We start from the raw sequence: 48,801 nt of genomic DNA, 5'->3' as shown, positions 1-48,801 counted from the left end.
TGCTGCACGTCATAGCCCTTGCCGCCATCCATCAGGTCCGAGCCGTCGCCGTTGTTCCACACCAGCAGGTCGTCGCCGCGCCCGCCGAACATCGCGTCGTTGCCCTTGTTGCCGACAACGACGTCATCGCCGATGCCGCCAGAGAGGTAATCCTCGCCATCTCCGCCTTCGACCGTGTCATCGCCGAAACCGCCAAAGACGGTGTCGTCCCCAAGATCGCCCGCGATCTTGTCGTCGCCGAACAGGCCAAAGACCAGGTCGTCTCCGTCCTTTGCGTTCACGTGATCGTCGCCGAACGAGCCAATAATAAGGTCGTTCTTGTCTGTGCCGTGAATGTTGCCGTTACCGAAAATGAGATTGAAAAAGTTAAAGCTAGGCACTGGTTTCTCCATCCATAAAGTGCTTCAAACAAGTATCCCCACCGACGTCGTGCGGTCTGACAGCAGCCTTCAAAGGCAAGGATCAGAGCGCATCTCGCCGCCGAGATATCCGTTGGTCGGTCCGCACCTCGGGGTGGTTCAAAAAAAATTTGCGGTTTTGGAAATCAGTCGTTTGACCAATCAAAAGGCCGCGGCGTGGCGCACCCAATGGGGCCGTCGCGTCGCTCGCGAAACCCTCGGCTTACTGAGCCGATCTGCGCCGCGTCTCATGTGTTTCGTCGCGTGCATCGCGCATCAGGGTAGCGTGTGGTCTTGCCAGCGCGCACGTGCGTGACGAAAGTGGAGGGCGATGTTGAAACGCCGACAGATACTTCTTGGCGCTGCTGCGCTCTGCGGGACGGCATGTGCAGCGCGGGCCACCGGCCTTGGAGCAGTGGCGTCCAAGCGGGCGCCTCCCATTCAGATCAGCAGCACCTTCAGTGCCAAACTGCTGGGCTCCGCATATGCACAGCACCGTGCAACTTTGGCAAAGAACGTCACAACCCTCGTTTCGGAAAACGGCTTCAAATTCTCTCACCTCTATCCGGATGCAAGCGATGTCTTCGATGTCGAGGGCCGGTTGCGAGACCCGGAGTGGACCGAAGTCGACAGCGCCATAGCATTTGCCAACCGGCGGCCTGACAGACCTCTGTCACAGCACGTGCATGCGTTTTACTGGAGCGATCATCCCTGGCCGGCGGAACTGTCCTCAAGCAGCGCACATATCCGCCGGTTGGCGGCCAGCTACGCAACAAGAATGGAAGGAGCCACATCCTGCGACGTGCTGAACGAGATTTTTCTGAAGACAGATGCGCCACATCAGCCGTGGTCGGCAGCTGCACAGGGGAACACCAACTTCTTCCAGTCAGCCGTTCTTGAACCACTGCTCCGGCCAGAGATCCCCAAGGATCGCACGGGGTCTCGGCTTGGCTTTCTGCGCCAGGTCGTGCGGATCTTCCGAGAAGAGCTAAATCGCCGCGGGTTGGGCCACATCGAACTGCTTTTGAACGAAGACCAGCTTTCGTGGGTCGGCCCGAAAGCACAAGCCAAACGGGATGCGGTTCGCGGTTTTCTGAAACACTTGATTGATCATGATACCGCGCTGGATGGTCTGGGCATCCAAGGGCATCTGGTGGCGAAGGACCCGCCAGACATTCACAGCACGATGGAGCTGATTGAGTGGCTCAACGGCAAGACCATGACGGTTCATCTGTCGGAACTGGATGTGACCAAGAAGACCAACCCGGAATTCTCCGACGACGCACATGCGGCGATGGTCGGCGACTTTGTACATGCCGTGTTGCAACAGCCCAACCTGCGGCGTCTGGGCTTCTGGGGCCTGTTCGATGCAGAGCATTTTTCCCGGAAGAAGAAAAAAATCGGCGAACGCTACGTCGAGCATGCATTGTATGATCCGCAGTCATCACCCACGCTCTTCGATGATGACGGTCACCCAAAACCCGTTTTCAACCGGATCCTGAAAGAATTGCGCGCGGTTGCCGAGCCATAGATTCGCTCAATATTCCCTTGGAATGGCGAACCCAGAGGCAGCCTTGCTACCGTCACGCCCTTTGGTGACACGTCTGCTTTGCAAACACGATGACATTTCTACTTGGTTGCACCAGCGCTTTGCCAACAAGGTCACTCCGCTGGAAAGACCCAGACACAAAATCAAGCCGAGTGAGATGAGGAGGCCCGCAGCTCGTACCAAGGCACCGCCCGACCGCGGCGGTGTCCGTTCAGGATGGGCGCTCTGCCGGCGGTCGATATCCTTCAGCCTGATATGGCGTTGGCCCCGCGCGGGCATCTCGGCTGACTGGACAAAACTGTCAATCAGAGCGGGCGCGCCGGGCCTGGCAAAGTAGGTTTCGGTCAGCTGATAGGTCACGATGCTAATAGCCAACTGGTTCGCTCGAACCGGTGGCGCTTCGCCCCGGGGGTGTATCCTCGTCGCTGAGACGACATAGACATCGCCGTTCGTTCTCTTCGAGAATTTCTGAGTCTCGGTTTCACCCGCCTCGATCGGGCGCAGTCTTGCGTGGATGGCCTGTGCCATCTCCAACGGGGTGAGCGGGTCGGTCAATGGCTCCATTCCAACTTCGTTAACCTGCGCAGTCCAGATGAGGCTGGGCCAGTCGGTTGGCTAGAAAATCTCGAACACATGAAGTTGAACGCTGCTTGCAACCACGCCGGTGTTCTCGGGAAACCACTCGACAGCGCGGGCCAGGTTCGCGTCCAGTGCCGCCGTCTATCAGGCTCAGTCGTAGTTCAACGCTTCGATATTGCTGGTCAAAGCGTCAAATCCACCCTGAACCATCAGAACCCGGTCGTTCGAGGCGCGCTCGCTGTTCTTGTGCTGGGTCCAGACGGTGACGGCCAGCCCCATGACGACCGCCATTGCCATCGCCCTCGACATCATGAAGATGATCTTTCTGACCAGCATGGCTCGCCCCTCATCGCCGCACGCGGTTTTGGCTGCGGACGGTTTACCAATCCTTGACTTGGCCGCGCAGTGAGCTTCGATTTTGATGAGCGTGCGACCGATCTTTCGGCGCTCAGAGAGCGGCCAATATGAAGGGCTGGCAGGCGCCGATACGTTTGCGAGGACCGCCAAGCGAAGGTTGAAGCGAAGGCTCGTGCTGCCGTGGCGCGGTCTTCACCTCGTCGCGGAGGCTGCCTGTGCTCTGCGACGTCCTTATCCTGCATCGTCACAGGCGGGTATCAGAGACACCATATGCACGAGCGTGCGGTACCTCTCGTCAACAGCGGTGCACTGGGCTTCGGCATTTGCACCCGCGGGGCAGCGCAGAGCGGGTCTGAAGAGAGCCACGTCAGGCACTCCCAGATGCTGTGGCTGCATGACAACGAAACCGCCCGAGCGCGGGTTGTGCGTCAGATGCAATGGCCCGCCATCGGGCCAGGGGCGCAACCGAAAGACACCCTCGCTGCCTTCAGTCTCAAGATGCCACTCCGCCCCGTGTCTCGCCAACAGGAAGGCCTCGGCGGCGCACGTCCCATCGGGCTGAGGTCCGTGGAAGTCGAGATAAATCCTTCCCTGCATCGCCGCACTGCGGACCAGATCAGCGACAGGGTCGGCGGCTGCCGCTGTGGCAGTGACGACAAGGAACAATAGAGCCCGCATGGCTGGGGTGATCCCGATCAATGTACCCACGACGATATTGGCCTGCGACAAGACTGGCGAGGGGCTATTGCGGTATCGGCGGAGCAGCGCCATCGAGGCAGGCGGGATGAGGCAGGCCCAAGGCGGCAATTCGAGTCGAAGCTGAAGAACAACCGCCTCCGATGGAAAACGACCCGCCGCCACAACAGCTCCAGATCGCGCAGTCTTCGCCCAGAATCGAAGACGGCGGCGATCCATACCGTGCTATCGTTTGGCAAAAATGGCTTGGCTAAGGGGTGTCAGCCCACCGCGGGCAAAACGCTCCTACGTTGCGGCGAATGCGGTGACCTTGTCGGGTGACCGCACATATCGCTGACCAGCTCTTAAAGCAACGAACCCGATTGAAGACCTCTTCGTCGATGCAGGCTTCATTGGCTACATCAGTGCTTTCTGTGGACAAGCATTGGCACCAACGCGTTGGAGAAAGAAAGCGCAAGAAGCGGTGGTATTGGTCTGGCCGAATTGAGCTACAAAGCCACTGGATAACAATTGGGACGAAAGCGATGGCGGAGGAGGTGGGATTCGAACCCACGGTACGCTTTCACGCACGCCGGTTTTCAAGACCGGTGCATTCGACCACTCTGCCACTCCTCCGGTTGATCCGTCCTAGTGCTCTGCAACCGATTCTGAAACCTCAAAAAATTGCCCAATTCGCTGGGGAATGTCGCCGATTTTACTCCCGACACCTTCCCAGAGAGGTTCCTCCGAGCTACACTCTCGCCCAGAACCCCGTGTCAAGGGGCAACCGAGCGGGCCGGGGCTCCGGGCAACAGGCAAGGACGCGCAACATGAGCGGCGATATCAAAACCCATTTCAGATCAGGAGTACCACTTGCGCTTGGTCTCGCGGCAGCGGGCCTGCTTGCGGCCTGCGACGAGGCGGGCAATTTCAATTTGCGCGATGCCTTCACACCGAAGGCCGAAGAGGCAGGCGAAGAGACCGAGACCGCCACAGCGACCGGCGAGGTCATCGAGCGTGACGTGGAGGCGCCTGAGGTTTTCTCGTCGAACGAAGCGGGGCTCTGGGACGGGCGTCCGTCACTCGGCGGAGTCTGGGTTGCGCATCCGGATGTGACCGACCCCGAGCGCGTGCTCATCCGCAATCAGAGCAATGGCCAATTCGTGGTCGGCGCCCTTTTCCGGCGCGAGCGGGACATTCCCGGACCGCGCCTGCAAATGTCCTCCGATGCCGCCGAGGCCCTGGGTGTGCTGGCCGGCGCTCCGACGGAGCTCGAAGTCGTCGCCCTGCGTAAGGAGACCGTCGAAGTTGACCCCCCAGCAGCCGCTGAGGACGCCACAGAGGCGCCGGCGGAGATCACCGAGACCGCTCTCGATCCGATTGCCGCGGCCGGTGCTGCGATCGAAGCAGCCGAACCCACCGCCGCCGAAAGCACCGCAGCCAGCACAAGCGCAGAGGCCGTCATCGAACCGGCCGCCCTGCCGCAGTCGACCCTGCCACAGACGGTGGCGGCCACATCATCGCTCCAGAAGCCGTTCATCCAGATCGGCATCTTCAGCGCCGAGGCCAATGCAGACCGCGCAGCCAAGCAGATGCGCAGCGCCGGGCTGATCCCCACCGTCAAGGCGCAGGAGCTCGGCGACAAACCGTTCTGGCGCGTTGTCGTGGGCCCGGCCACCTCCGCCTCCGAGCAGCGTCGCTTGCTTGCCACCATCAAGGACGAAGGCTTCTCTGATGCCTACGCCGTGACCAACTGACCCCGAGAAAGGAGCGCGCGCCCGTGATCCGTCTTGCCACCGCCCTTCTGGCCCTGAGCCTCAGCACCACACCCGCCAGTGCCTTTGATACGCAGGCTCAATCGGCTTTCGTGATTGACCAGACCACCGGCACCGTCCTGCTGAACAAGAATGCGGACGAGCCGCTGCCACCGGCCTCCATGTCCAAGCTGATGACCCTCTACATGGCCTTCGAGGCGATCCGTCGCGGCAAGGCCGATGGCGGGCTCGATCTCAACGAGGAGTTGCTGGTCTCCGAACACGCGCAGTCCTTCGGCGGCTCCAGCATGTTCCTGCGCGCCGGCGAGCGCATTTCGGTCGAGGATCTCATTCGCGGCATCATCGTGCTCTCGGGCAATGATGCCTGCGTGGTGATTGCCGAAGCCCTCTCGCCCGACGGCACCGAATACGGATTTGCCCGGCTCATGACCCAGCGCGCACAGCAGCTTGGCATGACGAACTCCACCTTCGTGAATTCCAGCGGCTGGCCGCAGCCCGGGCACCTGATGTCGATGCGCGATCTGGCGCTGCTGTCGGACCGGCTGATTACAGACTTCCCAGAGTTCTACCCGCTCTTTGCCGAGACCGAGTTCGAATTCGACAACCGCGTGCCAAGCAACAGAAACAACCGCAACCCGGTGCTGACCATGGGCATTGGGGCTGACGGTCTGAAGACCGGCCACACGGAGGAAGCGGGCTACGGGCTGACGGGCTCGGCCAAGCAGGGCGACCGCCGGGTGATCTGGGTGATCACCGGGCTCGACACCGTGCAGCAGCGCGCGCAGGAAAGCCAGGCCATCGTGAACTGGGCGTTTCGTCAATTCGCCATGCGCCCCCTGGCCAGTGAAGGCGAGCAATTCGCCCAGGCCAGCGTGTGGATGGGCAGCGAGCCCACGGTTGGCCTGGTTGCAGCCGAGGATCTCAGCGTGCTGATGCCTGCGCTCGCGCCCAGCGAGATTGAGGCTGAAGTGATCTATACCGGACCGCTCAGCGCACCGATCGCGAAGGGCGATCAACTGGCCGAGCTGGTCTTTACCCTCGAAGGTCTGCCCGAGACGCGTCTGCCGCTGGTGGCAGATCGGGACATCGCCCCGGGCGGTTTCGTCAGCCGGGTGAGCACCGCGGCCCTGGTGCTCTTCAAGACGCTCATTCAGGGACCCGAGGAGGAAGCGTGAGCGCAAGCCTGCCTGCCACGGCAAGGTTCATCACCTTCGAAGGCATTGACGGCTCGGGAAAATCGACCCAGATCAAACGCTTGGCGGAGCATCTGGCTGGCCGGGGATACGACGTCGTGGTGACGCGCGAACCCGGCGGCTCGCCCGGGGCAGAGGAAATCCGTGCGCTGGTGCTGCAGGGCGATCCCGACCGCTGGTCCGCCGAGACGGAGATCCTGCTCTTTACCGCTGCACGACGCGATCATCTGGAGCGGACAATCCTGCCCGCCCTCGCAGCGGGGAAAATCGTGCTCTGTGACCGCTTCGCCGACAGCACGCGGATGTACCAGGGCCTCTCCCGTGGTAACCTGCGCGCCCTCGTGGATCAACTGCACGACCTGATGATCGGGCACGAGCCCGACCTGACCGTTCTCATCGACATGGACCCCGCCCTGGGCCTCACCCGTGCACTCTCCCGCCGCACGGCGGACGAACGGTTCGAGGCCTTCGGGGAAGACCTGCAGACGGCGATGCGGCAGGGCTTCCTCGACCTCGCGGAGGAATTCGCCGACCGCTTCCGCGTGATCGACGGCGGGCGTGATATGGATGCGGTCGCCGCGGACATCGCCACGCTCGTGGACGGGGCGCTGGCATGAGCGCCCCGGATCAGATCGAGGGTGCGCCTCATCCGCGCGACACGGGTGCGCTCTTCGGACAGGACGCAGCCCAGCACGCCTTTCTCGACGCCTATGCGACGGACCGGCTGCATCACGCCTGGCTGCTGACCGGCCCGCGCGGCGTCGGCAAGGCCACCCTCGCGTGGCGCATCGCGCGCTTTCTGCTAGCCACGCCACCACAGGACGACGATGGCCTTTTCGGTGCGCCGCCCCCACCCGACACGCTGGACATCGACCCCGAGCACCCCGTCGCCCGCCGTATCGCAGCCGGGGCCGAGCCGGGGCTCAAGGCGATCACCCGCACGCCCAACCCCACCACCGACCGCATGCGCGACCAGATCGTGGTCGATGACATCCGGTCGCTTGCGGGGTTCTTCCAGCTTTCGGCCACCGATGGCGGGCGGCGGATCGTGATCGTCGATGCCGCCGATGAGATGAACACCTCGGCCGCCAACGCGCTGCTGAAGATGCTGGAAGAGCCACCAGAGCGCGCCACGCTGCTGCTGATCAGCCACCATCCCTCTGCGCTGCTGCCGACCATCCGCTCGCGCTGCCGGACACTGCGTCTGGGGCCCCTCGCACCAGAGGATATAGCGCGCGCCTTCGCGCAGGCCGGTATCGACGTGGGCGCGGAGGCCGCAGCGCTGTCCGAGCTCTCCGGTGGGTCTGTCGGCGCGGCGCTGCGTCTGTCGCTGCTGGACGGTTTGAGAACCTATACCGATCTGGTTGCGCTCATCGGCACGCTGCCACGGCTCGACCGCACCGCAGCGGTGAAGCTCGCCGAGAGCGCGGCCGCACGTGGGGCCGAAGCCCGGCGCGATCTGCTTTTCGAGCTGATCGATCTCGCGCTGACCCGCCTCGCCCGGACCGGGGCGACCGGTCAGCCGCCGACGGAAGCAGCACCCCGAGAAGCCGAAACCTTCGCCCGCCTTGCGCCGAATGCCCAGGCAGCGCGCGCCTGGGCCGGCACCGCGCAGGAGACCGCGGCACGCATTCAGCACGGGCTCGCGGTGAACCTTGACCCTGCCGCGTTGGTCCTAGATACCCTGATCAAAATGAGCCAAACCGCCGACGCGTAATCCTGCCCCGGCGCGAACCGATCGGATCGGCATGACCGCGATACCTCAGATCACCGACAGCCACTGTCATCTCGACTTCCCCGATTTCGAGGGGCAGCTGGACGACATCGTCGCCCGCGCGGCCGAGGCCGGTGTCACCCGGATGGTCACTATCTGTACCCGGCCGGCCAATCTGTCCCAGGTCCAGGCCATTGCCGAGGCCCATGCGCCGGTTTTCTTTGCGGCCGGCACGCACCCGATGAGTGTCGCCAAGGAGCCAATGGTCACCGTGGAGGATCTGATCGCCGTCGCCCGGCATCCCAGGTGCGTGGGCATTGGCGAGACCGGGCTCGACTACCACTACACCTCCGAGAGCGCGGAGGCGCAGCAGGCCTCCCTGCGCATCCACATCGAAGCAGCACGTGCGACCGGACTGCCCCTGATCATCCACGCCCGCGATGCGGATGACGATATGGCCCGCATTCTGACCGAGGAACATAAGGCGAGCCCCTACGCGTGCGTGATGCACTGCTTCTCCTCTTCGGCAATGCTGGCAAAAACCGCGCTCGATCTCGGCTTTTACCTCTCAATGTCCGGCATCGCGGCGTTCCCGAAGTCACAAGAGCTGCGCGATATCTTCGCGGCCGCCCCCATCGACCGCATTCTTGTCGAGACCGATGCCCCCTATCTCGCACCGCCTCCGCATCGCGGCAAGCGCAACGAACCCGCTTATGTGGCCCACACAGCGCGGCGCGGCGCCGAAACCATGGGGCTCAGCTACAGCGCCTTTGCGGCGCATACGCAGGCCAATTTTGATCGTTTGTTCAGCAAGGCGGCACAATTCGAGGTGCCTGCCTGATGGCGACACTGCGGGTGACGATCCTGGGCTGCGGCTCCTCCGGTGGCGTGCCCCGCCTCGGCGGAAACTGGGGCGATTGCGATCCGGAGAACCCCAAGAACCACCGCCAACGCTGCTCGCTTCTGGTCGAACGGGAAAGTGCCGACGGCAGGACAACCGTCCTGATCGACACTTCACCCGATTTGCGCAATCAACTGCTCTCGGCTGGCGTGGGGCGGCTCGATGCGGTGATCTACACGCATTCCCACGCCGATCATGTCCACGGCATCGACGATCTGCGGATGATCGTCTTCAACATGCGCGCCCGCCTGCCAGTCTGGGCCGACGAGCCGACCCGCGCCGCCCTGATGGACCGCTTCAACTACGCGTTCGTGCAACCCGAAGGCTCCCCCTACCCGCCCATCCTCGACATGCACCTCATCGAAGGCGACGTGACCATCGACGGCGCGGGCGGGTCCATCACCTTCACGCCCTTCCGGGTGGCACATGGCGGCATGGACGCGCTCGGCTTTCGCATTGGCGATTTGGCTTACCTGCCCGATGTGGCCCAGATCCCCGATCCGGTCTGGCCCATTCTCGACGATCTCGACTGCTGGATCATCGACGCGCTCCGCCGCGCCCCGCATCCGACGCACAGCCACCTTGCACAAACACTCGACTGGATCGAACAGGTCCGGCCACGCCATGCCGTGCTCACCAACATGCATATCGACCTGGACTACGCCACCGTGATGGCCGAGACCCCCGACCACGTGGAGCCCGCCTATGACGGGCTGACCCTGACCTTTCCCGCGCCATAGCTTCTCTTGGCCATAAATATCCCCGCCGGAGGCTCCCGCCCTCACCTCCGCGCGCAAAGGCCCGCCGATGCAGACCCTGCTTGACGTCATCCTGCCCGTGTTCCTGGTCATCGGCTTCGGCTATGTCGCCGTCTGGCGCGGGCTTTTCTCTGACGCCGGGATCGACGGGCTCATGCGCTTCACGCAGAATTTTGCGATCCCCTGCCTGCTCTTTCAAGCCATCGCCAAGATCGACCTCGGCAGCTCCTTCGATCCCGCACTGCTCGGCAGCTTCTACGCGGGTGCCGCCATCTGCTTTGCGGCGGGCCTGGTGGGCGCGCGGGTCTTTTTCGACCGCGACTGGGAAGACTGCGTGGCGATCGGGTTTTGCTGTCTGTTCTCCAACTCTGTGCTGCTGGGCCTGCCGATCACCGAACGCGCCTATGGCGCCGACGCGCTGACGGGCAATTTCGCGATCGTGGCCATCCACTCCCCGTTCTGCTACGGGCTCGGGATCACCGCGATGGAGATCGTGCGCAACCGCGGCCAGTCACCGCTGGTGATGCTGCGCGGCATCGGTCGCGCGATGTTCCGCAACGCGCTGGTGCTCGGGATCGCCCTTGGCTTCGTGGTGAACCTCTCCGGCCTGCCCGTGCCCTCGGTTGTGGACGATGCGCTGACGCTGATCTCGCGCGCGGCCCTGCCCGCCGCGCTCTTCGCCCTTGGCGGCGTGCTGGTGCAGTACCACCCCGAAGGCGACGGCCGCACCATCGCGATGGTCTGCGCCATCGCGCTGCTGCTGCACCCCGCGCTCGTCTGGCTCTTCGGCAGCCTGCAGAGCCTGCCCGCTGACGCCTTCCGCTCCGCCGTCTTGACCGCCGCCATGGCCCCTGGCGTCAACACCTATATCTTCGCAAACATGTATGGCCGCGCCAAGCGGGTCGCCGCCTCCTCGGTGCTGATCGCGACAGCAGGCTCCGTGATCACCGTGTGGCTGTGGCTGATGGCGCTTGGCACGCTCTAGCCGTGGCGCGCGGCCACGGTCTTGAGCGCCGAGAACCCGTAGAGCGCTTCGAACCCCTTCTCACGCCCGTGACCTGACAAGCCGGTGCCGCCGAAGGGAAGCTCGACCCCGCCACCCGCGCCGTAATTGTTCAGGAACACCTGCCCCGCCCGCAGCGCCCTGGCCAACCGCATCTGCCGCGCGCCGTCCCGCGTCCAGACCGAAGCGACGAGGCCGTAGTCGGTGCCATTGGCCATGACGAGCGCCTCGACCTCATCCTCGAAGGGCATGACCACCTGAACCGGCCCGAACACCTCGTCTTGCGCCAGCACGTGATCCGGCGTGACCCCGGCAAAGAGCGTCGGCCGGACATAGGCACCACCTGCGGGCAGCGTCTCCGGCAGCGTCGCCTGTCCCGCGACCTCCAGATCGCTGCCCTGTGCCAGAAAACCCTCGACCCGTGCACGCTGGCGTGCCGAGATTAGCGGCCCCACATCCAGATCCTCCATCGCAGGCCCGACCCGGAGGGCGCGATATCGCTCGGCCATGCGGCTCACCACCTGGTCGTAGACGCCCCTCTGCACCAGAATGCGCGAGGATGCGGAGCAGGTCTGCCCCGCGTTCTGGATGCCGGCGTTCACCAGAAAGGGCACCGCCGCCTCGATATCGGCATCGTTGAAGACAAGCTGCGGGGACTTGCCCCCCAGTTCCAGCGTCACCGGCACCACATTGGCCCCCGCCGCCTGCTGCACCCGCTTGCCCACCTCTACCGAGCCGGTGAAGGAGACATGATTGACCCCAGGATGCGCCGCCAGCGCCGCCCCCGCCTCGGCCCCCAGCCCCGGCACCACGTTGAGCGCGCCGGGAGGCAAGCCGGCCCGCTGCGCCAGTTCACCGAACGCCAGCGCCGTCAGACAGGCTTCCTCCGCCGGTTTCAGCACGCAGGCATTGCCCATGGCCAGCGCCGCACCCACCGAGCGCCCGATGATCTGCATCGGATAATTCCACGGCACGATGTGCCCGGTGACCCCATGCGGCTCGCGCAGGGTATAGACCGTGTAACCGTCGAGATAGGGAATGGTCGCCCCATGCACCTTGTCCGCGGCTCCGGCGTAGAACTCCATGTAGCGGGCGAGCGCCGTCACATCCGCCCGCGCCTGGGTCAGCGGCTTGCCCACATCCCGCGCCTCCAGCTCTGCCAGATGCTCCGCCTGCTCTTGCACCAACTGGCCGATGCGGGCGAGCACCCGTCCCCGCTCTGCCGCCGTTGCCTGCCCCCAATCGCCAGCGCGCGCTGCCTGGGCCTCGGCAACGGCCGCGTCGATATCCGCAGCCTGCCCGCGCGCGATGTCGCAAAGCTGCGCGCCCGTCGATGGATCGTTGAGCGGCAATCGCTCTCCGTCGGCCGGTGGCTGCCACCGCCCCCCGATCAGACAGCACCCCGCGTCCAGCCCCAGCGGTCTCACAGTCATCACATGCCCTCCTCCTGCGCTCCGATCAGGGCACCGCACCGGCCCGGCGTCAAGCCCGCGCCGCGACAGAGGCCCGCAGCCCGCGCGGGGCTCTGGACCCTCGCCGCCCCAGCGCATAAGACGGGCTCATGACGCTTCGACGTGCTCTCTCTCGCGCGGGTCTCGCGCTTCTGCTGCTGGCGAGCCTGGCCATGTCGGCGGCCGCCTTCGCGCATCGCGCGGACCAGGCCGAGCCCTCGCCCGAGATGCTCGCCTATCTCAGCATGGGCGGCACTCTGGAGGAGCTCTGCAGTTCGGACGGGCCGGCGCATCATCTGACCTCGGGCTGCGAGGCCTGTCGGATCACCGCGAATGCGCTGACACCCGAAACCACACCCGACGCGGTCGCACCCCTGCGCTTTGCGCGGGTGCCGCACGCCGCAACCGGGCGCAGAGTGCCGCCGCGACACCGTGCAGAGATCGCGCCACCGAGCCGCGCGCCACCTCTGTGACGATCCCTTCGACAATCGGACCTCTACGGCGCTGATCGCGCCATCCTCTGAAAGGATCACACCATGCGACATGTCACCTTGGCGGCTGCGGCCGCTGTCTTTGCCCTGTCCACCGCCGCTTTCGCCCATGACTACAAGATCGGCGATCTGGTCATCGACCATCCGATGGCCTTCAACACCGCGCCCACCGCGAAAGCCGGCGGCGGGTACCTGACCATCACCAACACCGGCGATACCGCGGACCGGCTGATCGGCGTGCGCGCGGACTTCCCGAAGGTCGAGTTGCACACCACCGAGGAGAAGGATGGCATCGCGCGGATGATGCACGTCGAGGCCATCGAAATCCCTGCAGGTGCCACCGTCGCGCTGGAGCCAGGTGGCCTGCACGTGATGTTCATGGGCCTGGACGGTGACGGATTCGATGTGGGCGAAAAGATCCCCGCCACACTCATTTTCGAGACCGCAGGCGAGCTTGAGGTCGAGTTCAGTATCGAAGAGCGCGGCGCCGCAGAAGAGCACGACCACTCCGGCCATAGCGTCTCGAACTGACGCGCGCCTGGGGCCCGCCCGGCGGGCCCCGCCCTTCACATCACGCGCAGGATGCTTCATCCTTGCCCCCCAGAAGATCCGGAGGTCCCGATGCGACTGAATGCCGATTTCTCGAGACGCGTGCTGATGCGCTTTTCCGAAAACGAATGGCTCCCCTCGCCGATGCCGGGGGTCGAGCGCAAGATGCTCGACCGCATCGGCGACGAGGTGGCCCGGGCCACAACCATTGTCCGCTATGCCCCGGGCAGCGCCTTCTCCGCCCATACGCATGACGGCGGCGAGGAATATCTGGTGCTGAGCGGGACCTTCTGCGACGAACATGGTGCCTTTCCCACAGGCGCTTACGTGCGCAACCCACCGACGTCGCGGCACACGCCTTCGGCTCCCGACGGTGCCACGATCCTGGTGAAGCTGCACCAGTTCGACCCCGCGGGTCGCACTCAGGTGCACGTCGACCTTGACCCGAACCAGAGCAGGCAAGAGCTGTATCGCGACGCCTTCGAAGAGGTCCGCGTGGAACACTGGCCGCCTGGCGGCCAGGTCGACCTCGAGGCTGCGGGCGGTATGGAGGTCTTCGTGATCGACGGGGGCTTTGAGGAAAGCGACGATGCGGTGGGTCGCTGGGACTGGCTCCGCCTGCCAACCGGCAGCCGCAGCACCGCCACCGCCGGCCCCGAGGGCGCGCGCGTCTGGATCAAATCGGGGCACCTCGCGCACGCGCCGACCTGAGTCAGCGCTCTCAAGTCGGTCCGCTTTTGTCTACGAAGCCGGTCCCAAAAAGCAGTGCGCAGAGGGCATCGCCCGACCTGGAGGGCGTCAGCAACGTTCTTTCGGCGCACGACGTCACCAAGAAGAGGGCCGTCACTTCTGCTTGTAACGTCGCGAAATCGGCCTCCGGGGGGGGTCGGCGATGCCCGGCCCATCAGCCGGGCGAAACATCTCAGGGCTTTGCACTTGAAATGGCGCCGGCGAAGAAGAGACACATCTCGCCGCGGCTAAAGGTCAATCTCCACAACCCCGTCGGGCTCCGCTGCGCGGCTCTGACAGAGGATGATGGCATCCTCGCGCTGCGCCTTGGATAGCACGAAATCGCGATGCTCGACCTCGCCCGAGATCAGCCCGCATTTGCACACCCCACAGAGCCCGTCTGAACACTTCACATCCACCGCGATCCCGTTCTCGCGAAGCACATCGGTCGCAGCGCGATCTGCCGGAACCCGCAGATCGCGCTGCGACCGCGCCAGCCGCAAGGTGAACGCGTGATTTTCATAGTCCGGCACCTCTGGCACCGAGAAGTACTCGACATGTTGCGCCTCCTCGGGAAAACCCTGCCGTGTGGCCGCCGCCGTGACCGCCTGCATGTAGGCGTCCGGTCCGCAGGCGTAGACATGCCAGCCCGGCGCATACCCCGCCAGCACCGCGTCCAGATCGGCCCGCGTACCAGCCGCCGAGTTGTGCACCGCAACCCGATCCGCCCAGGGCACCGCCCGCAGCAGATCGAGAAAAGCCGCATCAGCCCCCGAGGACACCGAGTAATGCAGCGCAAACGCCGCGCCTTGCGCATGGCACGCATGGGCAAAGGCCAGCATGGGCGTGATGCCGATGCCGCCGCCCATTAGGATGTGTTTCGACGCCCCTTCCACCAGCGGGAAGTGATTGATCGGCTTCGAGACAAAGACCTTCCGCCCTTCGGTAAAGATCTTGTGCATCAGCTTCGAGCCGCCGCGCCCGTCTTCCTCGCGCAGCACCGCTACCTGATAGCGCGAGCGATCAGCCGGATCGCCGCAGAGCGAGAACTGCCGCAGGAACTCCGGGGCGACCACCACGTCGAGATGCGCGCCCGCCTCCCAAGGGGGCAGATCGCCGCCATCGAGGCTGCGCAGATCGTAAAGACTGATCTCGCGTGTCAGGGCCGTGACCTTGGCAACCGTCACCCGGATCACCGGCGCCTCGCCCGCACCGAGGTAGGCGTGCGCAAGCCTCTCCGTCTCGCCGCGATCAAGCCGCGCCTGATAGGCTTCGGCGGTGATCAGCGCCTGGTACGCCTCGATTCCCTTCTCCCGGTCCATCGGAAAGGGGAAAGGATAGGGCGGCGGTGCGAGGCTCGCGGGGTAGACCGCCAGGGTCTGATCCGCATAGTCGAGCTTCAGGTCGGTCTGGAGTTCGCGCTGATTGGACGGCGTATCAGACGGCGCAAAACCGCCCGCATCGGTCAGCTTCAGATCCCACCACCAGCGCTTTTGCGGGTTGATCCGCCCGTTGCCGACCAGATCATCGGCCTTCGCCAGCACACCGGCCATCGCGGGCACGTTCATCGCGATCCAGCGCAGCGGCCTTTCGTGCTCCAGCCCCTCCATGTTCCAGGGGCAGGTCTTCATGCAGCGCCCGCACATCGACCCGCCCTCCTGGGTCAGGCGGTAAGTGATGCACTTCTGGCTGTCGGACTTCCAGATCTCGTATCCATTGAACATCAGCTTCGGGCCAGCGGTGATCGCCCCCGAGGGACACTCGCGCGCGCATTTGTTGCAGGCCTCGCAAAAGGCCTGCATCCCGAAGTCGATGGGCTTGTCATGGGTGAGCGGCATGGTCGTGGTGATGCAGCCCGACTTCAGCCGCGGGCCGAGGAAGGGGTTCACGATAACCTCGCCGATACGGCTGACCTCGCCGAGCCCCGAGAGCAGCAACAGAGGCGGCTGCAACACCTCGCCATCGAGGTTGGTATGCACCCGCGCCTCGTAGCCGAGGTTTCGGATCTGTTTTCCGATCACGCCTCCGAGCAGCGAAAAGCGCAAGTACGCCCGCATCGATTGGGCCACCGCGATCCAGTCATCGCCGGAGGAGCCCTCGGTCGTCTCGAAGCCCTGGTCGATGATCAGGCTGATGGCATGATCATGCGTAGGCACAATGGGGGCGCCCACGGCATCATGCGAATACCAGACCCACTCCGGGCAGCGCGAAATGCCCACCGCATCCGCGCCCATGAAGTAAGCCGCCGCCTTGATCCCTTCGGCATTGCGTGCGGCCTCCTCAGCGCTTGGATCCACCTGGGGCGCCGCAGCACCCTGTTGCAGCAGCAAGAGCGCGCCCGATGGCCGCCGGATCGCATTGCTGATCGGGGATTTCTGCGCGAAGTACCCTCCTTTCGTCGCCTCCTGGTTGGCCTTGCCGATATCGCCGAACTGCGCGCGCGCGAACATGTCCGTCCGTTTGGGGACCCGGGCAACCCGGGCCTCGTCGATGTAGGTGGTGGGCTTCTCCACCCGTTTCAGCGTCTCGAAGGGGTGCAGCCCCTCCGCATATCGCCGCTTGGCATAGGGATCGAGCGTTCGCGCACCTTTCGCTGCGCCCCGACCCAACTTCCAAGCCAGCCCATGGATGGAGGCCGGCTGCGCGGCCAAAGGCACAAGCGGCCGGTCCGTCTCCATCTCGAAATCCGTCGTGACCGCAGCCAGTTGAAACCGCGTGCCGACGTAGGGATTGACCAGCGCCCCCTCCTCCAACGTAACCAGCCCCGCACCCGCGGCAAGCCTGCCCAGGTCCACATCGGAGGAGGTCGCGGTATGTGCTTTGGCATCGTAGCCCAGCACCCGCAGATACCCCGCAAGGATGACTGCCGTCTCGGACGCCCGCAGGGCCGCGCGCTGCGGATGGGCCTCCGCGATCCAGTCATATCCCGGCTCTCCCCGCTCGGGCTCGCGGCTGTAGTCGTAGAGCAGCACGATTGTATGGCTGTGGGTTTCAATCGTCCGGGGCGGGGCGGACATGCTGTCGCGCAGGTCCGCCATGATCGTGTCGATGCCCACCGCCAGCGTCTGTGTCTGCCGCGTACGCAGTTCCTCGGCGAGCCGGTCTATGCCCGGGTTGCGCAGCGGTGTCGCAAGCATCTGGTCCGCGTCCAGCCGCCCGATCCCCACCATCGGCGCGTCCTGAAAGTAACCAAAGGACTTGATGTGCCGCGCGCGCTCGGTGCGATCCTCGGGGCAGGTCGAGGGCGCGCGATTGATCAGCCCGTCCCGGATTGCGTCGAGCATCGCCTGATACTCGGACATCGCGTTGACGAGCGAGGCCGGAACATCCGGGCGATCGAAGGAGAGGGCCTGCATCGGTGGCGCATCCGCCAGATCCGGCGCCCGGTCGTGCCGTGCGAGCCGCTCCAGCGGGAACGGCCCCAGATGGAAAGGCCGGTGTCGGGTCGAGAAAATGCGGGCGGTCAAAACCTGTCCTTTGCACGCAACGTCCCAAGGGCCTAGCGCGGCATAACGGTGGATGTCAAAATCAAACGGGCCGTTTCACGCGAGGCGAGAAAGGCTGGCACACTGCGCCCGGCCGAGCAAGTCACAGGAGACGGCACGCATTGCCTCCGCCCGCGTCTCGCAGCAAGACCACGATTGCGATGTGGATGGGGCTGACAGTCCGGAGGATGGTGGTGCGGATGAGACGGCGTGAACGCTGATTTCAAGCGGTGCCACTGCGTCTTATCCCCATGATTCTGTTGGAAATAGTCACGCCCATGTGTTCCAGCCGATCTTGCGATATCCCAAGGTATCGCGTAACCACTGGGGGATATTTCGGGGGATATTCTCCGCCGGTCCCGGGAGGGATTTGTTCAATGCACAAGCTCACGGCCATCGCGATTAAAAACCTCCCACCCGGCAAGCATGAGGATGGCGGCGGGCTGAGGCTGGTCAAGAGACAGGACGGAGGCGGGCAGTGGGTCTTCCGTTACACCTGCCACGGCCGTCGGCGTGAGATGGGTCTGGGCGGTCTGCGCGCCCTGTCGCTGAAGAAGGCGCGGGAGCGGGCCGCGCATTATCGCGGCCTCGTCGCGCAGGATATCGATCCGATCGGAGCGCGCAGGCGGCTCAGGGCCGAGGCGATCCGGAACAGGAACATGCTCCGGGATGTGGCCCTCGATGCCTTCGAGAGCCGCAAGTCCAGCCTTCGGGGTGATGGTGTCGCGGGACGGTGGTTCAGCCCGCTGGAGCTTCACGTTCTGCCGAAGCTCGGTCGCGTGCCCGTCGCCGAGATCACCGCTCGCGACATCCGTGACGTGCTGCAACCGATCTGGCACACCAAGGCTTCGACGGCGGCGAAAGCGATCACCCGGCTCGGGATCGTTTTGCAGCATGCCGCGGCGCTGGAACTCGATGTCGACCTGCAGGCGGTCCCGAAGGCGAAGGCACTGCTCGGCGCGCAGAAGCACAAGGTGACGGCGGTGCCGAGCATGCCGTGGCAGGAGGTGCCAGCCTTCTACGCAACGCTGCAGGATCCATCGCCGGTAAACCTCGCCTTGCGACTTCTGATCCTGACCGGACTACGGTCCCTGCCCGTCCGCTTCGCCCGTGTCGACGAGATCGAAGGCGATATCTGGACGGTGCCCGCGGACAAGATGAAGGGCCGCCGGGGCAAGGTAGAGGACTTTCGTGTGCCCCTGACCGCGGAAGCCCTGCGGGTGATCGAAATGGCCAGGATTTACGAGCGGAAGGGCTACCTCTTTCATGCCCGCAAGACCGTGATCAGCGATGCAACGATGTCACGGATGATGGAGCGCCGCGGGCTCACGGCGCGGCCGCATGGCTTCCGCGCCAGCCTCCGGACCTGGCTGGCCGAGGAGACGGAGGCGCCGCACGAGGTGGCCGAGGCGATGCTGGCGCATGTCAGCGACAGCAAGGTGGTCCGCAGCTACCGACGGACCGATTTCTTGGATCAGCGTCGTGCGCTTCTGGAGCGATGGGCGGCGCATTGCGTAAGCGGGACCGCGACCCCCGCGTGAGGAACGCGCGGTCTCGTCGAGGATTCCGGCGCCGGCCTTGGTGACCCCCAGATTATTTTGCAACGCCTGCTTCTGCACTCCCCGCGCGCGGCTTCTTCGTAGGCTCCTCTTCCGCTGCGATTGACCGTTTTCCCGTCCCGGCCTTCTCCTCCTGCTCCATCCCGAACGCGGCGCGCCCCCAATCGCGCCAGACCTTCCGCGCGTGCTCGCCCTGTTCGCCCTCCAGCCGGTCAGCCATCCACAGAAGCGCGCCGAAGATAAGCGTCCGGTCGTCGCCCGTGATCTCGACGAGGCCGGCCTTTTTCACGAGCCCGCCGAGCTCGATCAGCTGCCGCGTGCGCTTGCGCCGGTCCATCTGCCGGCCGCGCCGGTCATGCCGCGCCCGTACCGCCTGATGGCGGTTGCGCGCGGCCCGGTTTCGTTTCAGCGCCGCCGCTGTCGCCATCATTTGCCGAAGCGGATCGCCGGGTCTTGCTTCGAAACATCGCGGCCCCGCGTTTCGCCCAGGCCTCCCGTTTCGCCGCATCCGTCGTCTCGGCCAGCACGATCAGCGCGCCCGCCAGTTCCTCGGGCGCCAGCGCGTCGGCCCCGGTCGCGATAACCAACTCGCCCAGTTGCTGCACTTTGCGCGTCTTGAGCTCCCGCGCCTTGTCCTCGAGCGCCTTCAGCTCCGCGTCGAAATCCCTTGGTTTGCGCATGTCATCCTCCTCAAGTGGTTGATGCGATGAGGATACCCGCACCCCGCCCGAAAGGCTCCGGGGTCGCCGGGACAGCGCGGGACGGCCCGGTCCCGCCCGAGAATTTTTCGAGGGAGGGCGCGCTTATACGTCGTTCCGACGTCGCGATGCCCGTGGCACAGATCGCCCCATCATGGCGATCTATCACCTCCACATGAAGGTCATCGGACGGTCCTCCGGCGCAAGTGCGGTCGCGGCTGCCGCCTACCGCTCGGCCTCGCGGCTCCGCGACGACCGGATCGAGCGCAGCCACGACTTCACCGCCAAACGCGGCGTTGTGCATTCCGAAGTGCTGTTGCCCGAGGGCGCGCCCGATGCTTTGTCGGACCGGGAACGCCTCTGGAACGCGGTCGAGGCCTGTGAAGTGCGACGCGACGCGCAGCTCGCGCGCGAGCTGGAATTCGCCCTGCCGCGCGAGATGAGCGAGGCGCAGGCGATCGACCTGGCGCGCGACTTCGTCCAGTCCGAATTCGTCGACCGCGGCATGATCGCCGATCTGAACGTGCACTGGGACCGGACCGACGACGGCCTCGCAAAGCCCCATGCCCATGTCATGCTGACGATGCGGTCCGTGGACGAGGACGGCTTCGGCCCGAAGGTGCGCGACTGGAACCGCACCGATCTGCTCCAGCGTTGGCGCGAACGCTGGGCGGAGTTCGCGAATGAACGTCTTGCCGAGCTCGATATCGACGCGCGCATCGATCACCGCAGCCTCGAGGCGCAGGGTATCGCGCTGGAGCCGCAGGACAAGATCGGCGCGCCCGCACAACGGATTATGGGCGAAGGGCGCGAGGCCGACCGCGCCGAGATGCACCGGTCCATCGCGCGCGAGAACGGCACCCGGATCATCGCCGACCCGAGCCTCGCGCTCGACGCGATCACCCGGCAGCAGGCCACCTTCACTCGCCGCGACATGGCTGCCTTCGCGCATCGCCACAGCGACGGGCCGGGCCAGTTCGACGCGGTGCTGGGCGCCATGCGCCGCGCGCCCGACCTGGTGGTGCTGGGGCAGGATGTGCGGGGCGAAGAACGCTTCACTTCGCGCGACATGCTGGAGGCCGAACAGCGCCTCCATCGCGCGGCCTTGGCGATGGCGGAGCGGGCGCGCCATTCGGTTGACGTCCGCGACCGCGATGCGGCCCTCGCCCGCGCCGAGGCGCGGGGTCTGATCCTCTCGGCCGAACAGGCCGAGGCGCTCACTCATATCACCGACTGGCGCGACCTCGGGATCGTCATCGGTCATGCCGGGACGGGGAAGAGCGCGATGCTGGGCGTGGCGCGCGAAGCCTGGGAGGCGGCGGGCTACCGGGTCCGCGGCGCGGCGCTTTCCGGGATCGCGGCCGAGAACCTCGAGGGTGGATCGGGGATCGGGTCCCGCACCCTCGCGAGCCTCGAACAGGGTTGGGCGCAGGGGCGCGACGCGCTCTCCCCTCGCGACATCCTCGTGATCGACGAGGCCGGGATGGTTGGCACACGGCAGCTTGAGCGGCTCCTGTCGCATGCCTCGGAGGCCGGGGCCAAGGTGGTGCTGGTCGGCGATCCGCAACAGCTGCAATCCATCGAGGCGGGGGCGGCCTTCCGGTCGCTCCATGACCGCCACGGCGGCGCGCGCATTGGTGAGGTGCGCCGTCAGCGCGAAGACTGGCAGCGCGAGGCCACGCGCGATCTGGCGACAGGCCAGACCGAGGCGGCGCTGGCGGCTTACGAGGCCCACGGCCATGTCCATGCGGCGGACACCCGCGCGGCGGCGCGCGAGGCCCTGATCGAGGGCTGGGACCGCAACAGGCGGGCGGACCCGGAGGCCAGCCGCATCATCCTGACCCACACCAATGACGAGGTGCGCGCGCTGAACCTGGCGGCGCGGGAGCGCATGCGCGAGGCGGGCGATCTTGGCCCGGAGGTTCGGTTGACCGTCGAGCGCGGCGAACGCAGCTTCGCCCCCGGCGACCGCGTCATGTTCCTCCAGAACGACCGCGGCCTCGGCGTGAAGAACGGCACGCTGGGGACCATCGCGGAGCTCGACCGCCAAGCGATGACCGTGCGCACCGAAGACGGCCGTGCCGTCCGCTTCGATCTCAAGGACTACGACCGGATCGACCACGGCTACGCGGCGACGATCCACAAGGCGCAGGGCATGACGGTGGACCGCGCCCATGTGCTGGCGACGCCGGGGCTGGATGCGCATGCCAGCTACGTGGCTCTCACCCGGCACCGCGACGGGGTGGAGTTGCACTACGGCCGCGACGACTTCGCGAGCCCCGAGCGCCTCGCCCGCACTCTCGGTCGCGAGCGGGCGAAGGACATGGCGCTCGACCATGCAGGGACCGATCCGGCCGAGGGGTTCGCCGCGCGCCGGGGCATCGACGTCGGCCATCATGCCCCCGAGCCGCCCGACATTGACCCGCAGCCGGACGATCTCGCCGAGGCCCGCGAGGCCGCGCTGCGCCCGGCCCGCACCCGCGCGCTGATCCGCCATGCCGAGGCCGTCCACGACGTCTTCGAGACACTGGCCCAAGGCGACAAGGCCAGCCCCGAGCAGGTGCGCAGCCTCAACCGCGCCCGCGATGCCTTCGAGGCCCTTCGCCCCGATGGCTGGCGCGATGCCGAGGCGGCCTATCTGAAGGACCCGACCCTCGCGCGGGACGCCGCCAAGGGGCAGCTCGACCGCGCGATCCGCGCCCTGCAGCTCGATACCGAACTTCGCACCGACCCTCGCGCCCGCGCCAACCGCTTCGTCGAGCGTTGGCAGCAGCTCGACCGCCGGAGCGGTGCGCAATACAGCGCGGGCGACTACACGGGCTACCACGCCTCCCGCAAGGCAATGACCGACATGGCCCGCAGCCTCGAGCGCGATCCGCAGCTGGAATCCCTCCTCGCGAACCGCAAACGCGACCTCGGCATCTCCAGCGACATGGGACGGCGACTCGGTGAGGCACTCGCCTTCAGCCACGGCCTCGAGCTCGGCCGCAGCCGTGGCCTCGGCCTCTGACACCCGTCCGATCTGCCGCCATCAGTACGCGCGAACCCTACGCCGACCCCGACGCGCTTGCCCTCCCATCCCGGCCCGGCCTGACTGGACCAGAACCCCTCACACGACCCCAGCAGGAGCCAGCACAGCCATGCCCGACCCCGACCGCATCATCCGCCTCCGCACCGTCCTCGCCCGGACCGGCCTGTCCCGATCGACCCTCTACCGCAAGATCGCCGAGGGCACGTTCCCGGCCCAGCTCCGCATCTCCATCCACGGCGCGGGCTGGCGCGAGTCCGAGATCGACCGCTGGGTCGCTGACCCGATCGGGTGGCGGCCGGACGGGGAGGAAGGCGCAACGGTAAAGACTGGCTAACCAGCACGCCGTGATCAAATGAAGCGAGTTGCCTAGCGCGAGCCAGCGAGCACGAAGACCGACCTAAGGCACTGGGGTCGACGTGCGCCACACCGCGCGTTGCGTGTTTTCCTCGGGGAGGCCCGTATAGTCTGCCGATCAGAAGTAGGTCTGCCATTCGAACCCGGTATCTCCTAGTCGGCGATTGCACACAAACCGCTCACAATAAGCAGCTAGCGCGCTGGTTGCGCGACCAAACTGGTCCGATCCTCCATAAGCGAAGCGTTCGAAGCGCGGTCAATGGCCAATAGCCATCTCCGGTAAACCCGGGGCGGTTCATATTGGCAAGGACAACGATAAGAAGTGTGGGGCGTTTGCCGCCCCACACAGTGTCTTCACTATGCGTGATATTTCGGCATTTTCTGAAACACCACATAAAGGCCCGCCAGAACCAAAGCCGTTCCGACGACGCCGGCATTCCAGGCGGTCACAGGTTCGGTAAATCCGAACAGCCAAGGAGCCGCTACCAAAAACAAACCGTAGGAAACTCCCAGATAGGTCTGGACCAGGTAATGTTTGTTGTGGCCGTAACCCGCTACGGTCAAAGCCAAAAGCCCCGAGAGAATGAGCAGTCCTGCATCGCCAACGAGGGCATTGCCAAGAGCCGATTGGCCGCCGAGAAGCATGAATGGCGACAAGATGAGCCAAAGCCCTGAAGCTGTGAAGGTCCATCTGAAAGCTTCACGATTCTGCATTGCGCGTACTCCAACCTTTGGTTTCAGGAGTCGGTTTCAGGATCCGCGAGGTTGCCAAGCTCGACGGCGATAGCCATTTCCTCGTCGTCGACGAAACCATCACCATTTGTGTCGATGTCGCCGAACACTTCCTCGGTGAGTTCAGGATATGAAACCTGAAGTTCAGCGAAGGATGCCATGCCGTCGCCGTCAGTATCAATTTCGGCGGACATTGCATGGGCGGAGAATGCGACGGATGTCATGAGGGCAGCAGCGAGAATTACACTCTTCACGTCTTTTCCAATCAAGGTAAGGCAATCCATCATGGATTGCGGTTCAGGTCCCGGCGTATTGCAATCCGCATTTGCTCAAACTGGCCCGCTTTTTCACGCGGCCGTTACTAATTACGCAAGGGCTTTCCTGGCTGCATCGAGTTCGTATTTCGTCTTGATGTCGTCATTCGCTTTGTGCGCGGCTTCAGCAGCGTTGTAATGTCTCCAGGCCTGCGTTCGTTTTTCACCGAAGGGTGCGCCTCCACAGCTGGCTTTGACGGACTTCATCTTTTCCGAGATGGTATTGGTGTTGAGTTTCATTGTGGTGTCCTTTTCTAGATACTTCGAGAAAGAGCGGCGCGCGAAAGAAGGAACTCTTTTTGGGGAACTGCCACTTGCGCGCCGCTTTGAAACTCGAAAACACACTTCCTGCTGAATTTTCAGCGGGCATTTTCTAGCTAGCTTACATTCCAGTTTTCGACGCTTACACAGATCAGCTTGGAGCGATTTGATGTTGGAAAGCGGAGCCTTCAGACATGGTCTACTCAGGGGGCAGAGCGACTGGAAAAAGCAGGGGCGTTGGTGCGAGCCGTCTTCAGGAAAATGCTACTCGCGACTCATAAAGATTGGTTCCGAGGCCGCGAGCAAAAGTTAGCTTCTACATCATGCCTTCCATACCCTCCATGTCGGGTATGCCGTGGCGGTTCGGCCTGGCAGGTTTGTCAGCCACCATCGCTTCAGTGGTGACCAGCAGGCCGGCAACCGATGCGGCATATTCTAGCGCGATCCGAACGACCTTTGTCGGATCAATGACACCGGCCTTCAACACATCGCCGTACCGGTCCAGCTGCGCATCATAGCCGAACGTCTTGCTGGCGTTCTCAAGTACTTTTCCAGCAACGACCGAGCCATCAACTCCGGCGTTTTCTGCGATCTGGCGCAACGGTGCCTGAAGGGCTTTGCGGATGATCTTGATACCCGCATCCTGATCCGCGTTGTCTCCTTTGAGACCTTCCAGAACCTTGCCTGCATGGACAAGTGCGATGCCACCGCCTGGTACGACGCCTTCCTGGACGGCCGCACGTGTTGCGTTCAAGGCGTCATCAACCCGATCCTTGCGCTCTTTCACTTCGATCTCGGTCGCGCCACCAACTTTGATCACCGCAACGCCGCCCGCCAATTTGGCCAGCCGCTCCTGCAGTTTTTCCTTGTCGTAGTCTGAGGTGGTCTCTTCGATCTGTGCACGAATTTGGGTGACTCGAGAAGCGATAGCCTCTTTGTCGCCTGCGCCGTCGACCACAGTTGTTGTGTCCTTGGTGATTGTGATCTTTTTGGCATCGCCAAGCATGTCCATCGTGACATTTTCGAGTTTGATGACCAGCTCTTCGGAAATCACTTGTCCACCCGTCAGGACAGCAAGATCTTCCAGCATCGCTTTGCGGCGATCCCCAAAACCAGGTGATTTGACACCGGCCACTTTTAGGCCACCGCGAAGTTTGTTCACCACAAGGGTTGCGAGCGCTTCGCCATCAATGTCTTCGGCCATCACCAAGAGCTGCTTGTTCGCCTGCATGACAGCCTCAAGCAAAGGCACCATGGGGGCCAGAGACGTCAGTTTCTTCTCGTGCAGGAGGATGACACAGTCCTCCAGGGTCGCCGTCATCTTGGCGGTATCTGTGATGAAATACGGGCTGAGATAGCCACGATCGAACTGCATGCCCTCGACGACTTCGGTCTCGGTCTCGAGGCCCTTGTTCTCTTCGACGGTGATAACGCCTTCGTTGCCGACCTTGGCCATCGCGTCCGCGATCTGTTGACCGATAGCAGCTTCACCGTTTGCCGAAATGGTTCCGACTTTGGCGATCTCAGCCGTATCGCCCACTGGCCGCGACATTGCCTTGACCTCGGCAACAACGGCGGTGACCGCTTTGTCGATACCGCGTTTGAGGTCCATCGGGTTCATACCAGCGGCGACCGACTTCATGCCTTCCTTGACGATGGCCTGGGCGAGAACTGTAGCGGTGGTTGTGCCATCGCCTGCTTCATCGTTGGTACGGGACGCGACATCTTTGACGAGCTGTGCACCCATGTTCTCGAACGCATCCGAGAGTTCGATTTCCTTGGCGACCGTAACACCGTCCTTGGTGATGCGAGGCGCGCCGTAGGATTTGTCGAGAACCACGTTGCGGCCCTTGGGGCCGAGCGTGACCTTGACGGCGTTGGCGAGCGTATTGATGCCCTTGAGCATGCGGTCACGGGAGTCCGTGCCGAATTTGACGTCTTTTGCAGACATGTCGGTATTCCTATATGAAAATGGGGGAGGGTTCAGCGTCGTTCAGGCCATAATGCCCAAGATGTCGCTCTCCTTCATGATCATCAGCTCTTCACTGTCGATCTTGATTTCCGTGCCCGACCATTTGCCGAACAAAATTTTGTCGCCGGCTTTGACGTCCATTGCGATACGTGCGCCTGCGTCGTCTCTTGCACCGGCACCGACGGATACGACTTCGCCTTCCTGCGGTTTTTCTTTTGCATTGTCAGGGATGATCAGGCCGCCCGAGGTCTTATCGTCGCCTTCAATACGGCGGACCAAGACACGGTCATGTAGTGGGATAAACATCATGGAAATGCTCCTTTTCGGGATTTCCGGGTAGGGGTGGCATGCTTAAGGACGCATTGGCACTCGCCACACCTGAGTGTCAATGTATGAAAAATGGCTATCCTGATCGGTCTCTGCAATAGGTTGTTGAACTATATTTGGCTTAAACCTGCTTTTCAGAAATCGCGGCGTAGAAGGCTATCTTACTTTACCTTTTCCCACCAATCGCCAGCGCAGGCTTTCCTGCAATGGAGTTGGCTGTGGCAGAGACCTTCGGCTTTTCTTGATTGGGTTTCTTGGGCGCAGGCGAATGATAGAGCTGCCCTTGTGATAGAGCCGTCTGCGTTTTCTGTGACGGTGGGGAAGTTCCCGGCCCTCTTCGCCCCATAAGACATCGGTCGGCGTGATGCGAGCGATGTCTAGACTGGCCGAATTGACGGGTCCAGTATGGTACTGGGAGGACGCCGCGCGACTGTGGGGATCAGCGGCGCCAGGATGCACCCGGGCTGACGGGAACGGCGTTCCGCCAGGCGTTCAACCCCTTGCAGCGCCTACAGATCCGTTCTCCAAAGCCTTCACTCCAGAAAACAGCATCGCATCTCAGACAAGGACGCTCTCGTGGTACGTCGCCAAAGGCCCTTCCGCGGGCGATGCCCGAAGATGCTACGTCGACCGAGGTTTTGTTCGCGATCATGTCAAATCCGCGCTGACTTCCGTGCGCATAGCCGACGTCCCTGTCGGTCGTGGAGGCATGCCCTCGTTTTCAGCAGCATGGATTGACGCCATGTCACGTGCACCTAGACGCGCCGGGTTCCGGTCCAGGACATCCCTGTCAGACTGGGGCGTCCGGCGCCCCGAATAGAGATGTCGCATATGTGCTGCAGAGACCCCGTCGGCCTCCATCACGAGGCGCACCATCGGATCAGCCAGCATTTCCTCAAGGAAGAAGTCGGACAACGCTCTGCCTGTCAGCTTGTCCCTGGCGCGGGCATAGTCCAGATCGGCAAGGGAAACGGTCAGAGACCGTGCAAGCCCCGGATGCGATGTCCGGGGATGAAGTTTCACCATGACGGAGGCTTTCCAGGCTGCGGGATCCTGTTGATCCGGGGGAGAAACCAATTCCGTTTCGATCTCGTACTCTCCCGCCGGAAGCATCTCGTTGAAGCCCGGAACGGTGAACGGGCGGGAAAAAACCGCAACGGTCTTGCTCGTCAGATCTTCCATTCTCGCGTTCCTTTCCCTTTGTGCTTCGGGTGGTCCGCGCCCCGATTCCGAACTGGGGGGCGTGGCCTTTCTTAGCCTCAAGATGTCTTGGATTTCGCTGCAGCTTCCTTGCCAGCGGCCTTGGGCTCGGTCTCGTTGGCAGGGGTCGTCGTTGTCTTCGCCGGCTTCGGCCTTAACGCGGCTGCAGCCCTGGCAGTCAGGTCCTTGAAGGACATATCATTGATCCTTTGATTGGCCGACGCCAACTCCTCATCCATGTCGGACCGGGATGCTTGACGCCAGTGTTACTTATATGGGGATTGGCGACCCCGTTTACGATAGCGCATCAAAAAGGAAGCCAAGGTCAGTCAGGCCAATTCATCCGTCCAGACCTTGAATTCCGTCAAAGTGTTCTGACCAAATGTCTGGGTCAGAGGGACATCGGCAGCATCGCGACCGCGCGCGATCAGAATTCTGGCAAACCGCAGCTTGTTATTCCGCGGGTCGAACATGTGCCATTCACCAGCGAGAAAGACCTCCATCCAAGCGGCGAAGTCCCCAGGCGGATGAGGCAGAGGTTCACCGATGTCGCTCAGATATCCGGTGCAGTAGCGGGCCGGAATGTTTATGCAACGACACAGGGCGATGGCGAGATGGGCGAAGTCGCGGCAGACACCCTGTCGCTCGGCCATGGTCTGCGATGCGGTGCGCGTCGCCTTCGCCTGCATGTAGTCGAAGCGGACATGTCCGTGCACGAAATCGCAGATCGCCTGCACGCGTGACCATCCGGGGTCCGTGGTCTCGAACAGGCGCCACGCTTCCTCCGACAGAAGGTCGGTATCGCAATACCGGCTTCCCTGCAGAAACACGAGGGTCTCGAACGGCAGATCCTGAACCGCGTACTGCCGCGTGCCGGGCATGGAGGGATCAGGCTGGCCCGTGTCGCGGAAGATGCCATCCGTCGACAGGCAGAAGTCGCCCTCCGAGGCCACCATCCGCGTGCACCAGTTGCCGAACCCGTCGCGGTAGCTTTCCAGCGGCACGCTCGGCTGCGTCACGAGATAGTCGGCACGCTCCAGATCGCCAAAGCGCGAGTAGTGGACGTTCAGCATCGCAATCAGTGGCGTCGGCTGCGGGAAGCTGTAGCGCAGACGGCACCCGATGCTGATGCCCATGCCGGACCCGCCACGACGAGAAAAATCCGCATCACCGTGCAAGGACGCACATCCCGTCAGAGAGCCGGAAGCCTCGATTGCAGCTCCACCGGTTGCCGGATCGGTCGAGATAGGCGTTCTCCGGCAGATCGATGGCGACGCAGGCGCCATTCAGCGGCTCGTATCCGCGCTCGCAGCTCCAGCCCTGTCCATAGGATGCCTCGTCCAGATAGGCATGCGATGGCACGACAACGGCGTCGCATCGGTCGTCGATCTTGACGAAGCCTCGCTCGCAATCCCAGGCGTCTCCATAGTTTGCGTTGGTCAGATACGCGTTCGCTGGCATGGCAATCGGCAAACATGTCCCTGCAACAGCCTCATAGCCACGATCACAGGTCCATCCCGTCCCCGAGTTATCTTCTGTCAGGTAGGCACGCTCGGGAAGAACGATGGGCACGCATGCCTCGTCCTCCTGCCGGAACGCGCGTTCGCATTGCCAATCGTAGCCGGAAGACCGGAGGAAGGCATTGGTGGGCAGCGAGATGAAATTGCAGGATATCCCGTTTACCTCTTCATAGCCACGGTCGCACTCCCACCCCGTCCCGTAGGAGCGCCCGGTTGGATAAGCATGCTCAGGGATATCGAGAGGCAAGCATTCGGCGCCCTCCACACGGAAACCTAGATCGCAGACCCATCCGCCGCCATAGCTGCGCGGCTGGGCGTTCTCCGGCATTGGGCCCGTGCCATCCTGCGCAAGCACGGGAAAGGCGAAAGACGCTATCACACCGGCTATGACTGCCGTCTTCGCGATCAGCCTCGCGAGGGGATGCCTCATCGCCGCTTGCTCCTTGGCGGACCAGAACCCGCCGGTTGCCGCGCGAGTCTTCGATAGCGCAAGCGTGAGCGTTCCAGTCAGCCGTCGCGTGGGCGCGGGCGGCGGCGGGGAGCCCCTGGAATTCGATCTCGATGGCATGCCTTCGTTCTCGGCCACCTGGATCGAGAAGTCCTGCGGGACTGTCGGATGAGTGCTACCGGTCATCGGGGTGACAACTTGTACAACGCTGCAGCGGCGAGAGCATGTTCCTTCTGGTGGTAATCGCCGCGGAATTTGCCATCGACCTCCACCTCCCAGATGCCGTTCCTTTCGCGCACCTGAACTCCACCGCGGTGCGGTGGCCAGTTCATGGAAGACCCCTTTTCTCCTCTGCCTTTCGGCGACACGGGCTTCTTGTCGGTCAATTTCGACTCCTTCGCGTTGGGCGCGCGCGCTTCTCCTAGGAGCATCACCGCGCGAATAAATTCTGCCGCATAATCATCGGTTTCGCGGTGGTCGTGTTCGCGCTGGGCCAATCTCATCGGATCTACGAACCGTTCTCGCAGGTGGTCGACGAAACGCGGCTCGGTACGGGCCATGTAGGCGATTAGAGCTTGCAGGATCCGTTCATGGGCCAGAACGCGCCGTTCAAGATCGGTCGTCTCTGCGGCCGTCGTGGTAAGATCTTTCAATGATGTCATGGCTTGTCATCCTTCACGCTGCGTGGTGTGACGCTGGATGTCGTGTGCTCGGGCGTGCGCAGGCAGGCCCTCACCTCATCGCGATACAACTCTTGCCATCTACCTACCAGCCAAGCGTAAATCGTGCGCTGACCCAGGTTAGGGGCACAGAAATTAAGTGGGTGTGTTTTGCCCAGAAGCGTAAAGAAACCGACCTCGGCAGTCCGAGTGTCATTGACGTGCTTCCGCCATGATTATGGCTGTCAGCCTTCGTTGAAGACTGATTCATTATCAAAATAGAAGCCCAAAAACCTGCGCGAGATCTTGCCTGAGCGTCATCATGCTGCCTGCTTGCCAATCGCCCAGATGATTACGAGTGCAGACAACGAGAGGAGGAGAATGGCGGCCGCCTCGATCAGTATGTTTTCCGGCGCCATTTCCTTGCCCTGCAGGACGACCAGCCGTCCGACCGCAGTGATCGCAATAAAAATTGGATACACAAACACGGAATTGCGCTTGGCATAATACACCGCAACCATTCCGATAACTTCAAGATAGAGAAACATCAGCAGAATATCGGCCAGCAGGATGGTGCCAAGGCGATATATTGCCACGATTTCGAAGGCAACGGCGAGCAGCGTCATGGCCACGATGACAACCAGCAACAGACGCTCGATGAAGTGGAACAGACCCAGGGCAAACAGTCTTTCGCCCCGCCCCGCGCCATCGTCTTCCTTTGGGGGCAGCGTCCTGTCTCCCGCTGCCGCTCCCGCTTGATACCCTCTATTCATGATTGCTGCCTTTGGCCACGAAACTATCGGCCAACGCCGACATCTGAGCGTGTCACGATCGGCGTCGCGGGGTCTTGCGCTGGTCGGGGCCTGCCGATTGACGCCACGCCACCGTCGCCTGGGACGCTGCCCGGATCGCGGAGTGGGTCTGCCTCGCCCTGCATGCCGCGCAGGAACTGGAACAGATCGCTGTCCGTCGTCAGGACAAGCGTCGTGTCGTCCGAGATCATATCGCCGTAGGCCTGCATGGTTCGGGTGAAATCGTAGAATTCGACCGAAACGGCATCGACATTGTAAGCACCCGCATAGATTGCTGCTGCGGCGGCATCTGCGGCACCGCGGATTTCCTCGACGGCGCGATAGGCTTCGGACTGGATCTTGTTCAGATCCCGCACCCTGTTGCCTTGAATACGGGCCGCTTCACCGTTGCCTTCAGACAGGAAGCGTTCGGCGATCTGCCGGCGCTCCGAGATCATGCGGTCATAGATCTTGGGTCGCACGCTTTCGTTGTAGTTTATGCGTTTGAAGCGGATATCGAGAAGCTCGATCCCGAAAACGCGCACCTTTTCCGCCGCCGCCTCGAAGATCTGCTGCTCGACCAGCGCCCGCCCCTTCGTGATGGGAACCAGTGCGCCAATGTCCTGCGCAAGCTCCTGATCCGTCAGAAGCGTGTCCCGAAGGGGTGTCCGGCCCCTGGTCGTGCGCACGATCTCGATGAGTTCGTGCTTGGCGACGGCGTTCCGCGTCTCGCTGCCGAGGATATCATCGAGGCGCGACTGGGCGCTCCGTTCGTCGCGCAGGCGCAGAAAGTACTGCAGAGGATCGGTGATCTTCCAGCGCGCGAAGAGATCGACCGAGATATAGAGCTTGTCCTTGGTGGGCATGTCCGATGGCGAGCCGTCCCACTCCAGAACCCGGCTGTCGATCCGGTTAACCTCCTGAACGAAGGGGAGTTTCAACTTGAGACCAGCCTCGGTGATCGGCGCGCCGACCGGCTTGCCGAACTGGGTGATGATGGCCTGTTCGACCTCGCCGACCGTGTAGACGGCGGATGACGCAGCGACGACCCCGGCAACCGCGATCCCCGAGGCAATAAGCGAAAGGGTCTTCATCGTTGCTCTCCTGTCTGTCGATCAAGGTTCAAAAGCGGCAGGATGCTTGCCGTGGACCCGTCGACGATGATCTTGGAACCAATTCCCGGCAGAACATCCTGCAGGGTTTCAATGTAGATCCGGCGCCGGGTCACCTCGGGGGCCTGGCGGTATTCCGTCAGGAGGGCCGTGAACCGGGCCGCATCGCCCTCGGCTTCATTGATCCTCCTCAAGCGATAGCCATCGGCTTCGCGGATGCGCTGGTCCTTTTCGCCTTCGGCCAGAGGTATGACGCGGTTGTATTCGCGGCGGGCCTCGTTGATGATCCGCTCCTTCTCTTGTTGTGCCTGGTTGACCTCGTTGAAAGAGGCCTGAACCGGCTGGGGCGGATTGATGTTCTTCAGCTGTACCTGATCGATGCTGATGCCCATCGCATATTTGGTCGCGAGCGCCTGCATCTTCAGCAGGGCTTCGCTTTCGATTTCCTGGCGCCCGACGGTGATCACCTCGTCGACCGTGCGGTCTCCCACGACTTCGCGCATGACGGACTCCGAGACATAACGCAGCGTCGCGCTCGGCTCACGCACCTCGAACAGGAATTTCCGAGGTTCGGAAATCCGGTACTGCACCACCCACTCGACGAGCGCGGCGTTGAGATCGCCTGTGACCATCTCGGTCTCGCGGCGACCGTCCGTCGGGCTCTGATAGGGATCGGTGGCGCCCGGGGTCGTGAACCCGAACTCTTGTTTCAGCTGACGCTTGACCGGGACCAATGTGGTCACGTCGATCCCGAAGGGAATCCTGAAGTGCAGCCCCGGAGGGACCTCGGCAGTGTACTTCCCGAACCGCTGGACAATCGCAACGGAGTCGCTCGGCACGGTGTAATAGGAGGACCACGCGCCAAACGCCGCAAGCGCAATGGCCGCCCCGATTGCAAGACGCTTCACCGGTGGCAGACCGTCCGGCAGGATGCCGTGCAGCCGATCCCGGCCCCGCCTGAGAATTGCGTCAACTTCAGGCGGAGCGCGGGTCTGCCTGTTTTTCCAAGGTCCGCGATCTTCCGGTCCATTGTCATCAGAAGGCATCGCAAGCTCCAATCTCGGTTTTGGCACTCGGTGCGATGCCTGGCTGGCGCGTTTGACGCTGCGACGCGTTTTGCGCCATCACATCGTCGGCTCTGAACAGCATGACCTCAGAGGTCCAGTTGCTTCAGGCAGGCTTCAGCAATGTCACGGTCCGGGGCATCGGTTCCGGGCACCGTCGCCCAGCCGACTGTCATGAGAGCGTCGCGCCTCTGGTAGGTCGAGGTTGCCCGGATCGTTGCAAGCTTGTCCGCCCTAGCCGGGTCTGACCGCGCCATGTCGAGGCAGACCGGTACCATTGAGGCGACGACATCGTTACGGGACATCGCCACCGCGCGGTCATTCGAAGTGCCGCCGGTCACCCAGCCACCCCATGAAAATCCGACGACGCCGACAAAGACGGCACCGATCACGGCACCATAGATGCCGGGTTTGAGCCATTCGGGAGTATTCATAGCAAGTCCTCCTGCGGAGAAAGCGCCGCTTCGCTGTGTTTGTTCATCTCAGTCGGTCCCTGATCCCGGCTCAGCGCCTCATTCAGGTCGCGCTCTGATATCGTATGCAGTTCCATCCAACCCGCCCGATCTCCTCTGCCAGGAACGGTCATATGGGTCGCCGTCCTCTGATACGTTTCGAAACCTTGCCCGCGGAGAAGTTGCTCCTGAATCAGGACTTCGTAGTCCCCGGCCGGAAGTTCGTCCGGAAAATCGGCTAGGCTGAACGGGTGCAGGAAAGTCACCCTCAAACTGGATGAACGCACGCTCATCTCTGGCCTCCACGATTTTGGCAGATCCGTCGCTCGCCACTGTTGACGGCCCCTTGGATTCCGGACCTGACCAGTCGAACGATTTCTCCTCTTGTACTTCGGAAACGTTCGACTGGTGCTGACACATGTTAGTTCCGGGCGCCGCGCGGGTGGCGAACACCCTGGAGAGGTTTGCGGGCACTGACCTGTGTAAGGGCGCGGGGACCGACCTGCGCGTACACTTTGGGAAACAGGGATGATCTGCATTCCTGCAACCAAGAATGGAAGCACGATGGCCCAACCCAATGTTCTCAACCCGCACCCGCCCGAGTTCGATCGGTTTCTCCATGCCTCCGTCGGCGAGGACCGGAACGGCTATACCGTGACTGTGCTCTCCACGCTCGCGCGGCTTGGCCTCGATCCATGGAAGGAAACCGCTGAACTGGTCATGCTGGGGCACGATGCCGCGCAGGCACGGTTGGGAACGCTGCTTGCCCGATTTCGGGACGTACCCACTCTCGCCAGCGATCACGGTAGGATCGCACGAGACTTGAGCGAGCTGCTTCCCGAAGGCTGGGCGTCAGGTAGCCTGAAGCGAGCTGCCTCGACGGTGACCGGCGACCGCCCGGGGACAAGCGGAGCGATCTGGGCGTTGCTCGCGATTGTCTTCCTTCTATTTCAAATGTTCATGGTTGGCGGGTCGGGGTCAGGCGAATGACTCTACCAACCGCGACCGCGAGGAGACCGGCCCATGCGGCACACAAGTCCGGCACGCTATCACCGGGTGAACAGGGCATACTCTGGGACATGGAGGAACACTTCTGGACCAATGGCGCCGACAACGCGCGGGCGACGACAGCGACCAACGCAGTCATGGTCTTCCCCTATCCGCCCGGGATCCTCCAGGGCGACCAGATCTGGACCCATCTTCGACAGAGAACCGGCTGGCGGTCTGTCTCGATGGCCGAACGGCGCGTCACGCGATGCGGTGACATCGCGATCCTCACTTACCGGGTCTCGGCGGAAAAACCCGGCGTGCCGATCTACAAAGCCCTCTGTGCTTCGACCTACCTTAACGACGACGACAGATGGCTGAGGATTTCCCACCAGCAAACGGCGGTGACTTGAAAGCCGACAAGGCAATCGACCCGCCACAGACGCCGGGACTAACCTGCGTCAGTGCGGCGAGGGCTGACATTGGCTAGGTAAGCCGTGCCTGCCGAATATTTGGCGGCACTGTAAATTTCCAAGTTCCTGAAAAGCATGTGGGCGTGTCGATCCCAAAAAGGTCGGCATGTCGGCACGCTTTTTATTTCTCGGAAAGTCCATGAAAGGACAATTCCAATGACACCCGAACAGAACAAGACTGCCGAAAAAATGACGTCCGTGAAGGCCGCGTGGGACAAGGCGCCCGCTGGTCCGAAGAAGGACGCGGCGCTCAAGCACTATCAGGCCGCCGAAAAGGCGAACACGGCGAAGAACGACGCCGAGACCAACAAGGAACTCGATGCGGCGACCCACGCGCTCGCTTGATGTCCAGCGTCTGACCTGAACACCGGGGCCGCCCGCCGATCAATGGCCGGCGGCCCTTCTTATTTCAAGAGCGGCCCGGTCTGATCCAGATAGGCTGCATCAAACTCAGCCAGTTTCACCAACCCGGCATGATCTTCAAAGGACACGCGACCGTCTCGAAAGGTCACCAGCCCTCTTTCGCGCAGCTGTCGCAGGACGCGATTCACATGAATGGCACTTAACCCCAGCACATCGGCCAAGTGATACTGGGTCAGTGGGCAATCGTATCCTTCTCTGGATCCCATACCCACCAGTGCCAGCCTCGATCCCAGTTCCAACAGAAAATGCGCCATGCGGGCGTCCGCATCGCGCCTGCCGATCCCTACAAGGTGTTCGACCACCATTGCCTCGTCCCGCGACGCCGCCCAAAGAATGGCTGTCGCAAGCCGCGGAGTATCCGAGAAGGCCGCCAGAAGGTCGCTCTTCAACACTTCGGCGGCCTCAATTTCCACGATGGGTTCGAAACTGTGGTCCGAGGTGCGCAACAGCACGCTGCGCAACCCGAGGAAATCCCCGGGCACCTGAAAATCGACAATCTGGCGTGTCCCGTCAGGCTGGAGCTTGTAGGAACAGACCCAACCCGCGGACAGGATATAAGCAGCTTGATCCGACTGCCCCTGATGCACCATATCGCGCCCAGCGACGAAGGAGCGGCGGCGCTGGTGCCGGCGCTCGAGCACATCCAACTCCGCCTTTGACAAAGCGACAAAGGCCGAAAGCTTGCGGGTGAGCGGGCTGGTCTCGAATGGTGTCATAGCTTCTCCCTGACAGTTCCGTCAGCCGCGTGGAAATCGTTTCTTCGACTGCTCTCGATCAGTCCAGCATAGCTCATATCGTGCGAGAAGTATGGGTAGGTCCGGTGCGAATTCGGGTCAGATCGCGAAACAAGAAGGGGAATCCGAAGATGTCTACGGCGAACGAGCATTCAGGACAGGCCGCCCTTTCAATCTGCGAAGCACTTCTGCTTGCCATGAACGATGGCGGACTGCTGCCGGAGCATGAGATCGTAGGTGTTCTTCGCGACGCCGCAGCAACTCATGAGAACGCAAAGGGATCGGAGGCCGAAACGGAAACGCACCGATCTGTTGCGGCACTCATCAACCAGATCATCGCTGGTGGCAACTCCGTTCGGAGGCCGCAAGTGTAAACGCTCAGTCACACAGGATTTCTATTGCTGATGAAGCTTTCGTCCTATTCAACCAACAGTCGTCGCCAAGGGCGAGATCGAGAAGAGATACCGGATCAGACCACCAACCGAGTCCGCAAAGCTCAGCCTCTGAACGCGCCGCAGCCCCCAGTACAAGCGCGGGCCTCGGCCATTACGGGTAAGGCGCCGGGCACGCGAAATGCTGCCGGTCAGACTGATCTGATGCGGGAAGAGCCCAATTTGGCTCCGTCAGACTGGTCGCGGGCGATGGCGAAGTACCGACAGCCAATCCATTCGCGCAGTATCTTCGAGCTGACTGTGACAGTGGCCCCGTTCGTGGCAATATGGGCGGTCGCCTGGTGGATGCTCTCGATGAGTACTGCGCTGGCAATGGCCCTGGCACTGGTGAATGCGGCATTCCTCGTCCGACTGTTCATGATCCAGCACGATTGCGGTCACGGGTCCCTGTTTCGCAGTCGGCGCCTGTGCGACTGGATCGGTCGTGTTATCGGCGTGATCACGCTGACGCCCTATGACGTCTGGCGCAAAACGCACGCAATCCATCATGCCACGACCGGGAATCTCGACCGGCGGGGTGTCGGAGATATGCCGACCCTCACAGTCACGGAGTACCGAGAAAAGGGGTGGCTCGACCGGGCGCTCTATCGGCTTATCCGCAATCCAGTTTTCCTGTTCGGAGTGGTGCCGTTCTATACGTTCTTTTTGCAGAACCGACTGCCCGTTCACTTAATGCGGTCGGGCTGGCGATACTGGCTGAGCGCGATGGGAACAAACGCCGCCATTGGTTCGGCGCTGACCTTGATCGTCTGGCTGGGTGGATGGGACGTTGTTCTTTTCGTCTTCCTGCCAACCATGTTCTTGGGTGCAGTCGCCGGCATGTGGTTCTTCTATGTCCAGCATCAGTTCGAAGAAACCAGTTGGCAGCACGAAGAAAATTGGAACATCCACGAAGCAGCACTTTACGGAAGCTCACATTACGAGCTTCCGAGCGTTCTACGCTGGATCACTGGCAATATCGGTGTCCACCATGTTCATCATTTGGCCAGTCGAATTCCGTTTTATCGCCTTCCAGAGGTGATCGAGGATCACGCGGTTCTGGCAAAGACCAAACGCATCACGCTTCGGCAAAGTCTCCGCTGCGCGCACCTCCACCTCTGGGATGAGAGTCGCCGCAGACTTTTGTCGTTCGCCGAGGCACGCGCTCTGTCCGCCTGAACCTTCCATGATATGATGCCTGGGCAAAGAGACGCGCGAAGGTGCCTACAGGGCTGCGATGTGAGAGCGGTGCATCGTCATTGGAAAAGGCATGTTCATCCCATGATCGACGATCCCCAGACTTTGCCCCATGAGGCCGCCGACAGAATAACAAAGCCATTTGTGCGCTTTCTGAAAATCGAAGCGGCGGCAGGAGGGCTCCTGCTTCTGGCGGTTCTACTGGCCTTGGCGCTTGCAAATTCACCTTGGCAAGAGGCCTTTCTTGGCTTTTGGGAGACGCCAATCGGCCTGACACTCGGCTCGTTGGATTTCACCCGCTCGCTGCGACACTGGATCAATGACGGTTTGATGACGCTCTTCTTCTTTGTGCTTTCGTTGGAGCTCAAGCGGGAGATCGTGCTGGGCGAATTGCGAAACCCTCGACAGGCAGCCCTGCCGTTTGCAGGCGCAGTGGGTGGCATGGTTGTACCGGTCTCCCTGTTTCTTGCGACGATGTACGGGCAACCCGGGATGCACGGCTGGGGAACCGTGATGGCGACGGATACGGCGTTCGTGATCGGATGCCTGGCCCTTTTCGGAAACCGGATCCCGCCCACCTTGCGTCTGTTCCTGCTTTCCCTCGCTATCTTTGATGATGTCGGCGCGATACTCGTGGTCGCCATTGGATACGGGGAAGCGTTGACTTGGTCGGCCCTCGGGCTGGGCCTGCTGGGAATTGGTATTGTAGCAACCGCCTCGCGCCTCGGGATCAGAAGCATCCCGGTCTATTTCTTCATCGGAGCGGCAGTCTGGCTGTGCTTCGATGCCTCTGGCGTTCACGCGACCATCGCCGGTGTCATTCTGGGCCTCATGACCCCTACCCGAATTTGGGTGAGCGATATTCGCCTGCGTGTGATCCTCGGGCGCGTACTCGCCGCTCCGAACGCCGACCATCGGCAAGGGGATGTTGCAGGCCATCATGACCTTCGTCAGGCGGGCCGAGCGCTCACCGAATCGCTCTCGCCGGTCGAACGTCTTGAGATAATGCTGCACCCTTGGGTCGGCTTTGCAATCATGCCGATCTTTGCGCTGGCAAATGCTGGCATCACGATTAGCGGTGCCGATTTTGGACAACCGGTTTCCGTGGCGATCATTGTCGGCCTGGTGCTGGGAAAACCGATTGGCGTCCTCGGGTTCAGCTGGCTTGCGGTCCGCTCAGGCTTGGCTGTGCTCGCGCCAGGGCTGTCGTGGCCATTCATCATCGCCGGCTCGTTTCTCACGGGAATCGGTTTCACGATGTCGCTGTTCATTGCGGGCCTCGCATTCGACTGGTCTGTCCTGAATGCGGCGAAGCTGGGCATTCTCAGCGGATCAGCTCTCTCCGCGATGCTCGGAGTCGCACTGCTGATCTGGCTGACACTACGAAGGACGTGACAACAACTCACCGCTGGTAAGATGCGCGACATCGTTCATGTACTGCCAATGTCCATGGTCGATGTCGACGCTACGCGCTGGATGGGCATTGCCACCACGTGCCGCACGTCGCAACGGGCAGGAGTATCGAGTTCGAAGGCACAGCATCCTTCTGATCCCGGGCGCTCAGTCTTCTGCTCCCGATCCGTGCCAGTGCAAGGAACAGCACGAAAAAGACAGATCCCGTCGTGACCAAGAGGTACATTCAGCCGACGTTTGTGGCTGTCGCATGGAGCACTGCATGCTCAATCGCCCTAGGCATGATCGCCGCGGCTAGCAGGAACATGGCAACGACCGCCACCGACACGGGAAACGCCGGCCTTCAACTCACCAACTCTTTGATGGGCACGACAAGGGACAAATGACTACGTGCTGTTGCAGAGTTGGTGAGATCTCTAGGCCCTCCGGGTCCAACGCGCTTCAGTTCGACCAAATCCACACAACCACCAAACGCCCGACAGAGTGCGCCAGAACGCGATTGCTTGTGGCACACACAGTGCACACAGAACCGATTAAGATACTGAACTTACTAACTAACCCGTCCAATCCATCACGGTATGCATGTGATACCGGATTTACTTGGTGGGTCTTGGGCGGGCGAAGCAAGTACCTGAACTGGTGTTCGGCATTCAAAGTGGCCTCAGCGCCGACCTGACAAGTTCGACTGTGCTGAATTGCCTCGAGAAAACAGCAGGCAAGGACCTCAACTCTAACATTGCAAACAGCGACTGCACTGCAAGGAAGTCCCTCGCGGGGATGATTTGGGGGATGTAAGAAGACAGAAGCCGCGTAAATACCTAATATTTAGGCGTTTTTTCTGTTCTAATGGTGCGGATGAGAAGACTCGAACTTCCACGGGTGTTACCCCACAGCGACCTCAACGCTGCGCGTCTACCATTCCGCCACATCCGCACGCTTAGGAAGGTGCGAGGTCTTTAGCCTGCCCGCCCGCCGTTGTGAAGAGCCATTTTCAGCAAAATGCCCCAGCCAATCGGGTGGCTGGGGCGTCAAAGCGCGACGTCTTTGCTTGGTGGCCTACTCGGTGACCGAGAACACCGGCAAGACACCCGCCTGCGCGGGGGTGCCTGTCACTTCCATCGAGGCCTTGCGCAGAATGTCCGCGCGCTCCGGCTGGCCCGGCACGAAGACGGCATCGGCCCCTGCATCGGTCGCCGCGAGCCCGGCTTCATACCAAGGCCCGGCCATCTTCGCGTTTTTCTGCGTGCCGAAGCCGAGGGCGAGGTGATGCCCCATCAACTCGCCATAGACCGTCTCGCCGAGCGCATAGAGGATCAACCCAGAGCCGAGCGCTACATTCATGTTGTCGGTTCGGTAGCCGACCCCGAGGCAAATCTTCGCCGTGCCGGCCAGTTGCTGCGGCGTCGTTCCGATGGAGGCGACGAAGCTCGACACCTCCTCGTTCAGCGCATCGCGCGACTTCTGCGACAGGCCCGCCACATAAGGCTGAACCACTGGCCCGAAGCCGTCGCACTGTGCTGCCACCTGCTGCGGTGTCAGCCCGTTGACCTGGCTGATCAACTCTTCGCTCCGCGCGATGGCATAGGTGCGCGCTAGGCAGAACTGTTCGTTCAGCGCCGCGGTCGGATCGGTCATCGAGGCCACGGTGGTGTAGCCGTTGGTGCTGGTCAGCAGGGAGACCGTGTTGCAGTGCGACGCCAGCGACGCCTCAGGCGCTCCGCCTTCGAAGAAATTCGGAAGCGCAGTCGTGGCCGCCTCGGTCGTGGGTACCGCTGCAACCGCAGTCACAGGCGCCGGGGCCGGAGCCACTGGAGCGGGTGCGGGTGTCACGACAGTTGTCACCGGCGCAGGCTGAGGCGCGACAGCCACCACCGGCGGTTGCTGCTGCTGCGGCACCGCCTGGCCGGCCATCTCCGCCCGATAGGTCTTGAGCAGTCCACGCGTACCCTCGGGATTGGACGCAATCAGCTGGGTGGTCTGATAACCACCCGCCTGGGCGCGGTTGTAAGACGTGATCAGCAGATCCTGCTCAAAGGCGCTCAACTGACCGGTTGCGGGATAGCCCATATAGGCCTGATAGGACGCAATGGCACTGCGCGATTGTCGGCCAAGCTGCCCATCGACACGGCCCGCGTTGAACCCGAAATAGTTCAGCGAGGACTGGATCTGACGTCCTTCGTGGGTCGAAGGAATGCCGGGGCGATAGACTCGCTGTTTCTTCTTCTGGTTGTTTTTGGTCACCGCATGGCCCACGATCCCCCCGATCAGGGCGCCTGCAACAAAGTCGCCAGCATCAGCGGCCGCACGAGAGGCGGGCATTGCGGCGACGGAGGCGGCGAGGGCTGCAGCGGTCAAATGTTTGGAAAACATGAAAAATCTCCGGCATGAAAAACGTATCTCGTTACGCTAGCACAGTGAGCGATTCGACCGAAGGCTTTCGTTGGGCGCTCCTGGATTGTCGTCGACGAGCGCCAGAGGCCCGCTCCGGGGGTTTTCGCCTCGCCATGCTTGCGCTAGACCGGCGCCATGGTGGAGTGGATCGTGACAGACGGGCTGACCGACTACCGGTCAGCGGAAGCATGGATGGAGGCCCGCGCCGATGCCATCGCCGCCGGCGCAGCGGGCGAATGCATCTGGCTGCTCGAGCATCCGCCGCTCTACTCCGCCGGAACCAGCGCCCGCGCCGAGGACCTGACCGATCCTAACCGGTTTCCGGTCTATCCGACGCGGCGCGGCGGGCAGTACACGTACCACGGTCCGGGACAGCGTGTCGTCTATGTGATGCTCGATGTCGGTCGCCGCGGGCGGGACGTCCGGCGCTTCGTGCAACAACTCGAGGCCTGGGTGATCGCAACGCTGGAGGCTTTCAATGTCACGGGGGTCGTGCGCCCGGGCCGGGTCGGTGTTTGGGTCGAGCGGCCCGAGAAACCGGCACAGCCCAATGGCGACACCGCCGAAGACAAGATCGCCGCCATCGGCATCCGCCTGCGCAAATGGATCAGCTTTCATGGCATCTCGCTCAACGTCGACCCCGACCTGAGCCACTTCGACGGCATCGTGCCCTGCGGCATCCGCACGCATGGCGTCACCAGCCTCGTGGACCTCGGCCTGCCCGTCGGTCTGGCGGATGTGGATGTCGCACTGCGCGACGCCTTCGCCCAGGTCTTCGGCGATGTCCCTCAGGACCTGGCCCCGAAACCCGCAGAGGCCCTGCCCTAGTGGACGCGCCGGCTTTGGGCCGCGTGAACGAAACGGACGATGTCGTCGCTTGCCAAGGGCTTGCTCACGAAGGCGTGCACATGCGGGTCCGCCTCGGCGCGCGCGTGGTCGGCCCGCAACACCGATGTCGACAGCATGATGATCAGCGTCTCGGCCCGGCCGCATTCGGCAGGCAGTGCCGCATAGCTTTCGAGAAACTCGAAGCCATCCATCCGCGGCATGTTGATGTCGAGCAGGATGAGCTCGGGCCAGCCGTCTCCGGCGTCCGTTCGCGCTTGCAGGTACTCGAGGGCGGCCACCCCATCGGTCGCCACATCGATCTGACCGATGAGACCGCTGCGCCGGATCAGCCGGCCGTGCATCAGGTTGGTCACCTTGTCGTCGTCGACGAGCAGGACGCGTTGAAGGGCCGGTTGGGTCATGACGGTTCGGGCCGATGTGGCAGGCAGATCGAAAAGCGGCTGCCGCGCCCGGGCGTGCTCGTGACGTCGATGCGTCCGCCGACCCGTTCGAGCACCCGGCGGATCGCGTAGAGCGACACCCCGGCGCCGCCGGGCGTGGTATGGGCACGCTTGAACAGGCCGAACACCTTGTCGGCGTCCCGCGGCAGGTCGAGCCCGGTGCCGTTGTCCTCGATCGAGATCTCCACGTGGTCCGCATGCCGGCGGGACAGAAGTTGGATCCGCGGCCGCCGCCCGGGGACGTGGTACTTGATGGCATTGCCGATCATGGACTGCAGGATGTTTTCCATCTCGCGCGGCACGAACCAGACCGCCGGCACGTCGAAGCGGGTCTTGACCACCGCCCGCGTACGGGTGATCTGGAAATGCAGGTTCACCAGCGCCTGATCGGTGATCCGGGCCAGATCGACCTCCTCGAATGCCTTGAGCGCACCGGAGCGCGCCTGTGCCACGCAGATCAACGCATCGAGCTTCTCGCTCGCCTGATCGGACACGTCTCGCAGCCAGCCAAGTGTTTCCACGTGCTCGGGTGGCAGCAGCGGTTCCGCCTCGCTCAGCATATGGGTCAGGCTGCCCATGTTGTTGACCGGCACCCGAAGGTCGTGGGTCGCCACATATGTGAGATCTTCCAGATCGCGCTTCACGTCCTGCAATTCGGCGGTACGCGCCTCCATCCGTATTCCCAGCTCGCGGTTGAGCCGCTCCAGCTCGGCCGTGCGCGCGCGGATGCGCTCTTCCAAGTCTTCGTTGACCTGCCGCAATTCGGCCTCGATGGCCATCTGCGCGGTGACGTCCAGAGCGATGCCGATATGCCGCAGCACGCGGCCGTCCGCCTCGCGCTCGAACACGCTGTCGACACTGCGGAACCAGCGGACTGCACCGTCCGCCCGACGGACCCGGTAGACATGGCTTGCCTCCTCGCCCTCGCCGAGATGGCGCAGCGCGGCAAGGTAGCTCATCACCCCGGGCTGATCCTCCTCCAGCACCGCGGTGGCCAGCATATTGGGTCCCATATCGGCGATTTCCTCAGCGGAGTAGCCCAGCAGATCATGTACCGACCGGTTGACGTATTCATTGGACATGGTCTGATGATTGAAAAGATAGATGACGCCCGGGACGACCTCGGCAAGCCGCTCCCAGAACGCAGTGGAGCGCGCACCGGACGGACCCGGCGCAGTCTCAACGGATTGTGGCGCTGCCACCTGCATTTTCAAACCCGATCCCACAGTCACACACACCGCCTGGGCCGAAACCACTCTCGGCAGTCAAAGTGGCGCAGGAAGCTTAAACCCGCGTAAAAGAATCCGCAGATGAGTTAAATTGGCGCTAAACATTTCAACCTACGCGCGCGACGGGCCGGAAAGGGAACCTCCGCGCTTTTTTCTTCGGCTGCGGCAATTACGATCATTGCTCCTTAAGCCAACTCCCTCTAAAACCGCAGAGACTCTGCTGCGTGGCCCGGGAACCGCCATGCAGCAACCACGACTTAACGAAGGAGGCACGAGCATGGCAGACGCAGCCGTCCATGGCCACGAACACCATGACGAACGCGGGTTCTTCACCCGTTGGTTCATGTCCACCAATCACAAAGACATCGGTATCCTGTATCTGATCACGTCCGCCCTCGTGGGCTTCGTGTCGGTCGCCTTCACCATCTACATGCGGCTGGAGCTGATGGATCCGGGCGTTCAATATATGTGCATGGAGGGTGCGCGTCTCTTCGCCTCGTCGGCGGAGTGCACGCCCAATGGGCATTTGTGGAACGTGCTGATCACCGGCCACGGCATCCTGATGATGTTCTTTGTGGTGATCCCGGCGCTCTTCGGCGGATTTGGCAACTATTTCATGCCCTTGCAGATCGGGGCGCCGGATATGGCCTTCCCGCGCATGAACAACCTCAGCTTCTGGCTCTACGTCGCCGGCACCACGCTGGCGATCTGCTCGGTACTGGCGCCGGGCGGCAATGATCAGTCCGGCTCGGGCGTGGGATGGGTGCTCTACCCGCCGCTCTCGACGCTTGAAGGCGGCTTCTCGATGGACCTCGCGATCTTCGCGGTGCACGTCTCGGGCGCCTCCTCAATCCTCGGTGCGATCAACATGATCACCACCTTCCTGAACATGCGCGCGCCGGGCATGACGCTCTTCAAGGTGCCGCTGTTCTCTTGGTCGATCTTCGTCACCTCCTGGTTGATCCTGCTGTCGCTGCCGGTGCTGGCGGGGGCGATCACGATGCTGCTGATGGACCGCAACTTCGGCTTCACCTTCTTTGATCCCGCGGGCGGCGGCGACCCGGTGCTCTACCAGCACATCCTGTGGTTCTTCGGCCACCCGGAGGTCTACATCATCATCCTGCCCGGCTTCGGCATCATCTCTCATGTGATCGCCACCTTCGCGCGTAAGCCGATCTTCGGCTACCTGCCGATGGTCTGGGCGATCATCGCCATCGGCGCCCTGGGCTTCGTGGTCTGGGCGCACCACATGTACACCGTGGGGATGAGCCTCAACCAGCAGGCCTACTTCATGCTCGCCACCATGGTCATCGCGGTGCCCACAGGCGTGAAGGTTTTCAGCTGGATCGCCACCATGTGGGGCGGTTCGGTGGAGTTCAAGACACCCATGCTCTGGGCCTTTGGCTTCCTCTTCCTCTTCACCGTCGGCGGGGTGACGGGCATCGTGCTCTCCCAGGCCGCTGTGGACCGCTACTACCACGACACCTACTACGTGGTGGCGCACTTCCACTACGTGATGAGCCTCGGTGCCGTCTTCGCGATCTTCGCGGGGATCTACTTCTACTTCCCCAAGATGACCGGCAAGATGTACCCGGAGATGGCCGGCAAGATCCACTTCTGGATGATGTTCATCGGCTCCAACCTGACGTTCTTCCCCCAGCACTTCCTGGGCCGTCAGGGCATGCCGCGCCGCTACATCGACTATCCGGATGCCTTCGCCTACTGGAACTGGTGGTCGAGCCTCGGCGCCTTCATCAGCTTCGCCTCGTTCCTGTTCTTCTTCGGCATCATGGCCTACGCCCTGCGCAAGGGTAAGCCGGCGACCGAGAACAACCCGTGGAACGAATACGCCGACACGCTGGAGTGGACCCTGCCCAGCCCGCCGCCCGAACACACGTTCGAGCAGCTGCCCAAGCAGGAAGACTGGGACAAACACCCGGCCCACTGACCGCCCGAAACCGAAGGCCCCGGAGATGATCTCCGGGGCCTTTCTACATCCGCACTTGCCCGACCGACGGACGCAAAGTCTCTGTTGAAGACCGGACGGTTAATGTCCGTTACGGAGCCCAAAAGTGCATAATGCTGCACCATGCACCAATGTCCGCAATACAGAGAGCGAATGGACTATAGCGATTTCTGCCAGTCCGCAAAATCATGCGCTTGATCCTTCAGCCACCCAGCAAACGCCTGTGCTGGCACGGAAACGTTCGATCGAGACATAAGGAAGTAGTCCTGGCTGTCCAAATGCGGTCCATCAACGCCGACCAACGCCCCCGTTTTCAGTTCATATTCTGCAATGACATCATCGGCCACAGCCATTCCCAGCCCCAAACGCGCCGCCTCAACAGGCAAGTCGCATCTGTTCAAGGTGATCGTCGGCGCGGCGTCAGGATAGGGTAGCCCCGCTTCCGAAAACACGAGCCTCCACCAGTGATCATCCGCTTCGTGTATCAATGTGCCGCCCGCAGCCTCAGCCAACGTAGAGATGCCCAAACTTGGCGCTGACACAAGAATGGTTCTTGGCGAGACCAGACGCTGGCGTTCGAAGCCCCGGTAGTCCGCAAACCCCCAGACAATGGCCATATCGGCAGTGGGTGAGATGACCCTTGGTGGATCGTGATGGGTTCGGATGTTCAGCGAAAGCTGGAGGTCTCTGAAAGAGTCTTCACACAATCGCGGCAAAATCCACTGCCGTAGAAACGTGGCTTCAACGTCCAGCTTCACGGTGGGTCTGCCGGGCGTTTGCTCTGCTTTTTCCGTTGTTAGGTGCCTGAAACCCTCTGTCACCCTTTGCGCATATCGCGTGCCTGCCTCTGTCAGAGACACCGCGCGGTGCGACCGGTCAAACAAGTCAAACCCAAGATCATCTTCAAGCCGTCGAATAGCCCGGCTGATCGCAGCAGGGGTCACGCCGAGGGCGTTGGCGGCTTTGGAAAAGCTCTGGTGCCGTGCAGCTGCTTCAAAGGCGCGAAGGGCGGTGAGATTGGGGAGCATACCCCAACATTACAAAAAGTAATGCAAAAGGGAAGAATGATCGTTTGAGAAATCAGATAGCAACATTGAGGTTGAGGAAAACAGGACCTGCCATGCCGCTTTCACATCTTCTTTTTGTTGCATCCGCCTTCCTACTCGCACTTGGCTCCGTTTTGGCAAAATATCTGCTTTCCTTGGATAGCAGCCCAACTTCTGCAATCGACCCTCTGCCATTCTTAACGCTGCAACTGATCGGAGGTGTTGTCTTCTTGGTCACCGTTCGGCTCGCAAAAGGATGGAGAATGGAGCCCTTTGCGCATTTGGTTCGCCCTGCCTTTGCAGGAATCATTCTTGGCGCTGGCTCAGTTGGGACAATCATGGCGCTCGCTCTGGTTTCGGCCAGCGAGGCATCTGTGGTCTTTGCAACGCAGCCGGTTTTGATGCTGGGGCTGGCATGGGTGCTTTTGGGTGAGCGGTTTAGTCCGGCGGTGTCCATATTGTGCTTCGCAGCCGTCGGTGGGGTTATCGTCATCGTCGTGGGTGGCTCGACGGAGGCGTCTCCCTTTCGGTTCGCCGGGCTTGCGTTTGCGCTGATGTCGACTGTCTGTGCCGCGATCTACACAGTCTGGATGCGAGGCCTGAGCGGGAAACTTGATTTCCTTAGTGCCCTGATCGTGGTTCAGGCGACAGCTTGCATTCTTTCCGCTGCAATTTGGGGAGGTGCGGCTTGGGCCGGGCTTGCCCCTACTCGGATCGGAACCCCATTCCTCGTTGGATCAGCCCTTGGAACCGGAGCAATTTACTATGGCGCGGCTTTCTACGTTTATCTGATCGGCTTGCAGAAAACCGAAGCGTCAAAAGCAGGCATCTACCTTAGCCTTGTGCCCGTCTTCGCCATTGGGCTTGCCTGGGTCATACTCGCGGAGCGTCTGGGTGTCTTGCAATGGATAGGTGCCGTGATCGTCGTCGTCGCGGTCGCACGGACTTCAGCGATTTCCAGCACAGATAAAAACACGACAGGCAGTACATAGCAGGACCACACAAAAAGCGGACATCTAGCCGCGAACGGCAGATGGCCGCTTTGTCTAAGGTTTGTTGCTGCTGTCAGCGCGAGCTGCAGCGGCGATAAATCTGACAAGGAGGAAAGCGCGGGCGGATTT

50 protein-coding genes and 2 tRNA genes are annotated in these 48,801 nt (G+C 62.4%); 23 read left to right on the top strand and 29 right to left on the bottom strand.

The annotated features are described in order from the left end of the window. Nucleotides 1–380 (bottom strand): calcium-binding protein (locus MUB52_RS15055; RefSeq protein ID WP_318527434.1); only part of this gene is annotated, 380 nt, incomplete at its 3' end. 433 nt (nt 381–813) lie between these two features. Between MUB52_RS15055 and MUB52_RS15050 the strand changes: the two genes are divergently transcribed. Further along, nucleotides 814–1,929: an endo-1,4-beta-xylanase gene (locus MUB52_RS15050; protein WP_263845061.1), complete on the top strand. Its 1,116-nt coding sequence runs from the start codon at nt 814–816 to the stop codon at nt 1,927–1,929. Between the two features lie 6 nt (nt 1,930–1,935). Here MUB52_RS15050 and MUB52_RS15045 read toward each other — a convergent pair whose 3' ends face one another. The 4 genes from MUB52_RS15045 to MUB52_RS15030 all read right to left on the bottom strand — a co-directional run bounded on the left by MUB52_RS15045 (nt 1,936) and on the right by MUB52_RS15030 (nt 4,194). Next, nucleotides 1,936–2,511 (bottom strand): hypothetical protein, encoded by a 576-nt coding sequence (locus MUB52_RS15045; protein ID WP_263845060.1) that lies wholly within the window; start codon nt 2,509–2,511, stop codon nt 1,936–1,938. A gap of 165 nt (nt 2,512–2,676) precedes the next feature. Further along, nucleotides 2,677–2,862, bottom strand: a complete 186-nt coding sequence (locus MUB52_RS15040) for a hypothetical protein (protein ID WP_263845059.1) — start codon at nt 2,860–2,862, stop codon at nt 2,677–2,679. A 252-nt stretch (nt 2,863–3,114) separates the two neighbouring features. Beyond that, nucleotides 3,115–3,561 carry a hypothetical protein gene (locus MUB52_RS15035; protein ID WP_263845058.1) on the bottom strand — a complete coding sequence of 149 codons (447 nt, stop codon included), beginning with the start codon at nt 3,559–3,561 and terminating at the stop codon, nt 3,115–3,117. Between the two features lie 543 nt (nt 3,562–4,104). Continuing rightward, nucleotides 4,105–4,194, bottom strand: a tRNA-Ser gene (locus MUB52_RS15030). Between the two features lie 194 nt (nt 4,195–4,388). On the opposite strand from MUB52_RS15030, the gene MUB52_RS15025 reads away from it, so the two are divergent. The 7 genes from MUB52_RS15025 to MUB52_RS14995 all read left to right on the top strand — a co-directional run bounded on the left by MUB52_RS15025 (nt 4,389) and on the right by MUB52_RS14995 (nt 10,884). Continuing rightward, nucleotides 4,389–5,315, top strand: coding sequence for an SPOR domain-containing protein (locus tag MUB52_RS15025; protein ID WP_263845057.1), 927 nt, complete (start codon nt 4,389–4,391; stop codon nt 5,313–5,315). Nucleotides 5,316–5,338: 23 nt separating this feature from the next. Beyond that, entirely contained in the window at nt 5,339–6,508 is a 1,170-nt protein-coding gene (locus tag MUB52_RS15020; protein WP_263845056.1) for a D-alanyl-D-alanine carboxypeptidase family protein, read from the top strand. Beyond that, nucleotides 6,505–7,143, top strand: a complete 639-nt coding sequence (tmk, locus tag MUB52_RS15015) for a dTMP kinase (RefSeq protein WP_263845055.1) — start codon at nt 6,505–6,507, stop codon at nt 7,141–7,143. Before MUB52_RS15020 ends, tmk begins: the two co-directional genes overlap by 4 nt. Continuing rightward, complete coding sequence (locus tag MUB52_RS15010; RefSeq protein ID WP_263845054.1) at nt 7,140–8,243, top strand: DNA polymerase III subunit delta'; 1,104 nt, start codon at nt 7,140–7,142, stop codon at nt 8,241–8,243. Before tmk ends, MUB52_RS15010 begins: the two co-directional genes overlap by 4 nt. Nucleotides 8,244–8,274: 31 nt before the next feature. Then, on the top strand, nt 8,275–9,081 hold the full coding sequence (locus MUB52_RS15005) for a TatD family hydrolase (RefSeq protein WP_263845053.1): 807 nt from the start codon (nt 8,275–8,277) through the stop codon (nt 9,079–9,081). Continuing rightward, nucleotides 9,081–9,881: an MBL fold metallo-hydrolase gene (locus MUB52_RS15000; RefSeq protein WP_263845052.1), complete on the top strand. Its 801-nt coding sequence runs from the start codon at nt 9,081–9,083 to the stop codon at nt 9,879–9,881. The genes MUB52_RS15005 and MUB52_RS15000 overlap by 1 nt, the downstream gene beginning before the upstream one ends. 67 nt (nt 9,882–9,948) lie before the next feature. Next, nucleotides 9,949–10,884, top strand: coding sequence for an AEC family transporter (locus tag MUB52_RS14995; protein ID WP_263845051.1), 936 nt, complete (start codon nt 9,949–9,951; stop codon nt 10,882–10,884). On the opposite strand, the gene MUB52_RS14990 is transcribed toward MUB52_RS14995, so the two are convergent. Then, a complete protein-coding gene (locus MUB52_RS14990; protein WP_263845050.1) occupies nt 10,881–12,335 on the bottom strand; it encodes an aldehyde dehydrogenase family protein in 1,455 nt (484 codons plus the stop codon). The genes MUB52_RS14995 and MUB52_RS14990 overlap by 4 nt on opposite strands. Nucleotides 12,336–12,463: 128 nt before the next feature. Here MUB52_RS14990 and MUB52_RS14985 point away from each other — a divergent pair, with 128 nt between their 5' ends. From MUB52_RS14985 to MUB52_RS14975, 3 genes are all read left to right on the top strand, one after another. Further along, nucleotides 12,464–12,826, top strand: coding sequence for a hypothetical protein (locus tag MUB52_RS14985; protein ID WP_263845049.1), 363 nt, complete (start codon nt 12,464–12,466; stop codon nt 12,824–12,826). Between the two features lie 63 nt (nt 12,827–12,889). Then, the gene (locus tag MUB52_RS14980; protein ID WP_263845048.1) at nt 12,890–13,375 is read left to right on the top strand and encodes a copper chaperone PCu(A)C; all 486 of its coding nucleotides are present in this window, start codon (nt 12,890–12,892) and stop codon (nt 13,373–13,375) included. Nucleotides 13,376–13,465: 90 nt separating this feature from the next. Continuing rightward, entirely contained in the window at nt 13,466–14,104 is a 639-nt protein-coding gene (locus MUB52_RS14975; RefSeq protein WP_263845047.1) for a cupin domain-containing protein, read from the top strand. A 266-nt stretch (nt 14,105–14,370) separates the two neighbouring features. On the opposite strand, the gene MUB52_RS14970 is transcribed toward MUB52_RS14975, so the two are convergent. After that, a complete protein-coding gene (locus tag MUB52_RS14970) occupies nt 14,371–17,589 on the bottom strand; it encodes a 2Fe-2S iron-sulfur cluster-binding protein (RefSeq protein ID WP_263845046.1) in 3,219 nt (1,072 codons plus the stop codon). Between the two features lie 395 nt (nt 17,590–17,984). On the opposite strand from MUB52_RS14970, the gene MUB52_RS14965 reads away from it, so the two are divergent. Next, the gene (locus MUB52_RS14965; protein WP_263845045.1) at nt 17,985–19,148 is read left to right on the top strand and encodes a tyrosine-type recombinase/integrase; all 1,164 of its coding nucleotides are present in this window, start codon (nt 17,985–17,987) and stop codon (nt 19,146–19,148) included. Nucleotides 19,149–19,200: 52 nt separating this feature from the next. On the opposite strand, the gene MUB52_RS14960 is transcribed toward MUB52_RS14965, so the two are convergent. Beyond that, nucleotides 19,201–19,503 carry a conjugal transfer protein TraD gene (locus tag MUB52_RS14960; RefSeq protein ID WP_263845044.1) on the bottom strand — a complete coding sequence of 101 codons (303 nt, stop codon included), beginning with the start codon at nt 19,501–19,503 and terminating at the stop codon, nt 19,201–19,203. Nucleotides 19,504–19,519: 16 nt separating this feature from the next. After that, nucleotides 19,520–19,846, bottom strand: a complete 327-nt coding sequence (locus MUB52_RS14955; RefSeq protein WP_263845043.1) for a conjugal transfer protein TraD — start codon at nt 19,844–19,846, stop codon at nt 19,520–19,522. 172 nt (nt 19,847–20,018) lie between these two features. On the opposite strand from MUB52_RS14955, the gene traA reads away from it, so the two are divergent. Both traA and MUB52_RS14945 read left to right on the top strand, forming a co-directional pair. Then, on the top strand, nt 20,019–22,874 hold the full coding sequence (gene traA, locus MUB52_RS14950) for a Ti-type conjugative transfer relaxase TraA (RefSeq protein WP_263845042.1): 2,856 nt from the start codon (nt 20,019–20,021) through the stop codon (nt 22,872–22,874). A 130-nt stretch (nt 22,875–23,004) separates the two neighbouring features. Continuing rightward, nucleotides 23,005–23,229, top strand: a complete 225-nt coding sequence (locus MUB52_RS14945) for a helix-turn-helix transcriptional regulator (RefSeq protein ID WP_263845041.1) — start codon at nt 23,005–23,007, stop codon at nt 23,227–23,229. A gap of 377 nt (nt 23,230–23,606) precedes the next feature. On the opposite strand, the gene MUB52_RS14940 is transcribed toward MUB52_RS14945, so the two are convergent. The 14 genes from MUB52_RS14940 to MUB52_RS14875 all read right to left on the bottom strand — a co-directional run bounded on the left by MUB52_RS14940 (nt 23,607) and on the right by MUB52_RS14875 (nt 34,394). Next, nucleotides 23,607–23,963 (bottom strand): SPW repeat domain-containing protein, encoded by a 357-nt coding sequence (locus MUB52_RS14940; protein WP_263845040.1) that lies wholly within the window; start codon nt 23,961–23,963, stop codon nt 23,607–23,609. 23 nt (nt 23,964–23,986) lie between these two features. Next, on the bottom strand, nt 23,987–24,268 hold the full coding sequence (locus MUB52_RS14935) for an EF-hand domain-containing protein (protein WP_263845039.1): 282 nt from the start codon (nt 24,266–24,268) through the stop codon (nt 23,987–23,989). Between the two features lie 78 nt (nt 24,269–24,346). Beyond that, nucleotides 24,347–24,535 carry a hypothetical protein gene (locus MUB52_RS14930; protein ID WP_263845038.1) on the bottom strand — a complete coding sequence of 63 codons (189 nt, stop codon included), beginning with the start codon at nt 24,533–24,535 and terminating at the stop codon, nt 24,347–24,349. Nucleotides 24,536–24,872: 337 nt separating this feature from the next. Then, on the bottom strand, nt 24,873–26,507 hold the full coding sequence (gene groL / locus MUB52_RS14925) for a chaperonin GroEL (RefSeq protein ID WP_263845037.1): 1,635 nt from the start codon (nt 26,505–26,507) through the stop codon (nt 24,873–24,875). A gap of 42 nt (nt 26,508–26,549) precedes the next feature. Next, nucleotides 26,550–26,837 carry a co-chaperone GroES gene (locus MUB52_RS14920; protein WP_263845036.1) on the bottom strand — a complete coding sequence of 96 codons (288 nt, stop codon included), beginning with the start codon at nt 26,835–26,837 and terminating at the stop codon, nt 26,550–26,552. A 666-nt stretch (nt 26,838–27,503) separates the two neighbouring features. Further along, a complete protein-coding gene (locus tag MUB52_RS14915; RefSeq protein ID WP_263845035.1) occupies nt 27,504–28,037 on the bottom strand; it encodes a hypothetical protein in 534 nt (177 codons plus the stop codon). A 347-nt stretch (nt 28,038–28,384) separates the two neighbouring features. Further along, complete coding sequence (locus MUB52_RS14910) at nt 28,385–29,191, bottom strand: transglutaminase-like domain-containing protein (RefSeq protein WP_263845034.1); 807 nt, start codon at nt 29,189–29,191, stop codon at nt 28,385–28,387. A gap of 31 nt (nt 29,192–29,222) precedes the next feature. Continuing rightward, a complete protein-coding gene (locus tag MUB52_RS14905; RefSeq protein ID WP_263845033.1) occupies nt 29,223–30,005 on the bottom strand; it encodes a hypothetical protein in 783 nt (260 codons plus the stop codon). A gap of 200 nt (nt 30,006–30,205) precedes the next feature. Further along, the gene (locus MUB52_RS14900) at nt 30,206–30,685 is read right to left on the bottom strand and encodes a hypothetical protein (protein WP_263845032.1); all 480 of its coding nucleotides are present in this window, start codon (nt 30,683–30,685) and stop codon (nt 30,206–30,208) included. A gap of 317 nt (nt 30,686–31,002) precedes the next feature. Next, nucleotides 31,003–31,455, bottom strand: a complete 453-nt coding sequence (locus MUB52_RS14895; protein ID WP_263845031.1) for a phosphate-starvation-inducible PsiE family protein — start codon at nt 31,453–31,455, stop codon at nt 31,003–31,005. Nucleotides 31,456–31,478: 23 nt separating this feature from the next. Then, entirely contained in the window at nt 31,479–32,567 is a 1,089-nt protein-coding gene (gene hflC, locus MUB52_RS14890; RefSeq protein ID WP_263845030.1) for a protease modulator HflC, read from the bottom strand. Further along, a complete protein-coding gene (hflK, locus tag MUB52_RS14885; protein WP_263845029.1) occupies nt 32,564–33,631 on the bottom strand; it encodes an FtsH protease activity modulator HflK in 1,068 nt (355 codons plus the stop codon). Before hflK ends, hflC begins: the two co-directional genes overlap by 4 nt. Before the next feature lie 107 nt (nt 33,632–33,738). Beyond that, nucleotides 33,739–34,083, bottom strand: coding sequence for a hypothetical protein (locus MUB52_RS14880; RefSeq protein WP_263845028.1), 345 nt, complete (start codon nt 34,081–34,083; stop codon nt 33,739–33,741). After that, nucleotides 34,080–34,394: a hypothetical protein gene (locus MUB52_RS14875; protein ID WP_263845027.1), complete on the bottom strand. Its 315-nt coding sequence runs from the start codon at nt 34,392–34,394 to the stop codon at nt 34,080–34,082. Before MUB52_RS14875 ends, MUB52_RS14880 begins: the two co-directional genes overlap by 4 nt. A 271-nt stretch (nt 34,395–34,665) precedes the next feature. Between MUB52_RS14875 and MUB52_RS14870 the strand changes: the two genes are divergently transcribed. The 3 genes from MUB52_RS14870 (at nt 34,666) to MUB52_RS14860 (ending at nt 35,906) form a co-directional block, all read left to right on the top strand. Further along, nucleotides 34,666–35,091, top strand: coding sequence for a hypothetical protein (locus MUB52_RS14870; RefSeq protein ID WP_263845026.1), 426 nt, complete (start codon nt 34,666–34,668; stop codon nt 35,089–35,091). Continuing rightward, nucleotides 35,088–35,501, top strand: a complete 414-nt coding sequence (locus MUB52_RS14865) for a hypothetical protein (protein WP_263845025.1) — start codon at nt 35,088–35,090, stop codon at nt 35,499–35,501. The genes MUB52_RS14870 and MUB52_RS14865 overlap by 4 nt, the downstream gene beginning before the upstream one ends. 216 nt (nt 35,502–35,717) lie before the next feature. Beyond that, nucleotides 35,718–35,906, top strand: coding sequence for a hypothetical protein (locus MUB52_RS14860; protein WP_062563232.1), 189 nt, complete (start codon nt 35,718–35,720; stop codon nt 35,904–35,906). A 59-nt stretch (nt 35,907–35,965) separates the two neighbouring features. Here MUB52_RS14860 and MUB52_RS14855 read toward each other — a convergent pair whose 3' ends face one another. Continuing rightward, nucleotides 35,966–36,700 (bottom strand): Crp/Fnr family transcriptional regulator, encoded by a 735-nt coding sequence (locus tag MUB52_RS14855; RefSeq protein WP_263845024.1) that lies wholly within the window; start codon nt 36,698–36,700, stop codon nt 35,966–35,968. A 149-nt stretch (nt 36,701–36,849) separates the two neighbouring features. Here MUB52_RS14855 and MUB52_RS14850 point away from each other — a divergent pair, with 149 nt between their 5' ends. From MUB52_RS14850 to nhaA, 3 genes are all read left to right on the top strand, one after another. Continuing rightward, nucleotides 36,850–37,092, top strand: coding sequence for a hypothetical protein (locus MUB52_RS14850; protein ID WP_263845023.1), 243 nt, complete (start codon nt 36,850–36,852; stop codon nt 37,090–37,092). A 222-nt stretch (nt 37,093–37,314) separates the two neighbouring features. Beyond that, on the top strand, nt 37,315–38,328 hold the full coding sequence (locus MUB52_RS14845) for a fatty acid desaturase (protein WP_263845180.1): 1,014 nt from the start codon (nt 37,315–37,317) through the stop codon (nt 38,326–38,328). Nucleotides 38,329–38,430: 102 nt separating this feature from the next. Further along, nucleotides 38,431–39,741: a Na+/H+ antiporter NhaA gene (gene nhaA, locus MUB52_RS14840; protein ID WP_263845022.1), complete on the top strand. Its 1,311-nt coding sequence runs from the start codon at nt 38,431–38,433 to the stop codon at nt 39,739–39,741. A gap of 865 nt (nt 39,742–40,606) precedes the next feature. Here the strand turns inward: nhaA and MUB52_RS14835 are convergent. Beyond that, nucleotides 40,607–40,692, bottom strand: a tRNA-Leu gene (locus tag MUB52_RS14835). 123 nt (nt 40,693–40,815) lie between these two features. Continuing rightward, the gene (locus MUB52_RS14830; protein WP_263845021.1) at nt 40,816–42,129 is read right to left on the bottom strand and encodes a peptidoglycan-binding domain-containing protein; all 1,314 of its coding nucleotides are present in this window, start codon (nt 42,127–42,129) and stop codon (nt 40,816–40,818) included. Between the two features lie 156 nt (nt 42,130–42,285). Here MUB52_RS14830 and lipB point away from each other — a divergent pair, with 156 nt between their 5' ends. Beyond that, entirely contained in the window at nt 42,286–42,978 is a 693-nt protein-coding gene (lipB, locus tag MUB52_RS14825; protein WP_263845020.1) for a lipoyl(octanoyl) transferase LipB, read from the top strand. Here the strand turns inward: lipB and MUB52_RS14820 are convergent. Beyond that, a complete protein-coding gene (locus tag MUB52_RS14820; RefSeq protein WP_263845019.1) occupies nt 42,975–43,400 on the bottom strand; it encodes a response regulator in 426 nt (141 codons plus the stop codon). The two genes, lipB and MUB52_RS14820, sit on opposite strands and share 4 nt — an antisense overlap. Beyond that, on the bottom strand, nt 43,397–44,647 hold the full coding sequence (locus tag MUB52_RS14815; protein ID WP_263845179.1) for a sensor histidine kinase: 1,251 nt from the start codon (nt 44,645–44,647) through the stop codon (nt 43,397–43,399). Before MUB52_RS14815 ends, MUB52_RS14820 begins: the two co-directional genes overlap by 4 nt. A 298-nt stretch (nt 44,648–44,945) precedes the next feature. Between MUB52_RS14815 and ctaD the strand changes: the two genes are divergently transcribed. Beyond that, entirely contained in the window at nt 44,946–46,616 is a 1,671-nt protein-coding gene (gene ctaD / locus MUB52_RS14810; RefSeq protein WP_263845018.1) for a cytochrome c oxidase subunit I, read from the top strand. 176 nt (nt 46,617–46,792) lie between these two features. On the opposite strand, the gene MUB52_RS14805 is transcribed toward ctaD, so the two are convergent. Beyond that, the gene (locus tag MUB52_RS14805) at nt 46,793–47,662 is read right to left on the bottom strand and encodes a LysR family transcriptional regulator (protein WP_263845017.1); all 870 of its coding nucleotides are present in this window, start codon (nt 47,660–47,662) and stop codon (nt 46,793–46,795) included. A 92-nt stretch (nt 47,663–47,754) separates the two neighbouring features. Between MUB52_RS14805 and MUB52_RS14800 the strand changes: the two genes are divergently transcribed. Then, nucleotides 47,755–48,672, top strand: a complete 918-nt coding sequence (locus tag MUB52_RS14800) for a DMT family transporter (RefSeq protein WP_263845016.1) — start codon at nt 47,755–47,757, stop codon at nt 48,670–48,672. Nucleotides 48,673–48,801 lie beyond the last annotated feature (129 nt).

This window comes from Roseobacter sinensis (assembly GCF_025755255.1).
In the GTDB taxonomy this organism is placed as follows: domain Bacteria; phylum Pseudomonadota; class Alphaproteobacteria; order Rhodobacterales; family Rhodobacteraceae; genus Roseobacter; species Roseobacter sinensis.
This window is presented reverse-complemented; position numbering and strand designations above follow the sequence as displayed.

Bases quoted from the DNA above. Each gene is read 5' to 3' on its own strand.
- MUB52_RS15045 (WP_263845060.1), bottom strand. From the start codon at position 2,511: ATGGAGCCATTGACCGACCCGCTCACCCCGTTGGAGATGGCACAGGCC.
- MUB52_RS15040 (WP_263845059.1), bottom strand. From the start codon at position 2,862: ATGCTGGTCAGAAAGATCATCTTCATGATGTCGAGGGCGATGGCAATG.
- MUB52_RS15035 (WP_263845058.1), bottom strand. From the start codon at position 3,561: ATGCGGGCTCTATTGTTCCTTGTCGTCACTGCCACAGCGGCAGCCGCC.
- MUB52_RS15025 (WP_263845057.1), top strand. From the start codon at position 4,389: ATGAGCGGCGATATCAAAACCCATTTCAGATCAGGAGTACCACTTGCG.
- MUB52_RS15010 (WP_263845054.1), top strand. From the start codon at position 7,140: ATGAGCGCCCCGGATCAGATCGAGGGTGCGCCTCATCCGCGCGACACG.
- MUB52_RS15005 (WP_263845053.1), top strand. From the start codon at position 8,275: ATGACCGCGATACCTCAGATCACCGACAGCCACTGTCATCTCGACTTC.
- MUB52_RS15000 (WP_263845052.1), top strand. From the start codon at position 9,081: ATGGCGACACTGCGGGTGACGATCCTGGGCTGCGGCTCCTCCGGTGGC.
- MUB52_RS14995 (WP_263845051.1), top strand. From the start codon at position 9,949: ATGCAGACCCTGCTTGACGTCATCCTGCCCGTGTTCCTGGTCATCGGC.
- MUB52_RS14990 (WP_263845050.1), bottom strand. From the start codon at position 12,335: ATGACTGTGAGACCGCTGGGGCTGGACGCGGGGTGCTGTCTGATCGGG.
- MUB52_RS14985 (WP_263845049.1), top strand. From the start codon at position 12,464: ATGACGCTTCGACGTGCTCTCTCTCGCGCGGGTCTCGCGCTTCTGCTG.
- MUB52_RS14980 (WP_263845048.1), top strand. From the start codon at position 12,890: ATGCGACATGTCACCTTGGCGGCTGCGGCCGCTGTCTTTGCCCTGTCC.
- MUB52_RS14975 (WP_263845047.1), top strand. From the start codon at position 13,466: ATGCGACTGAATGCCGATTTCTCGAGACGCGTGCTGATGCGCTTTTCC.
- MUB52_RS14965 (WP_263845045.1), top strand. From the start codon at position 17,985: ATGCACAAGCTCACGGCCATCGCGATTAAAAACCTCCCACCCGGCAAG.
- MUB52_RS14960 (WP_263845044.1), bottom strand. From the start codon at position 19,503: ATGGACCGGCGCAAGCGCACGCGGCAGCTGATCGAGCTCGGCGGGCTC.
- MUB52_RS14955 (WP_263845043.1), bottom strand. From the start codon at position 19,846: ATGCGCAAACCAAGGGATTTCGACGCGGAGCTGAAGGCGCTCGAGGAC.
- traA (WP_263845042.1), top strand. From the start codon at position 20,019: ATGGCGATCTATCACCTCCACATGAAGGTCATCGGACGGTCCTCCGGC.
- MUB52_RS14945 (WP_263845041.1), top strand. From the start codon at position 23,005: ATGCCCGACCCCGACCGCATCATCCGCCTCCGCACCGTCCTCGCCCGG.
- MUB52_RS14940 (WP_263845040.1), bottom strand. From the start codon at position 23,963: ATGCAGAATCGTGAAGCTTTCAGATGGACCTTCACAGCTTCAGGGCTT.
- MUB52_RS14935 (WP_263845039.1), bottom strand. From the start codon at position 24,268: ATGATGGATTGCCTTACCTTGATTGGAAAAGACGTGAAGAGTGTAATT.
- MUB52_RS14930 (WP_263845038.1), bottom strand. From the start codon at position 24,535: ATGAAACTCAACACCAATACCATCTCGGAAAAGATGAAGTCCGTCAAA.
- groL (WP_263845037.1), bottom strand. From the start codon at position 26,507: ATGTCTGCAAAAGACGTCAAATTCGGCACGGACTCCCGTGACCGCATG.
- MUB52_RS14920 (WP_263845036.1), bottom strand. From the start codon at position 26,837: ATGATGTTTATCCCACTACATGACCGTGTCTTGGTCCGCCGTATTGAA.
- MUB52_RS14915 (WP_263845035.1), bottom strand. From the start codon at position 28,037: ATGGAAGATCTGACGAGCAAGACCGTTGCGGTTTTTTCCCGCCCGTTC.
- MUB52_RS14910 (WP_263845034.1), bottom strand. From the start codon at position 29,191: ATGGGCATCAGCATCGGGTGCCGTCTGCGCTACAGCTTCCCGCAGCCG.
- MUB52_RS14905 (WP_263845033.1), bottom strand. From the start codon at position 30,005: ATGAGGCATCCCCTCGCGAGGCTGATCGCGAAGACGGCAGTCATAGCC.
- MUB52_RS14900 (WP_263845032.1), bottom strand. From the start codon at position 30,685: ATGACATCATTGAAAGATCTTACCACGACGGCCGCAGAGACGACCGAT.
- MUB52_RS14895 (WP_263845031.1), bottom strand. From the start codon at position 31,455: ATGAATAGAGGGTATCAAGCGGGAGCGGCAGCGGGAGACAGGACGCTG.
- hflC (WP_263845030.1), bottom strand. From the start codon at position 32,567: ATGAAGACCCTTTCGCTTATTGCCTCGGGGATCGCGGTTGCCGGGGTC.
- hflK (WP_263845029.1), bottom strand. From the start codon at position 33,631: ATGCCTTCTGATGACAATGGACCGGAAGATCGCGGACCTTGGAAAAAC.
- MUB52_RS14880 (WP_263845028.1), bottom strand. From the start codon at position 34,083: ATGAATACTCCCGAATGGCTCAAACCCGGCATCTATGGTGCCGTGATC.
- MUB52_RS14875 (WP_263845027.1), bottom strand. From the start codon at position 34,394: ATGAGCGTGCGTTCATCCAGTTTGAGGGTGACTTTCCTGCACCCGTTC.
- MUB52_RS14870 (WP_263845026.1), top strand. From the start codon at position 34,666: ATGGCCCAACCCAATGTTCTCAACCCGCACCCGCCCGAGTTCGATCGG.
- MUB52_RS14865 (WP_263845025.1), top strand. From the start codon at position 35,088: ATGACTCTACCAACCGCGACCGCGAGGAGACCGGCCCATGCGGCACAC.
- MUB52_RS14860 (WP_062563232.1), top strand. From the start codon at position 35,718: ATGACACCCGAACAGAACAAGACTGCCGAAAAAATGACGTCCGTGAAG.
- MUB52_RS14855 (WP_263845024.1), bottom strand. From the start codon at position 36,700: ATGACACCATTCGAGACCAGCCCGCTCACCCGCAAGCTTTCGGCCTTT.
- MUB52_RS14850 (WP_263845023.1), top strand. From the start codon at position 36,850: ATGTCTACGGCGAACGAGCATTCAGGACAGGCCGCCCTTTCAATCTGC.
- MUB52_RS14845 (WP_263845180.1), top strand. From the start codon at position 37,315: ATGCGGGAAGAGCCCAATTTGGCTCCGTCAGACTGGTCGCGGGCGATG.
- nhaA (WP_263845022.1), top strand. From the start codon at position 38,431: ATGATCGACGATCCCCAGACTTTGCCCCATGAGGCCGCCGACAGAATA.
- MUB52_RS14830 (WP_263845021.1), bottom strand. From the start codon at position 42,129: ATGTTTTCCAAACATTTGACCGCTGCAGCCCTCGCCGCCTCCGTCGCC.
- lipB (WP_263845020.1), top strand. From the start codon at position 42,286: ATGGTGGAGTGGATCGTGACAGACGGGCTGACCGACTACCGGTCAGCG.
- MUB52_RS14820 (WP_263845019.1), bottom strand. From the start codon at position 43,400: ATGACCCAACCGGCCCTTCAACGCGTCCTGCTCGTCGACGACGACAAG.
- MUB52_RS14815 (WP_263845179.1), bottom strand. From the start codon at position 44,647: ATGCAGGTGGCAGCGCCACAATCCGTTGAGACTGCGCCGGGTCCGTCC.
- ctaD (WP_263845018.1), top strand. From the start codon at position 44,946: ATGGCAGACGCAGCCGTCCATGGCCACGAACACCATGACGAACGCGGG.
- MUB52_RS14805 (WP_263845017.1), bottom strand. From the start codon at position 47,662: ATGCTCCCCAATCTCACCGCCCTTCGCGCCTTTGAAGCAGCTGCACGG.
- MUB52_RS14800 (WP_263845016.1), top strand. From the start codon at position 47,755: ATGCCGCTTTCACATCTTCTTTTTGTTGCATCCGCCTTCCTACTCGCA.